A 55,116-nucleotide genomic window follows, 5' to 3' on the forward strand; every position below is an offset into this window, starting at 1 on the left:
GGCGGTTTTGGCGGTGCGGGCGAGGACGACGCCGATGGGGGCGGTGGCGGGTTGGGGCACGGGGGTGACCTTAGCGCAGATGCCGAGAAGTCTAAGCGTTTGACATCTAACGGTTAGACTTCTAACGTTGAGGCATCAATCGGAAGGGGAACGCGATGAGCATCGAAGAGCAGGTCCGCGAGTTCGGCCGGGTCTGGGCCGCGGCGGAGGAACGCGGCGACACCGAGGTGCTGGCCGGGCTGGCCACCGAGGGGTTCCGCCTGGTCGGGCCGCTGGGGTTCGTGCTGGACCGCGAGCAGTGGCTGGCGCGCTACCGCGACGGCGGGCTGGTCACCGAGAAGCTGGACTGGTCCGGCGTCGAGGTCCGCGGCTTCGGCGGCACGGCGATCGCGATCGGCGTGCACGAGCAGGTCGCCACGCACCGGGGGAACCCGGTGAACGGCCGCTTCCGTGCCACGCACGTGCTGGTCCGTGAGGACGACCGGTGGCGGCTGGCGGGGATCCACCTGAGCCCGATCGGTGCGCCGTTCGTCCCGGGTGGTGGCGCGCGATGAGCGTCGAACTGAACCACACGATCGTGTGCGCGACGGACCGGGGGAAGTCGGCGGAGTTCCTGGCCGGGATCCTGGGCCTGCGGACCGGTCCGGTGGCCGGGCCGTTCGTGCCGGTGCGGCTCGCGAACGGCGTCACGCTGGACTACCTGCAGGTGGACCGCGTGACGAGTCAGCACTACGCGTTCCTGGTGGGCGACGCCGAGTTCGACGCGGCGATGGCGCGGATCGAGGCGGCCGGTGTCCCGTTCTGGGCGGACCCGTTCCACGAGCGGCCCGGCGAGATCAACGGCCTCAACGGCGGACGCGGGGTGTACTTCCCCGATCCCGACGGCCACAACCTCGAACTGCTGACGAGGGAGTAGTCGTGCGGGTGAGCATCGGGGTCACGGACTTCTCGTGGCCGGACGACCTGACCGGGCAGCTCGGCGCCGTCGCGGTGGCGGCCGAGGACGCCGGGCTGGACACGCTGTGGGTGGCCGACCACCTGCTGCAGGCCGACCCGAACAGCACGCCGGACTCGGCGATGCTGGAGGCCTGCACGACGCTGGGTTTCCTGGCCGGGCGGACCAGCCGGATCGGGCTGGGCACGATGGTGTCGGCGGTGACGTTCCGGCCGCCGGCGGTGCTGGTCAAGGCGGTCACCACGCTGGACGTCCTGTCCGGCGGGCGGGCGCGGTTCGGCATCGGGGCCGGGCACCACGACGGTGAGGCGCGGGCGATGGGCCTGCCGTTCCCGCCGGTGGCCGAGCGGTTCGCGCGGGTGGAGGAGACCGTGCGGCTGGCGTTGCGGATGTGGGCGGGTGACGAGTCGCCGTTCGAGGGCGAGCACTACCGGCTCGAGCGTCCGGTCGGGAACCCGCGGCCGGTGCGGCGGCCGCCGATCCTGGTCGGCGGGGCGGGTGAGCGGCGGACGCTGCGGCTGGTGGCGCGGTACGCCGACGCGTGCAACGTGTTCGACATCCCGGACGGCGGGCAGACGGTGCGGCACAAGCTCGCGGTTCTGCGGCGGCACTGCGAGGAGGTGGGCCGGCCGTACGGGGAGATCGAGAAGACGATCAGCACCCGGCTGGCGCCCGGTGAGCCGGCGGAGTCGTTGGTGCGGCGGTGCGCGGAGTTCACCGGGTGGGGCATCGACCACGCGGTGGTGATCACGGCCGGGCCGTGGCCGGTGGCGCGGGTGCGGACGCTGGGCCGGGCGGCCGCGCTGATCGCCTGAGCCGGACGTCACGCGGGTGATCGCGGGCGGGGGCCGGGGGAGCGGGGGTGCGAAATCGTTTTCTCCGCGCATTTATTCGCGGCCACTGAATGGCGTTTACGAAAATTGTCGAAACGTGAGCAATGCCGCTTGGTGGGACGAGCGACCAGCGTTGCTCCGTTCAGCGGGGTTTGCTTCCATGATCCTTCCGCTACCATGGTCCGGCCCCCGTCCCCAATTTGAATGTATTGGGAAGGATTCCGATGCTGTCTGCGGTCGTTGCTGCCGTAATGGCGCTGTCTTCTGTGGTATCCCCGCATTCGTGGAACACCCCTCCGCCGCCCGACAAAATCGTCATCGACGTCGTCAACGCCATCGGCACCGGCTGTCCGACGGGCACGTCCGCGGTCGCCGTTTCGCAGGACAACACGGCGTTCACCGTGACCTACAGCGCCTACACGGCGTTGGTCGGGGTCGGTGCCGGGCCGCTGGACGCCCGGAAGAACTGCCAGATCGGCCTGCGGGTGCACGTGCCGCAGGGGTTCACCTACGGAATCGCGCAGGCGGACTACCGCGGGTTCGCGCACCTGGAAAAGGGCGCGACCGGCCTGGAAAGAGCCAACTACTATTTCCAGGGTAATTCTCCGACGGCGTACATCCAGCACCCGTTGGCGGGGCCGTTCGAGGACGACTGGCATTTCACCGATTCGACCGAGGTCGGGGCCATCGTCTTCAAGCCGTGCGGCGAGGAACGCAACCTGAACATCAACACGGAATTGCGGGCCGCAGCCGGGACGTCGGATCCGAAGAAGACGACGAGCTACGTCACCATGGACTCGACCGACGGCAGCATCACCACGGTGTACCACTTCGCGTGGCTCGCCTGTCCGTGATCGGCTCCGGGTGACCGGAGGTCCAGAGGGGCGGCGCGGCCCGAGAAGCTGCGCCGCCCCGGTCAGGCCTTCGCCGGGGCCCGGGGATCGGTGGCTTCGACGCCGAAGACGCGGCCGAGGGAGACGAGGGCCTCGTCGAGGTGGCTGAGGCTGGACAGCACGGCCCGGGTTTCGGCCGCTTCGACGCGGTCGGAGACGGGAGTGCCGTCGTCGCGCACGAGCGTGCCGGGTGTGGGGCCACCCGGGGCGTTCAGCGCTTTGCGGAGCACGTCGATGTTGGCCAGCAGCCGTCCGGTGAACTGCCCGAGCCGGTCGGCGTCGAGGCCGGTGAGCTGGCCGGGCTGGGCGCGCGCGGCGACGTGGCGGGCGCGGAAGGCGATGGTTTCCAGGGTGGTGAGCACGTGCCAGCCGTAGTCGCGGCGGGCACTGCGGAGGTTCACCGGGTGGGTCAGCGGTTCGATGGTGGTGCGAACCTGTTCGACGCTGCGGTCGAGGTCGCGGGACAGCTCGATGATGTTGACGTTCTCCTCGCCGGCGAGCAGGCCGCGGGTGTGCTCCAAGAACTCTTCGAGGTCGTCGAGCACTTCGCCGACGTCGTCGAGCATGACCGAGCGGGTGCGCACCGGGACGATGACGACCGCGGCGAGGATCCCGGCCGCGGCGCCGACGGCGGTCTCGGCGACGCGGATCCACAGCACTTCGAGGCTGAACGTGCCGAGCAGGCTGTAGAGCAGGCCGAGCATGCTGGTGACGAAGAAGGCCATCACCACCTGGGACACCCGCGCGGTGTAGACCATCCCGAACACGCACACGAGGATGAGGCCGAGGGTGGCGGCGGTATTGCCGCCGACCAGAAGTGCGAGCAGGACGCCGCCGACGATGCCGATCAGGGTGCCGCCGAGGCGGCGGACGCCCTTGACGAAGGTGGCGCCGGCGCTGGAGGCGCCGATGAACACCACGAACACGGTGAGCACGGCCCAGTACCAGCGCTGGTGGGAGACGAGTTCGCCGCCGAGCACGGCGAGCCCGCCGCCGACGACGGCCTGGATCGCGCTGCGGGTCCGGTTGTCGTAGGCGAACTTCGGCGCCGGTTCGTCGTCTTCGTCGTCGGTGAGCGGGTCCGCGGTGGCTTCCGGGGCGGCGGCGCGCTGGGCACGGTCGTCGGCCAGTGCCAGTTCGGCCAAGGCTTTGCGGACGCCGTCGCCGGGGGCGGCGTGGGAGTCGATGCGGCTGCCTTCGACGAGCATCCGGCTGTACTCGCCGGTTTCGCTGATCAGCGGCAGTTCCCGCGGGTCGCGTTCCATGAGGGCCCGGAAGCGGGCGAGCCGGGCGATGAGGTCGTCGCGGACCTCGGCGGTCAGTTCGTCGGAGCAGGTGCGCTGGACGGTGCTGGCCAGCCAGCCGACGGCGAGCTCGACCTCGATGGCGCGGCGGCGCAGCACGTCGGCGGCGCGGGCGTCGACGACGTCGGGGGCGGCGTCCTCGATGAGCAGCACGCATTCGTGCAGCCGGGCCAGCGCCGAGCGCAGCTGCTTGCGGGTGCGCTCACTGCCGTTGACCGCGAGGTAGGCCTCGGTGGCGCGGACGACGGCGCCGAGGCGGGCGCGGAAGGCGCGGCGCACGCGCAGGAACTCGGCTTCGGCGTTGTGCCGCAGCAGGACGAACCGGACGACGGCGTTGGCGAGGACGCCGACACCGAGGGCCATCAGCAGCTGCGGGACCTGCTTGACGTGGGCCTGCAGGAACATCGGGAAGAAGAACAGGAAGAAGGCGATCGAGCCGAGCGCGGTGCCGCGCGCGCCGAAGCGCTGGGCGTAGACGGCGACGAAGATCAGCAGGACGAACACGATGCTGTCGACCGGTGGCAGGGCCGAACCGAGGCTGGCCACGGTGATCGACGCGGCCCCGGTGAGGAAGGCCAGGACGAGGGTGACGCCCTGGCCGCCGGGGGTGGGGTCGTTGACGGTGAACGCCGTCATCATCGCGGCGATGGCGCCGACCAGGGTGACGGTGAGCGGGACGTGCGCGGGCAGCAGCGCGGCGACGGCGAGCACGATGCCGAGCACGGCGGAGCCGGCCAGGCGCAACCGGACCAGGCCGGGGTCGGCCGCGACGAGCCGGTCGAGAGCGGCGGTGCAGAACCGGTTCATCGGGCGAGGAGCTCCCATTGGGCGAGGGTGGCGCGGCGGCCGCGGGTGGCGGTGATCCGCAGCCGGTAGCGGGCGTGCGCGGCCGGGGTGGCGAGGACGAACGGGCGGGTCTGGCACCGCCAGCGGAACAGCTCGCCGTCGCGTTCGTCCAGCGTGATCCACTCGGCGCCGTCGTCGGAGCCTTCCAGCACCCACGCGCTCGCGTCGCCACCGCGGGCGCCGGACGTCAGCGTGTACATGGTGACTTCCCGGGGTTCGCCGGTGACGGTGAATTCGATCTCCGGGGTGGCGCTGCGGAAGGTGACCTGGGTGCGGGTGGTGTCGTCGAACAGCGCGGCCACCTTGGTGCCGTCGGAGCTGGTCGCGGTGCCGGTGAGGTCGGTGACCGGTGCCGGGTGCTCGGCCGGGGGCGGCGGGGCGCCCCAGCCGGCCGGTTCGGTGCCCAGGTCGAACACGAGCTCGGCGCCGGCGGCCAGGATGGCGTGCGCGATGGACGTGTCTTCGTGCGGTTCGCCGTTGACCGTGAGCCCGCGGACATACACCGTGTCCTCGGTGTTGCCGGGCGCGTGGACGACCAGCTTCTTGCCCCCGCCCAGGTGCACGGTCGCCTTCTCGAACAGCGGCGAGCCGAGGGCGTAGCGCGGGCTGCCGACGGCGAGGGGGTAGAAGCCGAGGGCGCTGAAGACGTACCAGGCGGACATTTCGCCGTTGTCCTCGTCGCCGGGGTAGCCCTGGCCGATCTCGCTGCCGAGGTAGAGCCGCCGCAGCACCTCCCGCACGACGGCCTGGGTCTTCGCGGGTGCGCCGGCGAGGTTGTAGACGTAGGGGATGTGGTGGGAGGGCTGGTTGGAGTGGCCGTACTGGCCCATCCGGACGTCGCGGGCCTCGGTCATCTCGTGGATCAGGCCGCCGTACGCGCCGGGACGGCGGCCGGTCTCCGGTGTGGCGAAGAAGGTGTCGAGCTTGGCTTCCAGTCCCGCGGTGCCACCGTGGAGGGCGGCCAGGCCCGGGCCGTCGTGCGGGGCGGTGAAGGCGGTGTTCCAGGCGTTGGTCTCGACGAAGTCGCCGCCCCAGGCGGCCGGGTCGTAGCCCTCGGGGCCGAACTTGCGGCGGCCGTCGCGGTGGCGGCCCTGGAAGAAGCCGATCTCCGGGTCGAAGTGGTGGACGTAGTGCTTCGCGCGTTCGCGGAAGTAGGCCGCGTAGTCGGCGTACCTCCGCGCCCGCGCTCCGGCACTTTCCCGTGAAAGTGCCTCCGCGAGGTTGGCCAGGCCGAAGTCGTTGATGCAGCCTTCCAGGGCCCAGGACAGTCCTTCGTGGACCGACACCGGCGTGTAGTGCAGGAAGATCGACTCCTCGAGGCCCTTGCGGCCGACCGCCCGGCGCGGCGGCGTCACCGTGGCGTTCTTCAGCCCGGCGTCGAAGGCGGCCTCGACGTCGAAGCCGCGGACGCCCTTGAGGTAGGCGTCGGCGAAGGCGACGTCCGAGCTGGTCCCGGTCATCAGGTCCGCGTACCCGGGGGAGGACCAGCGGGCGATCCAGCCGCCTTCGCGGTACTGCTGGACGAAGCCGTCGATCATCCGCCCGCAGCGTTCCGGGGTGAGCAGCGCGTAGGCCGGCCAGGTGGTGCGGTAGGTGTCCCAGAAGCCGTTGTTGACGTACAGCTCGCCGTCGACGACCTTCGCCCCGGTCCGCCGGCGGGTGCTGGGCCACCACCGGCGCACGACCGGGCTGGCGTGCCGGATGCCCTTCGGCGTGTTCTCGTGCGCCTCGTTCGGGTACAGGAACAGCCGGTAGAGGTTGGAGTACAGCGTGGTCCGCTGGTCCTCGGTGGCGCCTTCGACCTCGACCCGGCCCAGCTCCTCCTGCCACCGCCGCCTGGCCTGCGCGGCCACCTGCTCGACCGTCGACCCGGCCGGGACCTCGAGCTCGAGGTTGCGCTTGGCCTGGGCCAGGCTGATCAGCGACGTGGCGATCCGCAGCGTGACGTCGGGGCCGTCGAACTCGAAGTACCCCGAGACCCGCCGCCACGGCGGGAAGCGGAGTTTGGCGCCGCGGGTGGCCGGGGCGTCGGTCACGGCGTAGACGAACATCCGGCGGGCGCCGGCCGACAGCCGGCTGCGGACGCTCGTGTAGCCGGTGATCACGCCGGTGTCGGCGTTGATGCGCAGCCGGCCGCGGTTGCGGACGTTGTCGAACAGCAGCCAGCCGTGCTTGGTGGGGAAGGTGAACCGCATGATCGCCGCGTGCGAGGTGGGTGCGAGGTCGGCGGTCATCCCGTTGGCGAACCGGACGCCGTAGTGGTGCGGCGAGTCGGTCTCGTCGTCGTGGGAGAAGGCCAGGGCGCGCTTGCGGCGGTCGCGTTCGACCGGGCCGGTGCCGGGCACGAGGTGGAAGGTGTGCCGGTCGCCCATCCACGGGCTCGGCTGGTGCGACAGCGCGAAGGCCTGCAGCGCGGGCCGGTTCTGCTCGTCGTTGTGGCGGTGGTAGGAGTACAGCCAGTTGGTGACGCCGGCGTCGGTGACCGGGGTCCAGAAGTTGAACCCGTGCGGCACCGCCGTCGCGGGGATGTTGTTGCCGCGGGAGAACTGGTCGCTGGAGTGGGTGCCGCGGGTGGTGCGGACGCAGTCGATCGCGTCGCGCGGCGGTTCGGGGCGTTCGGCGATCCGGACGTCGTCGAGCCAGCCGGTGATCTCCCCCGGCGCGTCGGTGCGCAGCACGATCCGGGCGATCCGGCGCCCGGCGAACGTCCCCAGCGGACGGCGGACGGGGTTCCACTGGTCCACCCACAGCGTCTTGTCGTCCACCGGGTCGAACCCGGCGCCGGTGCCGTCGGCGAACTCGACGTCGAGGCTGACGCGGGTGGCGTGGTAGGCGGGGATGTCGCCGTCGGCCACCGGGAAGACCACATAGGACAGCTCGGTGCGGCCGGTGACGGGGACGTCGAGTTCGAACAGGACGGCCCGGGGCCGTGCGGTGTAGCGCAGGGCGCGCGTGCCGGTGAAGCCGGCGCCGGTCCTGGCCGTGGGGGAGCGGTCCGGGCCGCCGCCGACCTGCAGGCCGGGATCCGCCGGCTGCGGGTCACCGGTTTCGAAGGACGAGAAGAACACGGCGTCGGACATGCGCCCACCGTAACCGCCGCCGAACCGCCCAGCGTGCTGAAACACTGCTGCCCGCGCCGGGGTGCGGGCAGCAGTGTCCTCATCAGGCGACGGCGGTGCCCTCCAGCTCGACCAGCTGGCCCGGGATCGCCAGCCTGCTCACCCCGAGCATCGTGGTGGCCGGAGCCACCCCGGCCGCGCCCAGCCGCGCCGCCAGCACGCCGTAGTGCGGGAACAGCCCGTCGACGTCGGTGGTGTAGACGGTGAGCCGGACCAGGTTCGCCAGGGACATGCCGGCCTCGGCGAGCACGGCCTCCAGGTTGTCCACGCTCAACGCGAGCTGGGCGGCGATGTCCCCTTCGTGCCGGGGCTTGCCCTCGGCGTCCATCGACGTCTGCCCCGAGCAGTACAGGGTGCGGGTCTGCCCGGAGACGACCTCCCCCTGGTTGAAGCCCAGCGCCAGCGACCACGTCACCGGGTTGACCGCCGTTCGTTCCAGTGCCACATCAGCTCCGTTCGTTGCGAGTACTGCGCCGGGGAGCTTTCCGGGCAATCACGACATCTTGTGTCGTGTATTCGCTACGGTTCTTCGGGTGCGTGCCGATCGCCTGGTGTCCCTGGTGCTCTTGCTGCGCCGGCGCGGGCGGCTGACCGCGGACGCGCTGGCCCGCGAGCTGGAGGTGTCCACCCGCACGGTGCTGCGCGACATCGACGCGCTGTCGGCGGCGGGCGTCCCGGTCTACGCCGAACGCGGCCGGCACGGCGGGTTCGCCCTGCTGCCCGGGTTCCGGACCGAGCTCACCGGGCTGAACCACGACGAGGCACTGGCCCTGCTGACCACCGGCCGAGCGTTCGGCCTCGGCCCGGCGCTGGCCTCGGCGATGCGGAAGGTGGCCGACGCCCTGCCCGAAACCCAGGTGGCCACGGCCGAGCGGTTCCTCGTCGAACCCGAGACGGACCTGCTCTCCCGCCGTCCCGTCATCGACGAGGTCGACCCGGCGACCATGGCCGGGGTCCGCCGCGCGGTCCTGAGCGGTCGCCGGCTGCGGATCCACTACGCGGCCGCGGGCCAGGAACCGCGGTGGCGCACGGTGGACCCGATCGGCCTGGTCACCGTCCGCGACCGCGGCTACCTGCTGGCCACCAGGGCGGGCGCGGACCGGACCTACCGGCTGTCCCGCGTCCTCGCCGCCGAGCCGCTGGACGAACCGGCCGAGCGGCCGGCCGAGGTCGACCTGGCCCGCACCTGGCGCCAACGCTGCGCCGCCTTCCTGGCCGACGGCCACGTCACGGCGCGGGTCCGGGTCCGCCCGGCCCGCAGGGAAGACCTGCTGGGCACGGCGGTGGCGGTCCGCGCCGAGGAGCCCGAGGACGACGGCTGGCTGCGGTTCGAGGTCACCTACCAGGACGCCTGGCACGCGGAGTGGGCGCTGTGGCAGCTGGGCACGGACGCCGAAGCCCTCGCACCCCCGTCCCTGCGCACCGCCCTGCGGGACCGGGCCACGGCGATCGCCACCCGCTACGCCGACCCGACCCAGCGGTGCAGTGAATGACTCATTCCTGGCGTCCGACGTCAGGAATGAGTCATTCACTGCAACCCGGTTCCGGACGAAAAGAGTGAAGGCCACCCCGAGTGACCGGGATGGCCTTCACCGCACTACCGCAAGGGCTACATCTTGGCGCACTGCCCGGCGACCGGGCCGCGCACCGTGTTCGGCAGGTCGTGATCCGTCGGCGCCGGGTCGTTCACCGCGCACGCCAGCGGGCCGCCGACCGTGCTCGACGTCAGCACCGGCCCGTGGTTGCCCGTCAGCGCCACCGGCCCGCCGATGTCGGTCAGCTCGATCGACACCGGCCCGGTCGCCCCGGTGATCGCCACCGGACCGGCCACCTTCGTGCGGTTCAGCACCACCTGAGCCGCACCCGTCGCCGCCAGCGGGCCCTTGACCTGGCCGCCGCGGACGATCAGCGAAGCGCCGCCGCTCACCGTGACCGGGCCGGACACCGTCGCGTTCTCCAGGCACACCGTCCCGCTCGAAACCGACAGCGGGCCGGACGAAGCACCCGTGATCGTCTTCGTGCAGGCCGCGTCCGGCTTGCCCAGCAGCTCGAACTCGGCCAGCTGCGCCGGGGCGCCGGTGCTGGTCGCGGTCACCTCGAGCCGGTAGTAGGCGTAGTGCGCCGGGTCGGCCACCTTGAACGCGCGGGTCTGCTGCCGCCAGCTGAACGCCTGGTTCTCCTGCCGGTCGGCCACCGCCCACGTCTTGCCGTCGTAGGAGCCCTTCAGCACCCAGCTCTTCGGATCACCCGCACCGGTCTGGGACGTCAGCGTGTAGTGCGTGACGGCCTCGTCGGTCGAGTTCAGCTGGTACTGCACGGCCCCGGTGACCGCGGCCTGGGTGCGCGAGGTGTTGTCCACCAGCGCGGCCGCGTTCGAGCCGTCCGAAGTGGACAGCGTCCCCCGGCCCGGGCCGGTCTCGTCGTGCAGCGGCGCCGGAGCGGCGTCACCGGTCGTGATCGACTTCGGCGCGTCTCCCGGGCCGGTGCCCCACGCCGACGGGTTCGGGCCCATGTCGAAGTCGATGACCCCGCCGCGGGCGATCAGGTCGTGCGGCAGCGACGTCGAGGAGTACGCCTTGCCGTTGACCTTCACGCCCTGGACGTAGACGTTCTTCGCGCTGTTCTTCGGCGCGTTGATCACCAGGTCCTTGCCGCCGGCCAGGTGGATCGTCGCCTTCTTGAACAGCGGCGACCCGATCGCGTAGTTCGGGCTGCCCATCTGCAGCGGGTAGAAGCCCAGCGCGCTGAACGTCCACCACGCCGACTGCTCGCCGTTGTCCTCGTCACCCGCGTAGCCCTGGCCGATCTCGCTGCCGGTGTAGAGCCGCGAGAGCGCCTCACGGACCTTCTCCTGCGTCTTGGCCGGCTGGCCGGCGTAGTCGTACATGTAGAGCGTGTGGTGCGAGGCCTGGTTGGAGTGCCCGAGCTGGCCCATCCGGACGTCGCGGGCCTCCCGCATCTCGTGGATCACCCCACCGTAGGAGCCCGGGAAGTTCGCGGTCTCCTGGTCGGCGAAGAACGCATCCAGCTTCTTCGCCAGGCCGGCCTTGCCGCCGTAGAGGTTCGCCAGGCCCTGACCGTCCTGCGGCACGGAGAACGCCATGCCCCAGCCGTTGGTCTCGGTGTAGTCGATGCCCCACACCCGCGGGTCGTAGTCCTGCGGCGACCGGCTGAACTTGCCCGCCGCGTCCCGGCCCTGGAAGAACCCGACACTCGGGTCGAACAGGTTCACGTACTGCTGCGCGCGGCTGGTGAAGTACTCGTAGTTCGCCAGGTACTCCTGCTTGCGCGGGTCGCTCGCCGGAGCTTCGTCGTAGAGCTTCTTCGACAGGTTCGCGATGCCGAAGTCGTTGACGTACCCCTCGATCGACCACGAGAACCCGTGGTCGGCCGTGTTGGGCGAGTAGCCGAGGAAGATGCCCTCGTCGATGCCCTTGCGGCCGACCGCGTTGTTGGGCGGGGTCACCGTCGCGTTCTTCAGCGCCGCGTCGTAGGACGCCTTGACGTCGAAGTTGCGCACGCCCTTGAGGTAGGCGTCGGCGAACGCCACGTCCGAGCTGGTGCCGGTCATCAGGTCGGCGTAGCCCGGCGAGGACCACCGCGAGATCCAGCCGCCGTCGCGGTACTGCTGCACGAACCCGTCGACCATCTTCCCGGCCATGTCCGGCGTGAGCAGCGCATACGCCGGCCAGGTCGTGCGGTAGGTGTCCCAGAACCCGTTGTTGACGTAGGTCTGGCCGTCGACGATCTTCGCCCCGGTCTGCGTCGGGGTGTCCGCCCCGGCCTTCGGCGAGACGAAGCTCGCGTACTGGTACTTGGGCTTCTCCGGCGTGCCGGTGTTCTCGAACCCGGAGTTCGGGTAGAGGAACAGCCGGTAGAGGTTGGAGTACAGCGTCGTGAGCTGGTCCTTCGACGCGCCCTCGACCTCGATCACCTTCAGCTGGTCGTCCCACAGCCGCTGGGCGGCGTCGCGGACGGTGTCGAAGGTCGCGTTCGGCGCGATCTCCTGGGCCAGGTTCTTCTTCGCCTGGTCCACGCTGATCAGCGACGTCGCGATCCGCATGGTCACCGTCTTGTCCGCGCCGGCGGCGAACCGCAGGTAGCCGGTGACGTTGTCGCGGCCCTGGCCGGTGATCTTCCCGCCCGCGGTGACCGGCTTGTCGAAGGTGGCGTAGACGAACATCCGCCCCGCCCCGGCCGACAGGCCGCTCTTGACGTCGGTGTAGCCCGACAGCGTGCCGCTCGCGGTGTCGAGCGTCAGCCCGCCCTGGTTCTTGTAGTTGTCGAAGATCAGGCTCGAGTCACTGCCCGGGAAGGAGAACCGGAACACCGCCGCGTGGTCGGTCGGGGCGATCTCGGTCTTGATCCCGTTCTCGAACTGCACGCCGTAGTAGTGCGCGCGAGCGGTCTCGTTGTCGTGCTTGAACGCCAGCGCGCGGGCGTCGCGGTTGGCGTCCGGCACCCCGGTGGCCGCCGACGGCATCACCTGGAAGGTCTGCCGGTCGCCCATCCACGGGCTCGGTTCGTGGCTGACGCTGAACGCCTGCAGCTCCGGCAGGTTCTGCTCGTTGTTCTGGGAGTGGTAGTTGTACATCCACCGCACGTCGCCGTTGTCGGCGTTCGCGTCGGTCACCGGGGTCCAGAAGTTGAACCCGTGCGGCACCGCGGTGGCGGGGAAGTTGTTGCCGCGGGAGAAGGTGCCGTTGGCCATCGTGCCGCGCGTGGTGAGCACGTTGTCGGTCGGGCGGGTGCTGGCCGGCGGCGTCGGCGTCGCCGAGATCTTCACGTCGTCCAGCCAGCCCTGCAGCGAGCCGGGACCGTCCGGGTTGTCGAACCCGACCAGGATCCGGTCGATCGTCTTGCCCTTGGCCACCGTGCCGATCGCCGAGCGCACCAGGTTCCACTGGTTGGTGTAGAGGACCTTGCTCTTGCCCTGGCCCTCCGGCGTCAGCGGGAACCCGTACTGGTCGGTCGCGCCGAGGTCGCGCAGCCGGGTGCCGTCGGTGAAGACCAGGTCGATCGCCACGTTCGTGCTCTGGTACTTCAGGTCGCCGGTGATGAACTGCGGCTGGACCTTGTAGGACAGCTCGGTCGAGGCCACGACGGGGAGGTTCACGTCGAAGACCTTGTTGTAGGAGAAGCCGTGGGCCTGGGTCTGGCTGCCGGAGTAGCGGAAGGCCTTGAGCCCGGTGAAGCCGACGCGGTTCTTGTTCGTGTAGCCGCTGGTCGGACCGGAATCGGTGAAGGTGCGCATGTTCGGCAGCGGCGGCGGCGCGGGCTCGTCGTTGGCCAGCAGCAGCTCCGAAAGCTGCAGGATCGGGCCGCCGTTGTTGCGCGTGATGTCCAGCCGGAAGTACCGGTAAGCCGGGGTCGGCGCGGCCAGCTTGTAGTCCTTCTGCTGGAACCTCTCGGTGAACACCTGATCGGCCTGCTTGTCCAGGTCGGTCCACGAGCTCGCGTCGTTGGAGCCCTGCAGCGTCCAGTCCCGGGGGTCGCGCTCGGCGAAGTCGTTGGCCGAGGAGATCGCGTAGTGCGTGATCGACGTCGGCTCCGACAGGGTGATCTGCGCCGAGGCCGTCGGGTCCCAGGACAGCCACTTCGTGTCGGTGGTGCCGTCGACGAGGTTGGCGGCGACCTCGCCGCCGCCGGTGTTCTCGCTGGTGGCGCTGGTTGCGGTCACCTTGCCGCGGATGTCGCCGGGGATCGCGGTGCCGTTCGCGCCGTTGATCCCGGACGCGCGGGGCTTGCCCGCCGCGTCGGTGTCGACCGTGTCGGTCCACGTCGGCTGGACGTCACCGGGCTCGAAGGAGGACGAGAAGTCGGGCGGAAGGGCGTCTTCGGCGGCGGACGAGGCCGCGGGGAGGGCGACCAGGCCGGCGGCGACCACAGCGGCGGTCACCAGGAAAGCGACCGGCGGTCTGGCGCTTCGGGGCATCGTTGCTCCAAGCTCGGAGGGCGGATTCAGCAGCGCCGCGCAGGCGGGGACCGGCGGCGCCACCGAAGGGAAACGCGCGGGTGACATCGATGTCAAGACCGCTCGCCAAACCTGGCCGGAATCAGACAACGCGGAAAACACGGCGGCTTTCCGCCCGCACGAAATCCCCTCTCCGCGGCCCGGCGGCCTCGCTATCGTCACGATCATGACGACACCCGAACCCGCCGACCGCGTCCTCGCCCGCGCTTCCCTCGCCGAAGGCGACCCGACCGCCTGGTTCGACCGGCTCTACACCGCCGCCGCCCGCGGCGAGGCCGAGGTCCCGTGGACCCGCGGCAGGCCGAACCCCGACCTGGCCGCCTGGGTCCGCCCCGGCGAAGGCCGCCGGGCCCTGGTGGTGGGCAGCGCGCTGGGCGACGACGCGGAACTGCTGGCGGCCCACGGCTGGGCCGTCACGGCCTTCGACGTCGCCCCGACCGCGGTCGAGGCCGCCCGCGCCCGGTTCCCGGAATCCGCCGTGGACTACGTCGTGGCGGACCTGCTGCACCCGCCGGCCGACTGGGCCCGCGCGTTCGACCTGGTCGTGGAGATCATCAACATCCAGGCCATGCCGCGGGAGTTCCGGCCCGCCGCGGTGGCGTCACTGGCCTCGTTCCTCGCCCCGGGCGGCACGGCCCTCGTCAGCGAGGTGGCGGAGGAAAACCAGGACATGGCGAACTGGCAGGGCCCGCCGTGGCCGTTCAGCCGCGCGGAGGTCGAATCCGTGGCCCAGGACGGCGTCCGGCTGGTCAGCCTGGAAACCATCCACGACGGCGCCCGTTACTGGGCCACCTTCACCCGTTAGCCCGGTGCCGGCCGGGTGTCGTCCCCACCACGGCCGTGAACGCCGCGATGAAGTGGCTCGGGTTCGCCCAGCCGCACGCCCGGGCCGTGGACGCGGTGTCGTGGCCGTCGGCGAGCAGGATCAGCGCGTGGCCGATGCGCACCTGCGTGCGCCACGCGGGGAACGTCATCCCCAGCTCGTCCCGGAACAGCCGGCTGAGCGTGCGCGCGCTCGCGCCGACCCGCTGCCCGAGCTCCGCCAGCGAGGCGGGGTCCCCGGGGTCGGCGTACAGCTGCCGCGCGATCGCCCGCAACCGGTCGTCGCGGGGCTCGGGCAGGTGCAGGGGCTGCTCGGGCGCTTCACGCAGCTCGTCCACCAGGACCCGGCGCAGGCGCGCACTCGCGGCCCGGTCGTACTCGCGCGGGCCCGTGAGCGCGAGCAGCACCTCGCGGGCGAGAGGCGAAGCGGTGAACACGGCGGGACGGCCGGAGACGAGCCGGGCCGACGCCGACGGCAGGAACACGATCCGCATGTCGGTGTGGCCGTGCGCGCGGTGCCGGTGGACGAACCCGGCCGGCGTCCAGGCCACCCGGTTGGCCGGCACGATCGACGTCCCCCGCTCGGTGTGCACCGACAACACGCCCCGGGCCGCGTAGACCAGGTGGCCGCGGTCGTGGGCGGCCGCCTCGCTGGTGCCGCCCGGCGGCCACAGGTGCACCCCACCGGACGGCCAGATCCGCGACGTCGGCTCGGCTTGGCGGATTACGGGCATGACTTGGCATTCTACCGGTGGTCGGCCATCCGATCCGGCGGTGACAGTGGAGGCATGACCACGATGCGAGCGGCAGTGTGTACCCGGGCCGGTGGCCCGGAAGTGCTGGAGATCCGGGAGTTGCCGATTCCGGCGGTGCGGGACGGCTGGAGCCTGGTTCAGGTCAAGGGCGCCGGCCTGAACCGGTCGGAGCTGCGGACCCGGCAGGGGCACTCCCCGGACGTCGTCTTCCCGCGGGTGCTCGGGATCGAATGCGTCGGGACCGTCGCCGTCTCGACCGACCCGCGGATCCCCGAGGGCACCACGGTCGCGGCGGTGATGGGGGAGATGGGCCGCGCCTTCGACGGCGGTTACGCGGAATACGCCCTGCTGCCCGACCCGCTGCTGATGCCGGTCACCACCACCCTGCCCTGGGACGTGCTGGCCGCGCTCCCCGAGACCTACCTGACCGCGCAGGGCGCGCTCGACGCGCTCGGGATCGGCCCGGGCAGCACCGGACGGCTGCTGATCCGCGGCGGCACGTCCTCGGTCGGGCTGGCCGCCGCCGCCATCGCGACCGCCCACGGCCTCGACGTCGCCGCGACCACCCGCCGGCCGGGCAAAGCGGCCGCCTTGACCGGCCACGTGCTCCTCGACGACGGCGGCCCGCTGACCGGCCTGCCGCGGCTGTGGCCCGAGGGCCCGGACTGGGTCCTCGACCTCGTCGGCGCCCGCACGGCGGTGGACTCCCTGCGCCTGGTCCGCCGCGGCGGCACGGTCTGCGTGGCCGGCTCGCTCAGCGGCTGGATCGTCCCGGACTTCGAGCCCATCGCGAAGATCCCCTCCGGCACCAAGCTGACCGCCTTCCACAGCAACGACCGCCAAGGCAGCACGCACCTGCTGCAGCGGATCATCGGCGAAGTCGAGGCCGGCACCTACCACCCGCACGTCGACCGGGTCTTCCGCCTCGGCGACATCGCCGCCGCCCACCGGTACATGGAGGAGGACCGCGCCGCCGGAAAACTCGTCGTCGTGCCCTGACCGGGTGGCCTAGGCTCGGTGATCATGCCCACCCAGTCACTGCAGATCCCCACCGCCGACGGCCAGGCCGACGCCTTCGCCGCGTTCCCCGCCGACGGCGGGCCGCACCCCGGGGTGCTGATGTACCCGGACGGCTTCGGCATCCGGCCCGTGCTGCGGGAGATGGCCGCCGAGCTGGCCGAGCACGGCTACTACGTGCTCGTCCCGAACATCTTCTACCGCCACGGCCCCGCACCGGTGCTCGAACTCCCCGAGCACATCGGCGAAGAGGCCCGGCCCGCGATCTTCGCCCGGCTGATGCCCATGATCGAGGCCCACACCACCGAACGGATCCTGCGCGACGCCGAGGCCTACCTCGAGTTCCTCACCACCCGGCCCGAGGCCGGCCCCGGACCGGTCGCGGTGACCGGCTACTGCATCGGCGGCCTCCTGGCCACGCACACCGCCGCGGCCCACCCCGGCCGGGTGGCCGCCCTCGCCGGGTTCCACGCCCCGGTGGGTGCCGCCGGCCCCGGCGCCCTGCACCGGATCACCGCGCGGGCCCACTTCGGCCACGCCGCGACCGACCTGACGCCCGAGGCCCTCGGCGAACTCAACCGGACCCTGGACGCCGCCGGGCTCGAGTACACCTCCGAGATCTACCCCGGCACCGTCCACGGCTTCACGATGGCCGACACCGACGCCTTCGACCCCGCCGCCCTGAAGCGGCACTGGGAAAGCCTGCTGGCTCTCCTCGACCGCGCCCTCTAGCAGTTCTCGAGGAACCGGGTCAGGACGCGGGTGCCGAAGTGCAGGCCGTCCACCGGCACCCGCTCGTCCACCCCGTGCGCCATCGCCCGGTACGGGAACCCCTTCGGCAGCCACAGCGGCGCGAAGCCGTAGCAGTCGATCCCCAGCTGCGCGAACGCCTTCGCGTCCGTCCCGCCGCCCAGGCAGTACGGCACCACCACGGCTTCCGGGTCCTCCGCCTGCAACGCGCTCGCCATCGCGGTGAACCAGGGCGAGTCCACCGGCGCCTGCACCGGCGGCTGGTGCGCGACGAACTCGCGCGTCACGCCCTCGCCGAGCAGTTCGTCCAGCACGGCGAACAACTCCTCCTCGGTGCCCGGCAGCACCCGCACGTCGACCTGCGCGGTCGCCGTCGAGGGAATCACGTTCACCTTGTAGCCCGCGTCCAGCATCGTCGGGGTCGTGCTGTTGCGGACGGTCGGCAGCACCAGCGAGCCCGCCGGCCCGAGCGCGGCGACGGCCGCGTCCACGGAGTCCGAAGAGGACAGATCGACCGGGACGCCCAGCGCCGCGCCGGTCCGCTCCAGGAACGCCCGCACCGCCGGGGTCAGCGACACCGGCCAGCGGTGCGCGGCGATCCGGTGCAGCGCACCCACCAACCGGGTGACGGCGTTCTCGTCGTTCGGGCGCGAGCCGTGCCCGGCCCGGCCGCGTGCGGTCAGCCGCAGGTGCGCCGTCCCGCGCTCGGCCGTCCCGACCGGGTACAGGTGCACGTCCCGGCCGTCGGCCGCGGGCACGTGGTAGGTGTAGCCACCCGACTCGCTGATCGCCGCGGCGCACCCCTCGAACAACGACGGATGCCGGTCGACCAGCCAGTGCGCGCCCCACTCGCCGCGGTCCTCCTCGTCGGCGACGAACGCCAGCACCAACTCCCGCCGCGGCCGCGCCCCGCCGGCCAGCGCCGCGAGCACCATCGCCACGAAGTCCTTCATGTCGGTCGCGCCGCGGCCCCACAGGTACCCGTCGCGCACCTCGCCGGCGAACGGCGGCACCGACCAGTCCGCCGCGTCCGCCGGGACGACGTCCAGGTGCCCCTGCACCAGCAGCGCCGGCAGCGCCGGGTCGGTGCCCGGTACCCGCGCGATCACGCTCGCCCGGCCCGGTGCGGCCTCCAGGATCCGCGACGGGATGCCCAGGCCGTCCAGGAACGCGGCCACGTACTCCGCCGCCGGGCGCTCCGGGTTCGCGTCGTTGTTCCCGCGGTTGGTCGTGTCGAACCGGATCAGGTCCGCGCACAGCTCGACGACATCAGCCATAGATACCCTGCACCGCCCCCGCCGCGATCGCCGTGACCACCTTGAAGCACTTCATCGCCTCGGTCATGGTCGGCGCGTCGAACCCGACCCGCCGCGTCCCGATCTGCTCCACCGTCGGGATCACCGCCGTCGCCTGGGCCAGGTGGCTGGCGTCGAACTCCACCTCGATCCGGTGCGGGCCGGCCTGCCGTTCCTCCCGGCCGGCCCGGCCCACCGCGTCGGCCGCGGCGCCGGTCAGCAGCTCCGCCGTGCGCGCGGGCGGCAGGCAGATCGCCGCGTACCGGCTCACGCATTCCTTCACCTGGACCAGCTCCGCCTCCGGAGCGTAATCACGGGCGTCGTCACACGTTTTGTCGTCACCCGAAACGAGCAGGACAGGGACCCCGTACTCCGCGGCCATGCCCGCGTTCAGCCGGCCCTCGCTCGCCGGGACGTCGTCCAGCCACACCCCGGTGATCTGGTTCTCCAGGTAGGTGTGGGAAAGCACGCCGTCGAAGCCCGCGCCGGCGTGGTAGCCGAGGAACACCACACCGTCCACACCGGAATCGATGCCCTGCATCATCGACAGCGGCTTGTGCCGCCCGGTGAGCATCCGCGCCCGCGGGTCGAGGTCCTCCAGCAGCAGGTTCCGTTGCGAGGAATGGGCTTCGTTGACCAGCACGTCACTCGCCCCGGCCTCGTACAGCCCGGCCAGCACCGCGTTGACGTCGCCGGTGAACAGGCGCCGGAAGCGGTCCCACTGCGGCGAACCGGGCACGACGTCGTCGGTCCAGGTCACGCCGGTGGCGCCCTCCATGTCCGCCGAGATCAGGATGCGCATGCCGCGCACTCTAGCCAGCACGCCCGGGCCCCGGACGCGGAACGCCGCCATTGCCGGATGTCACTCAGCGTGACGATCAGGGCGTCGATAACGATCGGGCACCTGCCGAGGTGGCAACATATTGCGCGGTTGTCCCGATATGTGGTTACTTCTCGTCCTTGGGGAGGCTCACAAGCGAACGATGGGGTGGTTTTCGGTGCAGGTGCAACACAGAACCGGGCGTCTGGCCCGCGTGGGCGCGGTCGTCGCGGCCGCGACGCTGGCGGCGATCCCGCTCGCCGTTCCCGCCCAGGCCCAGCAGGGCAAGGTGCTGCGGGTCGCGCTCACCACCGGCATCGACCACCTCAACCCGTTCACCGCGGCGCTCTCGGCCTCCACGCAGATCGGCCGGTTCACCTTCGAGTTCCTGACCATCCCGAACGCGGAGAAGGCCGAAGCCTCGCCCGCGCTCGCGGAGTCGTGGACCCCGTCCCCGGACAAGCTGACCTGGACCTTCAAGATCCGCAGCGGCGTCAAGTGGAGCGACGGGCAGCCGGTGACCGCCAAGGACGCGGCCTTCACCTTCAACCGCATGCTCACCGACGAGAACGCCCGCACCGCCAACGGCAACTACGTCGCCAACTTCGAGACGGTCACCGCCCCCGACGACACCACGCTCGTCATCAAGACCAAGGCCGTCCAGGTCAACATGAACCTGCTCGACGTGCCGATCGTGCCCCAGCACATCTGGGAGCCGATCAAGGACCTCAAGGACCCCTCGACCGACACCCTCGCCATCGCCGGTGTCTCCGACGGCCCCTTCCAGCTCACCGAGTACAAGCCGAACGAGTACGTCAAGTTCAAGGCCAACAAGGACTACTGGCGCGGCGCCCCCAAGGTCGACGAACTGCAGCTGCTGGTGTTCAAGGACACCGAAGCCGCGGTCAACGCGCTCAAGCAGGGCGAAGTCGACGTCATCAACCGGCTCAACCCCAACCAGTTCGCCGCGCTGCAGGGCCAGCAGGGCATCACCACCAACGCCGCCCCCGGCCGCCGCTACGACGAGCTGTCGATCAACTTCGGCGTCACCGACAACGCCAACAACCCGATCGGCGACGGCAACCCGGTCCTCAAGGACATCAACCTCCGCAAGGCCATCACCCAGGCGGTGGACACCCAGGCCATCGTCGACAAGGTCCTCAAGGGCCTCGGCCAGGTCGGCGGCGGCGTCGTGCCCGCCATCTACGCCGACTACCACTGGGACCCCAGCGCCAGCGAGAAGGTCAAGTTCGACCTCGCCGCCGCCAACGCGACCCTCGACCAGGCCGGCTACCCGAAGGGCCCCGACGGCGTCCGCACCGCCCCCGGCGGCGCCAAGCTCGAACTGCGCCTGACCGGCCACGCCAACCGCAGCTACGACCAGGGCGTCGCCCAGTACGTCACCGGCTGGCTCAAGGACATCGGCATCACCGTCAAGCAGGACCTCGTCTCCGACGACGAACTGTCCGACCGCACCGCCGTCGGCAAGTACGACCTCGCCATCGGCGGCTACGGCACCAACCCCGACCCGGACTACGCCCTCTCGCTGCACACCTGCGGCGCGCGTCCCGCCCCGGACGGCAAGGGCGGCAGCACCGACACGTTCTTCTGCGACGCCGCCTACGACGAGCTCTACAAGAAGCAGCTCACCGAAACCGACGACGCCAAGCGCGCCGAGTACGTCAAGCAGGCACAGGCCCGGCTCTACAGCCAGTTCCCGACGATCGTGCTCGACTACCAGAACAGCCTCGAGGCCTACCGCTCCGACAAGTTCTCCGGCTTCACCACCCAGCCGCAGCCCAAGGGCGCCATCCTCGAGCAGACCGGCTACTGGGGCGTCTACGGCGCCACCCCCGCCGGCACCACGAACGCAGCCGACTCCGGCAGCAGCAACACCGTGCTGTGGATCGTCATCGGCGCGGTCGTCGTGGTCGTGCTCGTCGGCGGCGGCATCGTGCTCAGCCGCCGCGGCAAGACCGCAGAGGACCGCGAGTAAGACATGACCACCCCCGACCAGGCCGCGGTGCTCATCGACCCCGACGAGCACCGCGGCGGGACCGGCACGGCCCGGTTCGTCCTCACCAAGATCGCCGAAGCGCTGATCAGCATCGTGCTGGTGATCGTGCTGTTCTTCTTCCTCTTCCGGATGCTGCCCGGCGACCCGGTCGCGGCGATGACCCGCGACCGCGTCACCAGCCCCCAGCAGATCGCCGAACTGCGCGAGAAGATGGGCGTCGACAAGCCCGTCTTCGTCCAGTTCGGCAGCTACTTCTGGAACCTGCTGCACGGCGACCTCGGCGAATCCCGGCTGCTCAACAACGGCCGCCCGGTCGCCGACATGATCGGCGAACGCCTGTGGCCGACCATCCTGCTCGTCGGCAGCGCCACCGTGCTCGCCGTCCTCCTCGGCCTCTGGCTCGGCATCCGCGCCGCCTGGCGCCGCGACAGCTTCTTCGACCGCTCCCAGACCGGGATCGCCCTGACGCTGTGGTCGGTCCCGCAGTTCTGGCTCGGCCTGATGCTGCTCGTGGTGACCGGCGGCCTGTTCCCCAGCCGCGGCATGCACTCACCCGACGCCGCGTCCGACGTCTTCTCCCAGACCCTCGACGTCCTGCACCACCTGGTGCTGCCGTGCGTGACGCTGCTGGCGGTGTTCTACGCCCAGTACATGCTGATCATGCGGTCGTCGCTGCTGGGGGAGATGAACGCCGACTACCTCACCACCGCCCGCGCCAAGGGCCTGCGCGACGACCTCGTCCGCCGCCGCCACGCCGTCCCCAACGCCCTGCTGCCCACCACCACGCTGGTGTTCATGCAGTTCGGCCACGTCCTCGCCGGCGCGGTCACCGTCGAAGCCGTGTTCAGCTGGCCCGGCCTCGGCCAGCTCACCTACGAGGCCCTGCACGGCCCCGACCTGCCGGTGCTCCAAGGCGTCTTCACCGTGCTGGCGAGCGCGGTGGTGCTGATGAACCTGCTCGCGGAACTGCTCTACCGCGTGCTCGACCCCAGGGTGCGTACCTCATGACCACCGCCGAGACACCGCGGCAGATCGCCTGGGCCCGCCGCCGCGCGTCGCTGACCAGGACCTGGCACGAGTTCGCCGGCCAGCGGGCCGCCCTCGCCGGGCTCGTCCTGCTCGGCGCCACCGTGCTCGTCGCCCTGCTCCTGCCGCTGATCAGCGACGAGACCGGCCTCGACGTCACCAAGGCCACCGGGGTACCGCTGTCCCCGCCGAACGCCGACTTCTGGCTCGGCACCGACAACTTCGGCCGCTCGGTGCTGCTCATGACCGTCTGGGGCACCCGGATCTCCCTGCTCGTCGGGTTCTCCGCCGCCCTGCTGTCGGTCGTCATCGGCACCCTGATCGGCATCACCGCCGCCCACTTCGGCGGCTGGGTGTCGGCCACCCTGCTGCGGTTCACCGACTTCTTCCTGGTCCTGCCCTCGCTGATCCTCGCGATCGCGCTCTCGGCCGTGCTGCCGAGGGGCGTCGGCACGATCATCCTCGCCATCGGCCTCACCGCCTGGCCCAGCACCGCCCGGCTCGTCCGCGCGCAGACGCTGACCATCGAGAGCCGCCCCTACATCGAGCGCGCCCACGCCCTCGGCGGCGGCCACCTGCACATCATCGGACGGCACGTGCTGCCCGGCGTGATGCCGCTCGTGCTGGCCAACACCACCCTCGTCGTCGGCAACGCCGTCATCGCCGACGCGACCCTGTCCTTCCTCGGCGCCGGCGACGCCAACTCCGTCAGCTGGGGCAAGGTGCTGGAAGACGCGCTCAACAACGGCGCCATCAGCCGCGGCGCCTGGTGGAACGTGCTCCCGCCCGGCATCGCCATCGTCCTCGTCGTCCTCTTCTTCACCCTGGTCGGCCGGGGCCTGGAGACCGTGTTCAACCCGAGGTTGAAGAAGTGACCACCCCGCTGCTGCAGCTCACCGACCTCAACGTCACCTACGCGGTGGGGGAGAAGGACGTGCCCGCCGTCCGCGGCGTCGGCCTCACCCTCGACCCCGGCGGCACCCTCGGCGTGGCCGGCGAATCCGGCTCCGGCAAGTCCACCGTCGCGATGAGCGTGCTGCGGCTCCTGCCGCGCACCGCGAAGATCACCGGCGAAATCCTCCTCGACGGCGAAGACATCACCACCATGAAGTGGGGCCGGCTGCGCGCGGTCCGCTGGGCCGAGGCGTCGGTGGTGTTCCAGGGCGCCATGCACGCACTCAACCCCGTCCGCAAGATCGGCGAGCAGATCGCCGAACCACTGCGGCTGCACCCGCCCTCGGGTGGGGCCCTCACCGACAGCCAGGTCGACGCCCGCGTCGCCGAACTGCTCACCCAGGTCGACCTGCCCCCGAGCCGGGCCGGTGCCTACCCCCACGAACTGTCCGGCGGGCAGAAGCAGCGCGTCATGATCGCCATGGCCCTGGCCTGCTCGCCCCGGCTGATCATCGCCGACGAGCCGACCACGGCGCTGGACGTCATCGTCCAGGCCCAGGTCCTCGCGCTGCTGTCCAAGCTGGTCGCCGAACAGGGCATCGGGCTGATCATGATCAGCCACGACCTGTCCGTGCTCGCCGCCACCTGCGAACGCATCGCGGTGATGTACGACGGGCAGATCGTCGAAGAAGGCCCCAGCGCCGAAGTGATGGGCTCGCCCCGGCACGAGCACACGCGCGCGCTCGCCGCGGCGTTCCCGACGGTCGGCGACCCGGTGTCCCGCTTCGCCCCGGCCACCAGCAACCCGCTGCCGCCCGAACCCGCCGGCCGGGTCGCGGGCGGAGAGCCGCTGCTGGCCGCGGAGAACCTGCGCGTGTCCTTCCGCGACCGCACCGGCAAGCGGATCGACGCCGTCGCCGGGGTCGACCTCACCGTGTCCCGCGACGAGATCGTGGCCCTGGTCGGGCAGTCCGGCTCCGGCAAGACCACGCTCGCCCGCACCCTGCTCGGCCTGCAGAAACCCGACTCCGGCGTGGTCCGCTACGCCGGGAAACCCGTCCCGGCCTCCGGCGCGGGGCTCAAGGCCTACCGCCGTCAGGTCCAGCTCGTCCTGCAGGACCCGACGAGTGCGCTGAACCCGGCCCACACGGTGTACGAGGCCGTCGCCGAAGGGCCGCGGATCCACCGGCTCGCCGACGAGCGGGACGTCGTCCACCGGGCCCTGGAAGCCGCCGAACTGCGGCCCGCGGAGAAGTACGCCGACCGGCTCCCGCACCAGCTCTCCGGCGGCCAGCGCCAGCGCGTCGTCATCGCCGGGGCGCTGGCGCTCGAACCGTCGGTGGTGGTGGCCGACGAACCGGTGGCGTCCCTGGACGCCTCCGTCCGCGGCGAAATCCTCGCTTTGCTGCTGCGGCTGCGCCGCGAACTCGGCCTCGCGGCGCTGGTGATCACCCACGACCTGGGCCTGGCCTGGAACATCGCCGACCGCGTCGCCGTGATGTACCGCGGGGAGCTCGTCGAAACCGGAACCGTGGAGCAGGTCCTGCTCGACCCGCAGCACGAGTACACGAAGTCGCTGCTGGCCGCCCTGCCGGGCGGCACCGCCCAGCACCGCGCCGTCGGAACCTGATCCCGCCCGCGGCACCCGGGAAACCGGCACTGCGGGAACCCCGCACGAGCGCAGTGTGTAATCTCCGAACGGAAATGGCGACCACCACCGACCCCGCACAGACCCCCTCGACCGGCCTGGCCGAGCGGCTCCGCGTGCCCTCGCGATTCCCCTACCGCACGATCGCGATGGGCACCGTCGGCAGCACCCTGCTGATGATCGCCGCCCTCGGCGCGGGCGGCATCCTGATCTCCGACCCCGTGCTCGGCCACGGCCCGCTCTCCTGGGTCCGCTACGGCCACGGGCGCATGCTCGCCAACGCCGTTCTCTACACCGGCTTCGGCATGGTCGTGTGGGCGTGGGTCCGGCTCGGCCGCTACGTGCTCGCCGGCCGCATCGGCAGCCGCCCGATCCTGGTCGCCGCCGGCTGCTGGATGGCGCCGCTGCTGGTGTCGCCGCCGCTGTTCACCCGCGACGTCTTCTCCTACCTCGGCCAGGGCGCCCAGCTGCTCTACGGCCTCGACCCGTACGCCAACGGCCCGGCCGAGCTCGACGTGCTGCCGAACGTGGTGCAGAACGTCCACCCGCTCTGGCAGACCACCCCGGCCCCGTACGGGCCGCTGTTCCTGCTGATCTCCAAGGGCGTGGTCGCCACCACCGGCGACAACATGATCCTCGGCGTCATCCTCATGCGCGTCGTGCTGCTGGTGGGCCTCGCCGGCACGCTGTGGGCGCTGCCGCGGCTGGTCAAGCACCTCGGCGGCAAGCTCCCGGTCGCCCTGTGGCTCGCGGTGGCCAGCCCGATGATGGTGATCCACCTCTTCGGCGGCCCGCACAACGACCTGATGATGCTCGCGTTCCTCACCATCGGCGTCCTCGCCGCCCTGGAGCGCAAGCACGTCGTCGCGGTCGTCCTGGTCACCATCGGCATGCTGATCAAGCCCACCGCGGCGATCGCGCTGCCGTTCATCGTCTGGATGTGGGCCAACCACCTCACCGGCGAGTCGAAGGTCCGCAACTTCCTGCGCGCCGGCGCCGCGTCGGTGGGCCTGTTCCTGCCGGTGTTCGTCGCGGGCACCTGGATCTCGCTGGGATCGCTCAACCTCGGCTGGTGGTCCGGGCTCAAGGCCCCGCAGCTCATCGCGAACTGGCTCAACATCCCCACCGGCATCGGCGAGGTGTTCTACAACCTGGTCCACCTGATCGTGGACGTCCAGGTCTCGCCGTTCGTGACGGTCGCCCGCGCGGCCGGCATGCTGGTGCTGATCGGCTTCGGCGTCCGCCAGTGGTGGCTCGCCCGCGGCGGCGGCACGGAGGCGGTCTACCGGGCCGGCATCTCCCTGCTGGCCGTGGCGATCCTCATGCCGCCGACCCTCCCGTGGTACCTGACCTGGGGTTTCGTGCTCCTGTCGGCGTTCAAGTGGCAGCCGCGGCACCTGGCGCTGGTGGTGGCCGTGTCGGTGTTCGTGACGCTGGTGTACTACCCGACGGGCGAGCAGGCCCTGTACGACTGGTGGTTCATCGCCGGGGTCGTGCTGGCCAGCCTGTACTCGGCGGCTTCGCTGCTGCGCCCGGACCCGCTCGGCATCATCGACGCCTGGCGCCGCCCGGAAAAGTTCCTCCGCGACTGACCGATCTCCCGCGGCCCTCGTGAGTGGTAAGGCGGGTTGGAACCCGCCTTACCACTCACGACCCGGACCAGCCGCGCCAGGTGTGGACGTCCGTCAGCACCACCGCGTGCTCCGGCGGCCGCTCCGCGTACTGCTCGTACTTCGCCACCAGCCACGAAACGGGCTCGGCACCCGGCGGCAGCACCCGCGCGGTACCGTCCGCGCGGGCCCACCACAGCCGGGACCAGTCCTCGTCGTAGCCGTCGGCCAGGAAGCACACCGCCGGGTTCTCCTCGATGTTGCGCAGCCGTCGCAACGCCGTCGTCGACTTCGGCTTGTGGTCCACCGCGAACACGACCCGGTCACCCCGGACCGCGAACGTCACCGGCACCAGGTGCGGCACGCCCGCCGCCGACACCGTGGCCAGCCGGGCCACCCGCGATTCCGCGAACCGGGCACGGGCCTCGTCCGGGGTCACGTCAGCGCCGGGGCGTCGAACGTGAGCGTCCCCCGGTCCGCGTCCAGCGTCACCGGCACCCCCAGCGGCAGCGTCGGCGACGACGCCACGTGCCCGAACCCGAACTCCTCGACCAGCGGCACCCCCAGCGGCACCAGCCGCTCCACCACCAGCGCCCGCACGTCGGCCGGATCCCCGCACGCCGCCCACGAGCCCAGCACGATCCCGCGGACGCCGTCGAACCAGCCGCTGCGCAGCAGCTGCGTCAGCATCCGGTCCAGCCGGTACACGCTCTCGGTCACGTCCTCCAGCAGCACGATCGCGTCCCGCGCCGACCCGTGTTCCGGCGTCCCGATCCCCGCTGCCAGCAGCGACAGGTTCCCGCCCGTCAGCACCCCCGACGCCCGGCCCGGCACCAGCGCCGAGCCGCCGCGCACCACCAGGGTCCCCTCCGGTTCGAACAACGAACGCCGCAGGTGTTCCTGCGCGAAGTCGTCGAACAGCACGCTCGCCGGCATCGGGGAGAACACTGTGGACAGTCCGAGGTGGACGTCCACCGCGCGGTGCAGCGCCGTGATGTCCGACGACCCGGCCAGCACCTTCGGGCCCGCCGCCCGCAGCGCCGCCCAGTCCACCAGGTCCAGCATCCGCTGCACGCCGTAGCCGCCGCGCGCGGCCAGCACGCACCGCACGCCCGGATCCAGCCACGCCTCGGTGAACTCCGCCGCCCGCGCGGCGTCCGGCGCGGACAAGTACGGCGGCGACCCGGGCGAAGCCTTCACGCACGGCCCGACCCGCACCTCCACGCCCCAGCCGCGCAGCACCGGCAGCGCCTTCTCCAGCAGGTCCGCCGGCACCGGCCCGGCCGGCGCCACCAGGGCGAGGGTGTCCCCGGCCCGCAGCCGCGGCGGCCTCACCGGGACAGCTCCAGCCGCGCCACGCCCGGCGTCTCGAACCCGAACACCTGGCCGTAGAACGACAATTCCGCCTCCAGCGCCGCCACGATCGTCGCCGCCTGCCGGAAGCCGTGCTGTTCCCCGGCGAACCGCTGGTAGGCGTACGGGATCCCGCGCCCGGCCAGCTTCGCCACGAACCGGTCGGCCTGCTCCGGCGGGCAGATCCGGTCCTCCAGGCCCTGCTGGAACAGCACCGGCCCGGCCAGCCCGCCGACGTTCGCCAGCGGCGAACGCTCCAGGTACCGCTGCCGCGTGCCGGGCAGCGGCCCGACCAGCCCGTCGAGGTACCGCGACTCGAAGTCGTGGGTGTCGCCCTCGGTGCCGGTCCACCCGGCCAGGTCCAGCACCGGGTACATCACCGTGCCCGCCCGGTAGGTCTTCGTCGTCGTCAGCGACGCCGCCGCGGTGAACCCGCCCGCGCTGCCGCCGCGGATGCCCAGCCGGTCACCGTCGGCCAGCCCGGCCGCCACCAGCGCCTCGGCCACCGCCACGCAGTCGGCGACGTCCACCACGCCCCACTGCTCCCGCAGCCGCTCCCGGTAGGCGCGCCCGAACCCCGTCGACCCGCCGTAGTTGACCGCCGCGACGCCGATGCCGCGGCTGGTGAAGTACGCGATCTCCAGGTCCAGCTCGGCGAAGTGCTGCCCGGTGGGGCCACCGTGGACGTGCACCAGCAGGGGCGGCCGCTCGCCGTCGGGAGCCGCGAAATCCGGGTCCGCGGCGGGTACAGCACCACCGGCACGGTCTCGCCGTCGGCGGTGGTGAACACCCGTTCCTGCGGCACCGGGAGGAACGCCGAGGGCAGCTCCGGCTGCGGGGTCAGGTCGGTCACCGTGCCGTCGAGGGCCACGCGCACGACGGCGGACTCCCGCGCCGGGCCGCCCGCGACACCGACCACCGCGGCACCCAGAACGGCGAAGCCCGTCGACGACCAGGCCGTCAGCTCGCCGTCCACCGGCGTCACCGAGCCGTCGGCCTGGTCGAGCACCGCCAGCCGCCCGCCGGCGAGCACCGCGTGCCTGCCGCCGCCCAGCGGCGCGAACCACCGCGACCCCGCCTTCCACAGCGGGCCGCCGAGCTCCTGGTCCACCGGCGCGAGGTTCACCACCGACCCGTCCAGGCCGATCCGGTGCAGGTTCCACCAGCCGTCCGGGTCCGCCAGCGCCAGCAGCGCCTCCGGCGTCTCCCACTCGACCTGGCACACCGAGACGTCCACGCCGCCGGCCACCACCCGGTGCGGGCCGAACGCGCCCGCCCCGTCGACCGGCGCCACGCACAGCTCGGTGCCGTCCCACGGCATCCGCGGGTGGTCCCAGCCGAACCAGGCCGCGTGCCGCCCGTCCGGCGACAGCTTCGGCACGGTCAGGAACCGGTGGCTCGCGGCCAGCACCCGCTCACCGCCGCCGTCGACGGCGATCGCGACGAGTTCGCGCTCGATGTCGGTGGGACGCGGGCCGGTGCTGCGCTCGCGGACCGCCCACACCTCGCCCGGCCGCCCGGCCCGCAGATCGCCGTAGCGGACGCTCTGCGGCTGCGCGGGGGACGGCGTGAGCGGCACCACGCCGATTTCGCTCTGCGCGTACACGCGCTGATCGGACCAGTGCGTGAACACCACGACCCCGTCGGCCACCGCCCACGGCCGGCCGCCGTACTCGTGCAGCCGGTTGCGGACGTTCCACGGGGCGGGCAGCACGTCCTCGGTACCGCCCGGCACCGCCCGGACCAGCGCGACCCGGCCCTGCTCACCGGGTCGCCCCTCGGCCCACCACACCTCGCCGGAGACGACGTCGAGCCACTGCGGGCCCCCACCGGCGGCGGCCACCTCGGCGGCGGTGATGGGCGAAGACCACGTTCCGTACGGAGAGATCCGAGACACCCCCCGAGGCTAGCGGCCCGCGAAGAGTGGGGCGGCGGATGCCGATCATGCGCCGGTGGCCTAGGGTCGACAGTGCTATGTCTCGCGTAATCCACGTCTTCCGCCAGCCGGATCGGTTCGTCGCCGGCACCGTCGGCGAGCCCGGCGATCGCACGTTCTACCTCCAGGCGTCGGAGGACGTGCGCACGATCAGCGTCACCATCGAAAAGCAGCAGGTCGTCGTCCTCGCGGAACGGCTGAGCTCGCTGCTGGAGGAGGTCGCCAGCCGGTTCGGCGCCGACGTCCCCGACGACGCGCCCGAGGACCTCGTCGACCTCGACCCCCTCACCGTCCCGGTGGAGGAGGAGTTCCGGGTCGGCACCATGGGCCTGGGCTGGGACGCCGACAGCAGCGCGGTCGTCATCGAGCTGCTCGCCATCACCGAGGGCGAGGTCGACGAAACGGTCGTGCTCGACGACACCGAAGAGGGCCCGGACGCCGTCCGCGTCTTCCTGTCCCCGGCCGCCGCCCGCGCGTTCGCCGAGCGCGCCGACCGCGTCGTCAACGCCGGCCGCAAGCCGTGCCCGCTGTGCGCCGAGCCGCTCGACCCGACCGGGCACATCTGCCCCCGGCAGAACGGCTACCGGCGCGAAACCGACGCGGGCGAAGAAGACTGACCATGGCGAGCACCCCGGCCGACCCCGCCTCCCGCGAACTCGTCACCCACGGCCGCATCGACGTCGAAGGCCGGCTGGTCGACGCCTCCAACGTCACGCTCTTCTGCGCGATCGAACTCGACGGCGTCACCGGCCGGGTCGTCTACAAGCCGGTGTCGGGGGAGCGGCCGCTGTGGGATTTCCCCGACGGCACCCTGGCCGGGCGCGAGGTCGCCACCGCCATCATCGCCGACGCCGCCGGCATCGGCGCGATCCCGCCGACCGTGCTGCGCGACGGGCCGTTCGGCCCCGGCATGGTCCAGCTCTGGGTGGAGACCACCGAGGACGACCTGGTGGAGGTCCTGCCGCCCGACGACGTCCCCGACGGCTGGCGCCCGGTGCTGCACGCCCACGACCGGCTCGGCGAACCCGCGGTGCTGGCCCACGCCGACCACCCCGGCCTGCGCGACCTGGCCGTGCTCGACATCATCGCCAACAACACCGACCGCAAGGGCGGCCACCTGCTGCCCGGTGTCGACGGCCGCGTCTACGGCGTCGACCACGGCATCTGCCTGCACACCGACCCCAAGCTGCGGACGGTCCTGTGGGGCTGGATCGGCGAGCCGGTGCCGCCGGACACCGTCGAGAAGCTGCGCAAGCTCCGCTCGGAGATCGACGGCAGCCTCGGCAAGACCCTCGCCGAGCACATCACCAAGTTCGAGATCCGGGCGCTGGCCGACCGCACCGACGTCCTGCTGGCCGAAGGCATCTTCCCCGCACCCGGCGACGACTGGCGCGCGATCCCGTGGCCGCTGTTCTGATCGACGACGCGGCCCGGGCCCGGCTCACCGACCGCTTCGGCGCGGAGCTGGCCGAGCCGTGGTGCGACACGCTTCCGGACCTGGTGGCCCGCCTCACCGCGAAGTGGGGGCTGACCGTCCGCGAGGCCCGGCCCGGCAACACCGGCCGCACCCTGCTGTGCACCGGTCCCGGCGGCGACCTGCAGGTCCTCAAGCTGACCCCGGACCCGGAAGTCGCCCGGCTGGAGTTCGCCGGACTGAGTGCCTGGGCCGGGTGCTCCCGCGTCGTGCAGATCCTCGACGCCGACCTCGAGGCGAACGCCATCCTCCTCGAAGGCCTGGTCCCCGGTACCGAGCTGACCGGCCGCGAAGTGCCCTGGGCCGAGATCGGCGAACTGCTCACCCAACTGCGCTCCGTCGAGCCTCCCGGGGAGTTCCGGCGGCTCGCCGAGGGCATCGAGTTCATCTTCGACCTCTCCGAACGCCGCCGCCGCGATTCCCCGGCCGCCGCGCACCTGAGCGCCGAGGTGCTGGCGCTGGGGCGTCAGCGCGCGTTGGAGCTGGCCACCAGCGGGCCGGTCACGCTCGTCCACGGCGACCTGCACCCCGCCAACGTCCTCGACGCCGGCCCCGGGCGCGGGGCGGTGGCCATCGACCCGCGGCCCGCACTCGGTGACCCGTCCCTCGACGCCATCGACTTCGTCTACGTCCCGATGACCGCCGGTGGCACCCTCGACGAGGGCATCGCCGCCCTCGCCCCGCACGTCGCGGATTTCGACGCCGAGCGCGTCCGCGCCTGGTGCGTGGCGATGGCGCCGCTGGTCGCGCTGGCGCCGCTGCGCCGCGGCGAGCGGACACCGTTCACCGACGCGGTCCTGGAACTGGCCCGCTGACCGGCGTGGCATGACCCCGCCGCGCGGCCACGGCCACTAGGTTCCCAGGTCGTGCGCTCCCACTCCTATGACGACGTGCTCGCCGGCAAGCGCCGCAAGAAGGTGCCGGAGGTCCCCGCCGAACCCGGCCTGGTCGTCGAGGACCCGGCCAGCGGCTACTGCGGCGCGGTGGTGAAGATCGAGTACGGGAACGTCGTGCTCGAGGACGCCAAGGGCCGTCACCGCGTCTTCCCGCTCGCCCCCGCCGGCTTCCTCCTGGAGGGCAAACCGATCACGCTGGTGCCGTTCAAAGCGCCGGCGAAGGCGCCGGCCCGGCAGATCTCGGCGTCCGGGTCCGTGCGCGTCGAAGGCCTCAAAGCCCGCGTCGCCCGCGACTCGCGCATCTGGGTCGAAGGCAAGCACGACGCCGAGCTCGTCGAACGCGTCTGGGGCCACGACCTGCGCGTCGAAGGCGTCGTCGTCGAACCGCTCGACGGCGTCGACGTGCTCGCCGACCGGATCGCCGAGTTCGGCACCGGTCCCGGCCGCCGCCTCGGCGTCCTGGTCGACCACCTGGTGCCCGGCAGCAAGGAATCCCGGCTCGTCGAAGCCGTCCGCGACGAAAACGTGCTGGTCACCGGCCACCCCTACATCGACGTCTGGGAGGCCGTCCGGCCCGGAGCCGTCGGCATCGAAGCCTGGCCGAAGATCCCGCGCGGGACCGAGTGGAAGCAGGGGATCTGCGACGCGCTCGGCTGGGGGCAACCTTTCGAAGGCTGGCAGCGTGTGCTGAGCGGGGTGAGCAGTTTCCGCGACCTCGAGACCCCGCTCATCGGGGCCGTGGAGCGGCTCATCGACTTCGTCACCGAACCGGGGGAAGAGGGCTGAATGTCCGGATTGTCCAAGGTCACGCGAAGGTCACGTCCGGTCACCGCGCCGGTGCGAACCGGCACGATCTGAGAGCATGAAGCCATGGCTTGGGCACTGGTCTGGTTGATCGTCGGGATCGCCTTGGTGATCGCCGAAGTCGTCTCCGGCGACTTCGTGCTGGTCATGCTGGGCGTCGCCGCGCTGTTCGGCGCGGGAGCCGAGGTGCTCACCGGAAACCTGGTCATCGACGTCGCCGTGTTCGCCGTCGCCTCCGTCGGCATGCTCATGCTGGTCCGCCCCGCGCTCAAGCGGCGCTTCCTCTCCGGGCCCACCCACCACACCGGCATCGACGCGCTGATCGGCGCCCGCGCCGTCGTCCTGTCCACAGTGGATGCCGAGGCGGGCCAGGTGAAGCTGGCCGGCGACGTCTGGTCGGCCCGCAGCCTCGGCGAGCACCTCCCGCCCATCGCCCCCGGTACCCAGGTCACGGTCGTCGAGATCTCCGGCGCCACGGCCGTCGTGTCGGCCGAACCGTGAGCCTGGGACTCGTCGTCGTCGGCGAGGGCCACGCCGCGGTGCTCGAACGCGGCGGGCGGTTCCGCGCCGTCCTCGGCCCCGGCCGCCACGTCGTGCTCCCGTTCGCCGACCGCGTCCGCGCCCGCTTCGACCTCGGCGACCAGCTCCTCAGCGCCCCGCCCCGCCCGGTCGAAGCCGGCGACGGGCAGGAGGTCCACATCGGCTTCGAGGTCGTCTTCGCGATCACCGACCCGCGCCCGGCCACCTACGAAATCGCCCACCCGGCGCTCGCGATCGAGCAGCTGACCCGCACCGCACTGCGGCAGGAAGCCGGCCTGACCACGGCCGAGCGCGCCGTCACCGCGCCGGAGGACCTGCACCGTACAGTGTGGACGGTCCTGCACGACACCACCGGCCGCTGGGGCATCACCACGAAGGAACTGCAGCTCGCGGTGAGCCCGCCGGCTGCACCCGGAACGCCGTCAACCGCGCAAGAATGGTACTAGGTAAGGGGAAAGTCTCTTGACGGGATTCGCGATCGGCTTGGTCATCGCCTTGGTCTTGCTCGTGATCATCACGATAGCCAAGGCGGTCATGGTGGTGCCGCAGGCGCAGTCGGCCGTGATCGAGCGGCTCGGCCGGTTCCGCACGGTCGCCTCGCCCGGCCTCAACATCCTCGTGCCGTTCCTGGACAAGGTGCGCGCCCGGATCGACCTGCGCGAGCAGGTCGTCTCGTTCCCGCCGCAGCCGGTGATCACCGAGGACAACCTGACGGTGTCGATCGACACGGTCGTGTACTTCCAGGTCACCGACTCGCGCGCCGCGGTGTATGAGATCTCCAACTACATCGTCGGTGTCGAGCAGCTGACCACCACCACGCTGCGCAACGTGGTCGGTGGCATGAGCCTCGAGCAGACCCTGACCTCCCGCGACTCGATCAACACCCAGCTGCGCGGGGTGCTCGACGAGGCGACCGGCCGGTGGGGCATCCGCGTGAGCCGGGTCGAGCTGAAGGCGATCGACCCGCCGCCCTCCATCCAGGACTCGATGGAGAAGCAGATGCGCGCGGACCGCGAAAAGCGCGCGATGATCCTCACCGCGGAAGGCCAGCGGGAGTCCGCGATCAAGACCGCGGAAGGCCAGAAGCAGAGCCAGATCCTTTCCGCCGAGGGTGCCCGCCAGGCGACCATCCTCGCCGCCGAGGCCGAGCGGCAGTCCCGGATCCTGCGCGCCCAGGGTGAGCGCGCCGCGCGGTACCTGCAGGCGCAGGGCCAGGCGAAGGCGATCGAGAAGGTGTTCGCCGCGATCAAGGCCGGCCGCCCGACGCCGGAGGTGCTGGCCTACCAGTACCTGCAGACCCTGCCGCAGATGGCCCAGGGCGACGCGAACAAGGTCTGGATGATCCCCAGCGACTACGGCAAGGCCCTCGAGGGCTTCGCCCGCGCACTCGGCGCCCCGGGCGACGACGGCGTGTTCCGGTACGAGCCGCCGAAGGAGGACGACGTCCCGGCCAAGGTGGACCTCGACGACGAAGAGGTCGCCGACTGGTTCGAGACCAAGAGCGACCCGAAGGTCGCCGAAGCCGTCGCGGCCGCAGAAGCGGTGGCGCGCAAAGAGGTCCCGGCGATCGGGGCGCCTTCGTCGCCGTCCGCGCGGCCGTCGATCCCGCGTCCGGCCCAGCAGCAGCCCGAGCCGGAGGCCGACGAGGACCGCGGCACCGAGGTCACGCCCGCGCCCCAGCAGCCCGCGACGCCGAAGGGCGGGCAGCCCGCGCTGCCGCAGCCGCAGGCCCCCGCAGGCCCGCCGCCGGGCCAGTTCCAGGGCCAGCCGCCGCAGGCCCCGCCGCCGGGCCAGTACGGCGGCCCGCAGCAGCAGAACCCGGGCAGCGGTCCGTTCCCGCAGCAGCCCCCGTTCGGCGGTCCCCAGGGCGGCCCGCGCCGCTGACGGTCCAGCAGCACGGCGAAGGCCGCCCACCGGAGTCCGGTGGGCGGCCTTCGTTCCGGTTCAGCGCTGGTAGACGGTGACGTCGTCGATGTCCGCTTTGGACCGGTCGGCCAGGAAGATCACGCACAGCACCGTGACCACCGCGGACAGGATGATGTAGCCGGAGATCGCGTACGGCGTCCCGGTCGTGTGCAGCAGCCACGTCGCCAGCAGCGGCGCCGGCCCGCCCGCGAACACCGACGCCAGCTGGTAGCCCAGCCCCGCGCCGCCGTAGCGCAGGTGCGTCGGGAAGCTCTCGCCGATCAACGCCGCCTGCGGCCCGTACTGCAGGGCGTGCGGGACGAAGGACACGACGACCGCGACGAACACCAGCGCGTGGCTGCCGTGCGCCAGGATGGTGAAGTACGGGAACGCGATCACCCCGGTCAGCACCGCCCCGCACAGGTAGACCCGTTTGCGGCCGAAGGTGTCCGACAGCGCCGAGAACAGCGGGATCAGCGCCAGTTCGCACGCCGCCCCGACGAGGACCGCGTTGAGCACGAAGGTCTTGCTGAAGTCGTGCCGGGACACGACGTAGATCAGCACGTAGCTGGTGAACAGGTAGAACGGCATCTGCTCGCTGAACCGGACCCCGGCCGAGAGCAGGATCTCCCGCCAGTGGTGCCGGATCGCGTCGAGCACCGGCGTGCGGGCGGTCTGCCGGTTCTCGACGAGCTTGGCGAACATCGGCGTCTCGAGGATCTTCAACCGGATCACCAGGCCGACCCCGACCAGCACCAGGCTGAGCAGGAACGGGATCCGCCAGCCCCAGGAGTCGAACGCGGCGGGGGAGAGCGTCGCCGACAGCAGCGTCATCCCGCCGGTGCCCAGCACCAGCCCGACCGGGACGCCGATCTGCGCGAAACTGCCGAGCAGCCCGCGTTTGCGCTGGTCGCCCCACTCCATGGCGAGCAGCACCGAGCCGCTCCACTCGCCGCCGATGGCGATGCCCTGCACCAGCCGCAGCAGCACCAGGAGCAGCGGCGCGGCGATGCCGATCGCCGACGTCCCGGGCAGCATCCCGACCACGCCGGAGGAGATGCCCATCAGCAGCAGCGTGACGATCAGCGTCGCCTTCCGGCCGATCCGGTCGCCCCAGTGCCCGAAGATCGCGGCCCCCACCGGCCGCGCGGCGAACCCGACCGCGTAGGTCGCGAACGACTGCATGGCCCCGGCGTAGGCGCTCGACGCGGGGAAGAACAGGTGCGGGAAGACCAAGGCCGCCGCGGTGTTGTAGAGGAAGAAGTCGTACCACTCGATGGTGGTGCCGATCGAGCTGGCCAGCGCGGCCCGCCGTACCTGCACCTTGCTGTCCGTTGTCACCTTGTGCGTGACGCCGTTGTCTCCCAGAACCATTTCGCAACACCTCCGGTGACCGATGTCACACGACAGTGTGACGCTTGTGGACGCTTTCGGCGATCGATGACTCGCTTCTCGTCCGGTCGGTGGCCCAATGCCCGACAGTGAACTTGCTGACTAGGCAACTTTGCAGATTCTGCAAAGTTCGGTACGGTGAAGCCATGGACACCGACCACACCGGCCTGCGTGAGCGCAAGAAGCAGCAGACGCGCATCGCGCTGAGCTGGGCGGCAATCCGGCTGACCGTCGAACGCGGCTTCGACAACGTCCGGATCGAAGACATCGCCGCCGAAGCCGGGGTGTCCACCCGGACCTTCAGCAACTACTTCGGCAGCAAGGGCGAAGCCATCGTCGCCCGGCACCACGACCGGGCGCGCGCCATCGCCGCGGCGCTGCGTGCCCGTCCGGCCGGGGAACCGATCTGGGACGCCATCACCCACGCCGCGCTGGAGGGGTTCGCCCTGGGTGAACCGGTGCCCGACGGGCAGGCCGCCACCCAGGACTGGGTCGAAGGACTGCGGCTGATGGTCGCCGAACCCACCCTGCAGGGCGAGTTCCAGAAGGCCGGCGCCGCGGCCGAAGCCGAGTTCGCGCTCGCCGTCGCCGAACGCACCGGCACCGACGCCGCCCGGGACGTCTACCCGCGGCTCGTCGCGGGTGTCGTCGGTGCCGCGATCAACGTCGTCACCCAGCAGTGGCTCGTCGCCGACCCGCGGCCGTCCCTCGAAGACGTGCTGCGGGACGTGTTCGGCCGGCTCGCCGCCGGGCTGCCCGAACCCCGCTAGTCCGTCCCGCCGAAGCGCGCCCGCACGCCGGGCTGCTTCGCCGTGCCCGAAAACCCCGAACCCGAGGAGTTCCGCCATGGAAGACGTCGTCATCGCCGGAGCCGGCCCGAACGGCCTCATGCTCGCCTGCGAACTGGCCCTCGCCGGTATCCGGCCGCTGGTCCTGGAACGGCTGCCCGAACCCACCACCGAGAACCGCGCCAACGGGCTCGTCGGCCAGGTCGTCCGCCTCCTCGACCGCCGCGGCCTGCACGAGCGGCTCGCCGGCCCGATCGGGCCGCCCGCACCGGCGTTCGTCTTCGGCGCGATGCGCCTGGACCTCAGCCTCGCCGAGCACAACTCGCTGCACCTCCTCGGCGTGCCGCAACGGCGCGTCGAAGCGATGCTCGACGAGCGCGCCGCCGAACTGGACGTCGAGATCCGGCGTGGCCACGAGCTCACCGGCCTCACCCAGGACGCCGACGCGGTCACCCTCGAGGTCACCGGACCCGACGGCCCGTACCGGATCGGCACCCGGTACCTCGTCGGCGCCGACGGTGGCCGCAGCGTCACCCGCAAGCTCGCCGGCATCGGCTTCCCCGGCGTCACCGAAGACCGCACCCTGTCCTTCACCGCCAACGCCACCGTGCCCGCGGAGTTCGCCGACCCGGAATCGGGCGGCCTGCGCGTCCCGGGCCACGGCGTCATCCCGCCCTTTTTCCACTACCGCACCGAAACCGGCCTGTTCGTCTACGCGCCGTTCCCCGCCGGTCCGCTGATCAGCACCATGGAGTGGACCGACGACGAAGAACCCGCGGACGAGCCGCCGATGACCCTCGGCGACCTGCGCGCGAGCATCCGGCGCGTGCTCGGCTTCGAACTGCCGCTCGGCGAACCCGAGGGCGACGGCCCGCACCTGCTGCGGCGGCTGCGCGGGCGCAACACGCGGCTGGCGGAGAAGTTCCGCGAAGGGCGGGTCCTGCTGGTCGGCGACGCCGCCCACGTCCACTCCGCGATCGGTGGTCCCGGGCTGAACCTCGGCCTGCAGGACGCTGTCGGCCTGGGCTGGAAGCTCGCCGCCACGGTGGGCGGCCGGGCGCCGGCGGGCCTGCTCGACACCTACGAGAGCGAACGCCGCCCGGTGGCCGAGCGGGTCGTCATGCACACCCAGGCCCAGTCCGCGCTGCTGAGCCCGGGCCGCGACGTCACCGCGCTGCGCGAGCTGTTCGGGGAACTCCTCCGGTTGCCCGCGACCGTGCAGCACCTCGCCGACCTGATGTCCGGCGCGGACGTCCGGTACGAGCCGGGCACCGACCACCCGCTCGACGGCCGCTGGGCCCCGGATCTCGTGCTGGCCGACGGGACCCGGCTCGCCGAACTGACCACGACGGCCCGGCCGCTGCTGCTGGACTTCACCGGCTCGCTCGGCGAAGAGCTGCGCGGCTGGACCGACCGGGTCGACCTCGTCTCGGGCCAGGCCGACGCTGACGCGACCGCGCTGCTCGTCCGGCCCGACGGGTACGTCGCCTGGGCCTCCAGCGCCACCGCACCGGACGACACGGAACGCAAGGCCCTGCGCGCGGCCCTCGAACGGTGGTTCGGGCCCCCTCTTGACGCGTAGGAAATCTCCTACGTATTGTCGGCGGCATGACGATCACCCGTGTGCAGTTCCTGACCCTGCCGGTCGCCGACCACGCCCGCGCGCGGGACTTCTACGTCGGCAAGCTCGGCTTCGAAGCCCTCGTCGACCGCCGCACGCCCGGAGGCGGCCGGTTCGTGCTGGTCGCGCCGAAGGGGGCGAAGACCGGCGTGGTGCTGACCGACCAGCCGGTCACCGGGATCGAACCGGGTCCGCGGCACTTCCAGCTGCAGACCACCGACGTCGACGCCGAGGTCGCCGCGCTGCGGGCGGCCGGCGTCGACGTCGCCGAGCCACAGCGGCAGCCGTGGGGCCGGGCGACCTCGTTCAAGGACGTCGACGGCCACACGATCGGCCTGCTCGAGCCGTCGGACTTCGGCGCCGTGCCGCGCTGATGCCGGTCAACGACGACGTCTTCGCCGCCCTCGCCAGCCCGGCGCGGCGCGAAGTCCTGCGGCTGCTGCTCGACGGCCCGATGGCCGCCGGCTCGATCGCCGAGCGGTTCGAGATGGCCCGGCCCAGCCTCTCGGAACACCTGCGGGTGCTTCGTGAGGCGGGGCTGGTCACCGAACAGCGTCAGGGCCGCAACCGGGTCTACCGCCTCGACGCGGCCCCGCTGGAGCAGGTCGCGGACTGGCTCACCCCGTACGAACGCTTCTGGCGGGCCAAACTCGCCAACCTGCGCGACCTGCTGGACGAAGAGGAAGACCTGTGACCGACGACGACCCGACGGCGATCCACGTCGACCAGTTCCTCGCCCACCCGGCCCGCAAGGTGTGGCGCGCGCTGACCGAGCCGGACCTGCTGGAACGCTGGATCAGCATGCCCAACGACATCAAACCCGTGGTGGGGCACCGGTTCCACCTGCTGGCCGAGCCGGTGCCCGCGGCCGGGTTCGCCGGCGGCCCGGTGGCGTGCGAGGTCCTCGAAGTCGAGGTCGAGCGCAAACTCAGCATCCGCTGGGGTCCGCAGTGGACGGTGACCTGGCGCCTGGAGCCGGAAGGCACCGGCACCCGGCTGCTGCTCAGCCACGAGGGATTCGACCCGGACGACGACTTCCAGCGCGTCTCCCGCCGGATCATGGGCGGCGGCTGGCGCTCCCACGTGCCGCGGGCACTGGCCCGGTTGCTGGACACGTTGCCCGAGCCCGGCCCGTTACGATCAGGTGGTGACCTCCGCTGAGCCCGCCGAGCCGAAACCGCTGCGCGCCGACGCCCGCCGCAACCGGACGCGCGTGCTGGAGGCGGCCGAGAGCGTGTTCGCGGCCAAGGGCACCGGGGCGCCCACCGAGGAGGTGGCCCGGGTCGCCGGCGTCGGCATCGGCACGGTGTTCCGCCACTTCCCGACCAAGGAAGCACTGCTCGAAGCGGTCCTTCACGCGCGGCTGAGCCGGTTCGTCGACGAGGCCGAAACGGCCGTGGCCGCGGAGTCCGCCGACCCGGGTACCGCGTTCTTCACCTTCCTCACCAGCTGGATCGAGATGTCGAGCGCGAAGAACGCCTACTTCGAGGCGCTCACCGCGGCCGGGGTGACGGTGCCGGTCGCGAAGTCCGACATCGGGGCGCGGCTGCTGTCGGCCCTCGGCGTGCTGCTGTCCCGCGCGCAGCAAGCGGGCGCGGTCCGGGCCGACCTGGTCGTCGGCGAGCTGATCCCGGTGATCATCGGTGTCGCGCGGGCGGCGGAGTACGCCGGCCCGGACGCGGCCTTGCGCGACCGGGCCGTGGCCATCCTCTTCGACGGCCTGCGCCCCTCAGCGGGTGACCGGCGCTGAATCCACCGGTGCCAGCGCCGGGCGCTTCGCGGCCATGGCGTCCCCGGACGACTCGCCTTTCACCCGCCGCCGCACCCACGGCAGCGCGTGTTCCCGCGCCCACTGCAGGTTCTCGCTCCGGCGTGCGGCCGGGCTCAGCACCGCGCGCGGTGCCGGTTCCGGCTTGACCAGCGGGTGCTCCACGCCGAGGACCCGCAGCACCTCGATGGCGACCTCGGTGTGGCCGAGCGCGTTGAGGTGCAGGCGGTCCGGCGCCCAGAACCGGCGGTCGCACAGCTGCCGCATCGACCACAGGTCCACCAGCAGCGCGTCGTGACGGGCGGCGATGCCGCGCACCAGCTCGTTGTAGATGGCCACCCGGCCGCGGATCGTGCGGAACAGCGGGTCCTCGACGCCATCGACCCCGGTGAACAGCACCAGGCGGGCGCCGGTGGCCCGGATCCGGGCGACGGCCGCTTCGTACTTGACGAGCATCGCGTCGATGTCGACCTTCGGGCGCATCAGGTCGTTGCCGCCGGCGTAGAGGGTGACGAGGTCGGGCTCCATGGCCAGCGCCCGCTCGAGCTGGTCGGCGAGCACCTGGGGCAGCAGCTTGCCCCGGATGGCGAGGTTGGCGTACCGGAAGTCCGGTTCCCGCGCGGCGAGCTGCTCGGCGACGCGGTCGGCCCAGCCGCGCACGCCGTTGGGGGCGGCGGCATCGTCGTCGCCGACGCCTTCGGTGAACGAGTCCCCCAGAGTCACTAAGCGCTTGCTCATGTGTCCAGTGTAGGCAGGCCGCGAAGAAAAATTCCGGAGGCCTGTCGGATCGCGGCGGTGGTGTTCGTGGCCGGGGTGAGGCGCCACCCGGCGCGACCGACGATTCCCGCGAGGAGCCACCATGACCGCCACCTACACCTTCGACATCTTCTCCACGCTCGACGGCTTCGCCAACCACGACGGCGACTGGGGCGGCTACTGGGGCAAGCAGGGCCCGGAGTTCCTCGCCCACCGCGCCGCCGCCTACCGCGACCCGCTGCGCATGGTGCTCGGGGCCAGGACCTATTCCTCGAACGCGCCGTTCCTGCGCGCGGGCGTCGACCGCGGCCGGCTCGACGGGTGGATCACGCGCATGTTCGAGTCCCCGGTGACGGTGCTCTCCCACCGGCTGACCGAGCCGCTCGACTGGCCGGGCACGACCATCGAGCCCGGTGATCCCGTCGAGGTGGTCCGGCGCCTCAAGGCCGGATCGGACGTGCCGCTGCGCTCCCACGGGAGCCTGACGCTCAACCGCGCGCTGCTGAACGCCGGCCTGGTCGACCTCATCGAGGTGACGGTCTTCCCGGTGCTCTCCGGCAAGACCGGAGTGGACCGGATCTTCGACGGCGTGGACGACTTCGACCTCGAGCTGCTCGAGGCCCGGACCTTCGACGGCCACACGCAGGTGCTGACCTACCGGCCGGTGCGGCACGGGTGACCGGGTTCTCCCTCCGCAAAATCCGTGGACCGCCGCGCCCCGGGCCGGTACACGGGAAAGGTGACCTCCTACGACGCCATCGCCGACTGGTACGAAACCACGCTCGTCCCCAGCTGGCGGGCGGACCCGCTGGAGTTCGGGCCGATGCTGCGGGACCTGCTCGGACCGGGCACGGGAGCCTGTCTCGAACTCGGCTGCGGCACCGGCGCCCACGCCGAGCGGATCCGGCAGCTCGGCCGGACCCCGCTCGGCGTCGACGTCTCCGCCGGCATGCTGCGCCACGCGGCGGCGCGGCTGCCGGTCGTGCGCGGTGACGCCGGGGCGCTGCCGATCACCACCGGGGCGCTGCCCGCCGTCGTCGCGATCATGGTCCACACCGACATGCCCGCCTACCCGGCGGTGCTGCGGGAAGCCGCCCGCGTGCTGGCGCCGGGCGGGGTGTTCGTGCACATCGGCGTGCACCCGTGTTTCTGCGGCGGATTCGCCGACCGCACCGACGGCCGGGCCGTGGTCATCCGGCCCGGCTACCGGGAGCACGGCTGGACGATGGAGTCGTGGACCGACCAGGGCCTGCGGGACAAGGTCGGTGCCACCCACCGGCCGCTGCCCGCGCTGCTGGGCGCGGTCCTCGATGCGGGCCTGGTGTTCGAGCGGTTCGCCGAAGGCGGCGCACCCACCCCGACGGTGTTCGCCTGGCGGGCGAGAAAGCCTTGCGCCGAAAGGCCGCACCGATGATCGTCCGGGCCGGGTCGCTATCCTCCCGCGATGACTGGGGAAGTCCGAATCGGTGATCAAGCCCGCGCGGCGGCCACCCGCACGCTGGACACGGCGTTGCGCGAAGGCCGGCTCGATCTGGCCGAGTACGAACGCCGGGTGGTTCTCGTCCAGGCGGCCAAGGTCCGGAAGGACCTGACCCCGGCCGTCGCCGACCTGCCCGGCAGTTCCGGCCGCACCGGCACGAAACTGCGGGTTTCGGCCGCCGACCGGGAACGGGCGCTGGTGCGGCTGGCCGGCGCCCTGACCGACGGGCGCCTGGAAGCACGCGCCTACGCCGACGCCGAGGAACTGCTGAACCGGGCCGTCACCTACGCCGACGTCGACGCCGTCGTGGGCGACCTGGACGCCAAGGCGAGCCACACCGAACGCGACCAGGCCATCGCGCGCATCGAGGCCGCCGTCGCCGGCGGGCTGCTGGAGCCGGCCGAACAGCACGACCGCGTGGCCGCGGTCCGGCGGGCGACCACCGACGCCCAGCTGGCCGCCCTGGTGGCCGACCTGCCCACCGGTACGGGCCCGGCCCGGTCGCCGCGGGCGTCCCACGCCGACCGGGAAGCCGTTGTCGCGCAACTGCACGACGCCGTCGAGGCGGGCGTGCTGGACCTGCCGGAGTTCGACGAACGGGTGCGCGCGGTCTACGCGGCCCGGTTGCGCGACGAGCTGACGAGACTGGTGGCGGACCTGCCGCACCCGGAGCCGCCACCGGCTCCGCCGGCCGCCTTGCCACCCGCACCGCCGATCGCCCCGCCCCCGCGGCAGCAGCCGTCGTTCGGGACCGGCATGACCACGGCCAAGGTGGCGGCCGCCGGCTGGTTCGTCATGGTCGGCATCGTGGTCGTCCTGGGGGTGGCGGGGTTGACCGTCCCCGCCCTCGTGCTCGGGGCACTGTCGGCGATCGTGTTCGTCGGGATCCTCGTGTGGGCCAAGCGCACGGTGACCGCGGCGATGGAGGCGGAAAGCGCTCCCCACACCGGAGAGCCGTTCCTGCCGGCGGTCGAACCGTTCCCCGACCGGGGGCCGACGTGGGTCGACGTGGATCCGGCCGAGTGGACGCCGAAGGAGCGGGCACTGGGCCGGCACAAGGGCGACCTCGAATCGATCACGGCCCTGGTGCTGCCCGACGGCACGCCGGTCGCGGTGGTCGCCGACTGGGGGAACCACCTCCGGGTGCTGAACCTGGCGAACGGGAAGCCCCGGTTCCGGCTCACCGGCCACACCCAGCCGGTCAACGCGATCGACTCGATGGTCCTCGCCGACGGGACCCCGATCGTCGTGTCCGCGGGCGAGGACAAGACGATCCGCGTCTGGGACCTGGGACGCCAGACGTTGCTCCACACCATCACCGGCCTGGTCGAAGCGAAGGAGGCCGTGGTGTGCACGGCCCTGCCGGACGGCACCCCGGTCGTGGTCGCCTGCGACTGGGAGCCGGGCAACACGTCGGTGTGGAACCTCCGGGACGGTTCCGAACTGCCGTTCCGGTTCGATCTCTGGGGAAAGCTCCTGAGCGCGGTCGCCCTTCCGGACCGGACCCTGCTCCTGGGGTTCTCCGACGAAGCCCGCGCGGCGGCGGTGCGGCAGCTGCGCTAGGCGCTGACCTGCCTCGCCCGGTGCTCGGCGACGTGCACCCGCGTGGCACACCGCGTCGAGCAGAACCGGCGGCGGCCGTTGCGCGAGGTGTCGACGTACGCCGTTTCGCAGCCTTCGCGGCTGCAGATGCCCAGGCGGTCCGGAGCCTCGCACACGAGGTGGGCCAGTCCGCCCGCGGTATAGGCGCGGACCCGGCCGACCGGACCGGCGTCCTCGGCCGAGTAGTGCAGGTGGGGTGGCTTGCCGTCGTGGGTGGTGATGTACGGGCGGCACGCCGCTTCGGCAAGCAGCTCGTTGACCAGGGCCGGGCGGGCGGCGGCCTCGGCGGCGAACACCGGCCGCAGCCGGTCGGCCCACGCGCCGATCAAGGCCGCTTCGCCGACGGTCAGTGCCTCGATGGCGGCCATGCCGTTGCGGACCATCCCGTCGAGGAGCTCGCTCGCGGACCCGGCGTTGACCAGGTCGGCGGCCACCAGAGCCGCCGGGCCGCCGTAAGGGTTGAAGTGCACTGAGCCATTACAGCACGATCGGGGCATGAACCGGAACCGTTGCCCCCGCTGCGGCTGGCCGCTCGCCGAACTCCCCGAGACCGCGGCCCGGCCCGTCACCCACCGGCTCGACTACGTGCGCTGCGTCTGCGGCAGCTGGCTCGCCCGCTTGGACGGCGAAGTCGTCGGCGCCACCCGCTCGGCACCGTGACTCGCCGCTCCCGCGCCGGCGAGCGCGCGGGAGCTCCCGGCGCGCGGCTCACCAGCGCCATCCGGCGAGCGCCGTGACTCAGAAGTCGAGCGCGCCTGCCATGCGCCTTGGCCGCCGATCGCCGCGGGCTCAGCAGCGCCACCCGGGCGGCACCGTGACTCGCCCTTCGCGCGGGCCGACCAGCGCCATCGGCCGCCGCTGCGGCTCAGAGGGCAAGTGCGCCCGCCAGGCGCCTTCGCCGCCGATCGCCGCGGGTTCATCAGCGTCATCCGGCGAGCGCCGTCTCTCAGAGGTCGAGTGCGCCCGCGGCGTTGTCGTTCCACTGGTCGACGCGGCGGATGTACTCGTACAGCGCCCGGCTGCCGCGGACCCAGCGGCCCTGGTCGGCGATCGCGAGGTCGTCGGCCCCGGCGCGGCGGGCCTCGGTGGCGAAGCCGGATCGCAGGGAGTGGCCCGTGACCGGGTAGGGCAGGCCCGCCCGGACGCCGGCCCGGGTGAGGATCTGGTTGACGCCGGTGGTGCTCAACGCGGGCTCGCCGACGTTGCCGTGCCGGTCGACGCGGCGGAACGCCGGCCCCTCGGTGATCCCCGCGCCGGAGCGCCAGGCGTGCCACGCCCGCACCGGGTCGGTGTCGGGGTTCTCGCGCCGCGGGACCACCATGTCGCCGGTGCTCTTGCCGTGCCGGACGGTCACCGCGAGGCCCCGGTCGTCGACCGGCTGCACGTCGGTGACCAGCAGGTTCGCCAGGTCGGAGCAGCGGGCGGCGATCGGGAAGCCGATCAGCAGCATCGCCCGGTCGCGGGCACCGGCCAGGGTGTCGGGGCACGCACGCGACATGGCCCGCAGGTCGGCGAGGGTGACCATGGTGGCCTTGCCGCGACCGCGCTGGATGCCCTCCCGGGCCAGCCGCTGCCGGTATCCCTTCAGCGCCCGCCACGCGGCGCGGCTGGCTTCGGGATCGACGATCACCTTGTGGTGGCGCAGCCCGGCGAGCGCGCCGGTGAGCCGCCGCTCGATCGTCGAGGGCGCCGCCGGAGCGGCCCGCTCGGGCACTTCGGGCACGGCCCGTTCGTCCGGCCGCAGTGTGCGGCCGCGTTCCAGCCACACGACGAACCCGGTCAGGGCGCCGATCGTCGCCGACAGCGGCGGGATCCCGGCTTCGGCGGTGTAGTCCTGCCAGACCTGCCAGTCCTGGGCGTAGGCCTTGAGCGTGTTGGGTGGCCGTTGCCCGTCGACGTGCCGGGCGGCGGCCTCGTCCAGCAGCGCCAGCCGCTCGTGGGCGCTCACCGCGGCGTCGGTCACCGGTTCCAGGTCGGGCACGCGCCGAGGTTACGGGATCTCGGTAGGTTCACGTGTCGATCCACGCGGGTGCCGTTCGTATCAGCGGTGGGACACCGAGGAGGACGAAATGAAGCAGTACCTGCTCAGCATCTACCAGCCCGACGGCCCGACCCCGCCGCCGGAGGTCCTGGACGGCGTCGTGCGCAAGCTCGACGCGCTCAACGCCGACCTCAAGGCGGCCGGGGCCTGGGTGTTCGCCGGCGGGCTGCACCCACCGTCGACCGCCACCGTGCTGCGGGCCGCCGACGGCGACACCCTCATCACCGACGGCCCCTACACCGAAGGCAAGGAACACCTGGGCGGGTTCACCATCATCACCGCGCCCGACCTCGACGCCGCGCTCGCCTGGGGTGGCCGGCTCGCCGACGCCGTCGCTCCGCTGCCCGTCGAGGTGCGGCCGTTCCAGGGATGAGCGTCGAGGAGGTCTTCGCCGCGGAGTACGGCCGGGCCGTGTCGGTCCTCGTGCGGGTCTTCGGGGACATCGACATCGCGGAGGAAGCCGTGCAGGACGCGTTCGCCGAGGCGGTCCGGCGGTGGCCCTCGACCGGGCTGCCGCCGAGCCCGGCGGGCTGGATCATCACCACCGCCCGCAACCGCGCCATCGACCGGCTGCGCCGCGAGGCGGCCCGTGCGGACAAGCACGCCCAGGCCGCCCTGGTGCACGCCGAGACCGAACCCGTGGAGGAGGGCGCCGTGCCCGACGAGCGGCTCCGGCTGATCTTCACCTGCTGCCACCCGGCGCTGGCCCGGCCGGCGCAGGTCGCGTTGACGTTGCGGTTGCTCGGCGGCCTGAGCACCGACCAGATCGCGGCCGCGTTCCTGGTCACCGAGTCCACGATGGCCCAGCGGATCGTCCGGGCGAAGAACAAGATCCGCGACGCGGGCATCCCGTACCGCGTCCCGCGGGACGCCGACCTGCCCGCGCGGCTGACCGCGGTGCTGGCCGTGCTGTACCTGATCTTCAACGAGGGCTACACCGCCAGCGCGGGGGAGGAGCTGATCCGCGCCGAGCTGTGCCGCGAGGCGATCCGGCTCGCCCGGGTTCTGGCGGGGCTGATGCCGGACGAGCCCGAGGTGCAGGGCCTGCTCGCGCTGATGCTGCTGATCGACGCCCGCCGCGAGACGCGCACGACCTCTTCCGGGGAGGTCGTGCTGCTGGCCGATCAGGACCGGTCGCGCTGGGACGCCGGCCTGATCGCCGAGGGCCAGGAGATCGTCCGTCGCTGCCTGCGCCGCAACCAGCCGGGCCCGTACCAGATCCAGGCGGCGATCCAGGCCGTCCACAGCGACGCACCGACCGACTGGTCGCAGGTCAAGGCGTTGTACGACCAGCTGCTGGGGTGGACGCCGACGCCGGTGGTGGCGTTGAACCGGGCGGTGGCGGTCGCCGAGGTCGACGGTCCTGCCGTGGCGCTGGCGCTGGTCGAGGACCTCGATCTGCCGCGGTTCCCGCTGTTCCACGCGATCCGCGCGGACCTTCTGGCCAGGGTGGGCCGGCCGGGGGAGGCGGCCGTGGCCTACGCGGCGGCCATCGAGCTCACGCGCAACGCCGCGGAGCGGGCTCTGCTGGAACGCAAGCGCGCGTCAATCCTGGGTTGACGTTTCGAGGGGGGTCCTAGTTTTCGGATCCCCGAATCCGGCCCTCGTCGGCTCCCCGGTGAACTACCTAGTTCTAGGTTTGGATATGTGACCTTATCCAAACTCAGATCCTGTCCAGATCTTCTTTAGATTTTGAACAGATGGTTCTAGTTCTATTTAGAAGCTTTGATAGGGTCTCTGCCATGACGGAGGACGCTGGTCAGGTGCGAATCTGCGAGTACCGGAGATGCGGAGCGCCGCTGCCGCCGGCTGTGGGGCGCGGGAGCCGCGCGCGGTTCTGCCAGGACGGCAAGACCTGGGGCCGCCGGAGCCTCAGCTGCCGTGACGCCGAGGCCGTGCTCTCGGACGCCGAGTCGCTGCGGGAGAGCGACACCGAGCTGGACGACACCGCCGTCACCGCACTGGCCGGTCAGGTCGACCGGGTGCTCGAACCGGCCCGCGGGCTCGTGGAAACCCTCGCGACGCTGCGGCACCAGCTCGAGGCGACGACCGCGACCGCGCTGGCCGAACGGGATGCGGCCCTGGCCGAGGCCGACGAACACCGTCGGCGGCGTGGCCGTGCGGAAGCCGAAGCCGCGCAGGCCCGGGACATCGCCGAAACTGCCGTGTCCGAAGCCGCCGCGGCGGAGCGGGAAAAGGTGGCCGCACTCGGGGAGCGGGACGAGGAGCGTGCCGCGAAGCGGGCTGCCGTCCAGGAGCAGCAGCGGGCCGAAGGGCAGCTGGCCGCGGTCCGCGACGAGCTCGGCCGCGTCGCCGACCGGGCCGATGCCGCCGCCGCGCTCGCCGGCGAGCGCGCCGCGGTGATCGCGACACTGACCGCCGAACTGGCGGCCGCCCGGACCGCCCTGGAGGAGGAACGCGGCCGCGGCCAGGCCGCCGCGGCGCGCGCGGAGGCGGCCGAAGCCCGGGCCGCGGCCGTCCAGGAACGGCTCGATGCCGCCCGTGAAGACCATGCCAGGGCGACTGCGGCACAGGACGCCTCGCACGAAGCCGCGCTCGACCGGGCCCGCGCCGAGGCCGAGCGCCTGCGGTCCGGGTTCGACCAGCGGCTCGCCGAGCTGCAGGCGGGGCACGAACAGACCGTCCGGTCGATGCACGAAACCGCGACGAACCTCGGTGCCGAACTGCGGACCGCGTCCGGCCGGGCCGAGGCCGCCGAGCGCGAGCTGTCGCGGGTGCTCGGCGTTCTGCGTGAGGCGCCGGAGCTCCCGCAAGCACTTAAGCAGCTGCTTGACCGATTGCCGGAGCGGAGTTAACTTAAGTAAGTGCTTAACCATGAGGAGTCGCTGGACCTGCTGTTCCGCGCCCTGGGTGACCGGACGCGGCGGGCGCTGGTGCAGCGGCTGGTGCGCGGGCCGGCGTCGGTCAGTGAGCTGGCCGAGCCGCTGACCATGTCGCTGGCCGCGGTCGTGCAGCACCTGCAGGTGCTGGAAACCGCCGGGATCGTGCGGTCGGAGAAGGTCGGCCGCGTGCGCACCTGCCGGATCGAACCGGCGGTGCTGCGCGCGGGCGAGCAGTGGCTGGGACGTCAGCGCACCACGTGGGAGAGCAGGCTCGACCGGCTCGGCGACTTCCTCGCCGACCCGCCCGGAACGTCGGAAGGGAGCACGTCATGACCGTCCTGCACAGCACGTTCAGCCTGGAGCGCACCTACTGGGAGCCGCCGGAGCGGGTGTTCGCGGCCTGGGCGGACCCGGCCGCCAAGCAGCGCTGGTTCGCTTCCGAGGCGCCCCACGAGCTGGACTTCCGCGTCGGCGGCCGGGAAACCGTCGAAGGCCGCACCCCCGGCGGCGGGCCGCTGAAGTTCGTCGCGACCTACCACGACATCGTGCCCGAGCAGCGGATCGTCTTCTCCGGCACGCTCACCGGCGACGGCTCGCTGGCGACCGTGTCGACCACGACCGTGGAGCTGTTCGCCGAAGGGGACGGCACCCGGCTGGTGCTCACCGAGCAGGACACGTTCCTCGACGGCGCAGAGAAGCCGGAGTGGCGCGAGCAGGGCACGGGCGACTGGCTCGACCGGCTCGGTGCCGAACTGAAGTAACGCCTACCGGGTCCGGTAGTGCTGCGGGCTGGCGCCGAACTCGCGTTTGAACGCGGCGCTGAGGGCGAACGCGCTGCCGTAGCCGACCTGGCGGGCGATCGAGGCGATCGTCGTCTCCGGGTGCTGGCGCAGCAGGTCCGCGGCCAGCGCGAGCCGCCAGCCGGTCAGGTACGCCATCGGGGTCTCGCCCACCGCGGCCGCGAACCGGCGGGCGAACGCGGCCCGGGACACCCCGACGTCGGCCGCGAGCTTGGCGACCGTCCACGGCTCGGCCGGCTGGTGCTGCAGCAGCCGCAGGGCCTGGCCGACGACCGGGTCCTCGTGCGCCCGGTACCACGCCGGTGCGCTGGTGTCCGGCCGGTCGAACCAGGCGCGCAGCGCGGCGATGAGCAGCAGGTCCAGCAGCCGGCCGAGGACGGCTTCCTGGCCGGGGACGTCCTTGCCGATCTCGGTGGCGAGCAGCCCGGCGAGCGGGGTGGGCCAGTCGGCCGCGCGCAGCACGATCAGTGCGGGCAGCGCGGCGAGGAGTTTCCGGCTGATTTCGCCTTCCATGCCGTAGGTGCCGGTGAGCAGCACGACCGGGCCGCCGGTGCCCCAGGTGCGGACGCCGAGGTCGGCGTAGGCGCTCAGGTGCCCGCCGTCGGGGGTGCGGCACTCCTGGCCGGGCAGGATCAGCGCCTGCGGCGGGGTTGCGGGGTGGTCGGCGACCAGGTACGGGTCCGGGCCGCGGGTGATCGCGACGTCGCCTTCGCCCAGCAAGATGCCTTCGCCGCCGTCGGGCACGATCCACGCTTCGCCGCGGACCACCGTCACCACGGTCAGTGGCGCCCGGTCTTCGATGCGCAGCGCCCACGGCGGGGTCAGCACCGAGCGCAGCAGGAACGCGCCGTGGGCGCGAGGGCCGTCGAGGAGGGCGGCGAGCGGGTCCATGCCGTTGATCGTAGACGCTGGAACATGCGATCAAGGCTTTGAACCATGGAGAGTCTTACTGGACGCCGGTTGACTGATCGGCATGACAACGAACTTCCTGGTGGTGGGCGGCACCGGCAAGACCGGGCGCCGGGTGGCGGACCGGCTGCGCGAGCGCGGCGAGAACGTGCGGATCGCCTCGCGGCGCGGGGTGCCGCCGTTCGACTGGAGCAAGCGGGAAACCTGGCCGGAGGTGTTCGACGGCGTCGACGCGGTCTACCTGGCCTACTACCCCGATCTGGTGGTGCCGGAGGCGGCCGGCGACATCCGGGCGTTCACGGAACTCGCGGTGGCGGCCGGGGTGCGGCACCTGGTGCTGCTGTCCGGCCGCGGCGAGGCGGAAGCCGAGGCCTGCGAGGACATCGTCCGGGCGGCCGGGACCGGCTGGACGATCCTGCGGTGCAGCTGGTTCGCGCAGAACTTCAGCGAGCACTTCCTCCTCGGCGCCGTGCGCGCCGGGGAGATCGTGCTGCCGGCGGGTTCGGTGACCGAGCCGTTCGTCGACGTCCGGGACATCGCCGATGTCGCGGTGCGGGTGCTGACCGAGCCCGGCCACGCCGGCCGGCGGTACGAGCTGACCGGGCCGCGGCTGCTGAGCTTCGCCGACGCCGCCGCCGAGATCGCCGCCGCGTCCGGCCGGGATGTCCGCTATGTTCCGGTTTCGGCCGGGGAGTTCGCGGCCGCGGCGGCGAGCCAGGGCGTGCCCGAAGAGGAGGTCGGCGCGCTGACCGAGCTGTTCGCCCGCGTTCTCGACGGCCGCAACGCATCGGTGACACCCGACGTGGCGGACGTGCTGGGCCGTCCGGCGACGGATTTCGCCGATTTCGTGCGGGACGCCGCGGCGACCGGGGTCTGGACGCGGTGACGGGGAAGGGGAATCCGATGGCGACGGTGGTGCTGGTGGCCGCGCTGGTCGCGGCGGGACTGATCGCGGGGTTGTTCTACGCCTACGCCTGCTCGGTCCTGCCGGGTCTGGCGCGCGGGGACGACAAGACGTTCGTCGAAGGCATGCGCGGGATCAACATCGCGATCGTCAACCCGGTGTTCATGCTGACGTTCCTGGGGGCGCCGCTGTTGGCCGGGGTGGCGGTGTTCCTGCACCTGGGGTCGCCGTCGCTGCCGTGGGTGGTCGCGGGGTTCGTGTTCCTGGCGGGGATGGTGCTGCTGACCGGGGCTGTGCACATCCCGCTGAACAACGCCCTCGAGGCCGGCGGCGACGACTACGCGGCGGTGCGGGCGGCGTTCGAGACGGCGTGGGTGCGCTGGAACGTGCTGCGCGCGCTGGTGAGCACGGCCGGGTTCGGCTGCCTGGTCGCGGCCGTGCTCACCCGGCGCGGTTAGTCCTCGAGGCGGAAGAGCAGGTCGGTGACCCTCTGCGCGGGGTCGGGGACCTGGCGGGGGTCGCTGCGCAGGACTTCCAGCCGGCAGCCCCATTCCTCGCCGTCCGGTCCGCCGGTGCGGTCCCAGGTGAGGCCTGCGGCGGCGCCCCAGGCCAGCACGGCCTCGGTCGCGGCGGCGAGGCCGCCGGGAGCGCCGACGTAGGTGTCGAGGACGTACCGGCCGGCCGGGAGTTCGCCGAGGAAGGCGGGCTCGTCCGGGGTGTGGTCGCCGTCGATGGGGACGCCGGCTTCGACGGTGAACCGCAGGCCCCGGTGCAGCACGCGGTAGCGGAAGAACGGGGCTCCGGCCGGGGCGAGGCCGTGGGCGGCGAGGGTGCCGATGAGGGGTGGCAGCCGGTCGGCGATCCGCGGGAAGTCCGGGATGGCGAGGGTGGCGCGTTCGGCGACGTACCGCTGGGCGGGCCGCTGCACGACGGTCGGCATCAGGCGAAGTCCTCCGGTCCGAGCATCGGACGGACTTCGATGCTGCCGTAGGAGGCGGCGGGGTGGCGGGCGGCGAGTTCGAGGGCTTCGTCGAGGTCGGCGCAGTCGAGGATGACGAACCCGCCGATCTGTTCCTTGGCTTCGGTGAACGGCCCGTCGGTGAGCAGCACTTCGCCGTCGCGGACGCGGATGGTGGTGGCTTCGGTCGGCGGGCGCAGGCCGCCGCCGCCGCGGATCTTGCCGCGGCGTTCCATGTCCTCGCTCCAGCCGCCGCAGCCGTCGTAGGCGTGTTCCTCTGCGGTTTCGTCGCCGCAGATCATCAGCAGGTACTGCATGTCAGCATCCTTTCAGGACTTCGCGCAGGCGCGCGGCGAACGCTTCGGCGTGGGTGTCGAACCCGCCGTGGCCGCCCGGGAAGACCTCGGTGCCGGCGCCGAGGGCCGCGGCCAGCCCGAGGGCGGCCTGGTGGACCGGCAGGGCGGTGGACTCTTCGCCGACGGCGACCACCAGCCGCGCCGGTGTTGCCCGGAGTGCGTCGAGGTCGGGCTCGTAGGCGCCGGTCGCGGGCATGAGGTGGCCGAAGAAGTAGGCGAAGTTGCCTTCCGCGCGCGGGTCGAGCGGCGGGGCGGGGTCGACGCCGACGACCTTCATGAACGCGGCGAAGGCGGCGGCGAGGCCTTCCTCGCGGAACAGGGCCGGGATGTCGGGACCGTCGAGAGCACCGGCGGGCAGGTACCGGGTGACCGGCGGTTCGTGCAGCACGACCGTGCCGACGTCACCCGCGTGCCGGCGCACGAGTTCGAGCAGGGTGATCGCGCCGCCGCTGCTGGCCAGGACGTCGGCGGGGCCGACTTCGGCGAGCAGCCGGTGCACGTCGTCGGCGTGGTCCCCGACCGGGTCAGGGCCCGGGGTGCCGTCGAGGGGGCTGCGGGACAGGCCGCGCGGGTCGAACGTCACGACGGTGTGGTCTTCGGCCAGCAGCGGCCGCAGGTGGGTGAACACCTGGGCGTCGGCGGGTCCGCCGGGGACCAGCAGCAGCACCGGGCCGGTGCCGTGGACGTCGTAGGTGAGCGTGGCGCCGGGGACGGCGAGGGTGGTCATGGGGCTTCCTCCGGTGGTCGGGTTTCCCCTGCCCGACGAACGGCGTCGCCCGGGACCGACACCAACTCGGAAATTCTTCGCGTGAGGTAGGTGCGTTCGGCTTCGGTGCCGGCCAGCTCGCGGGCTTTCCCGTACCAGTGGGCGGCTTCGGCGTGGCGGCCGAGGCGGCGGAGGAAGTCGGCGCGGGTGGCGGCGAGCAGGTGGTACCTCTCCAGCGGCAGGGCGTCGAGGAGCTCGAGTCCGGCCGCGGGCCCCTCGGCCATGCCGACGGCGATGGCGCGGTTGAGGTCGACGACGGCGCTGGGGACGTGCTTGCGCAGCTGGTCGTAGAGGCCGGCGATCTGGGGCCAGTCGGTGTCGGCCGGGTGGGCGGCGGTGGCGTGGCAGGCGGCGATCGCGGCCTGGATCTGGTAGGGCCCCGGCCTGCGGCGGCGCAGCGCGGTCTCGAGGACGGCGGTGCCTTCGGCGATGGCGGCGGTGTCCCAGCGGGTGCGGTCCTGTTCTTCGAGGGGGACGAGGACGCCACCGGCGTCGACGCGGGTTTCGCGGCGGGCGTGCTGCAGCAGCATCAGGGCGAGCAGGCCGAGTGCTTCGGGTTCGTCGGGCATCAGCTGCGCGAGGACGCGGGCGAGCCGGATCGCTTCGGCGGCGAGGTCCGGGCGGAGCAGGTCGGGGCCGGCGCTGG

The 55,116-nt window shown here is 72.2% G+C and carries 56 protein-coding genes and 1 pseudogene (2 of these 57 only partly in view); 37 read left to right on the plus strand and 20 right to left on the minus strand.

Translation table 11 applies throughout. From position 1 onward, the window contains the following. On the minus strand, positions 1–60 hold the beginning of the coding sequence (locus IE317_RS00475) for a MarR family winged helix-turn-helix transcriptional regulator (protein WP_191306008.1). 372 nt of this gene lie to the left of the window's left edge; the window shows 60 of its 432 coding nt (coding positions 1–60); the start codon lies at positions 58–60; its stop codon lies beyond the left edge, outside the window. Positions 61–155: 95 nt separating this feature from the next. On the opposite strand from IE317_RS00475, the gene IE317_RS00480 reads away from it, so the two are divergent. The 4 genes from IE317_RS00480 (at position 156) to IE317_RS00495 (ending at position 2,642) form a co-directional block, all read left to right on the plus strand. Continuing rightward, positions 156–554: a nuclear transport factor 2 family protein gene (locus tag IE317_RS00480; RefSeq protein ID WP_191306009.1), complete on the plus strand. Its 399-nt coding sequence runs from the start codon at positions 156–158 to the stop codon at positions 552–554. After that, positions 551–916 (plus strand): VOC family protein, encoded by a 366-nt coding sequence (locus IE317_RS00485; protein WP_191306010.1) that lies wholly within the window; start codon positions 551–553, stop codon positions 914–916. Before IE317_RS00480 ends, IE317_RS00485 begins: the two co-directional genes overlap by 4 nt. Before the next feature lie 2 nt (positions 917–918). Continuing rightward, positions 919–1,770: an LLM class F420-dependent oxidoreductase gene (locus IE317_RS00490; protein WP_191306011.1), complete on the plus strand. Its 852-nt coding sequence runs from the start codon at positions 919–921 to the stop codon at positions 1,768–1,770. A gap of 269 nt (positions 1,771–2,039) precedes the next feature. Then, a complete protein-coding gene (locus IE317_RS00495; protein ID WP_229902390.1) occupies positions 2,040–2,642 on the plus strand; it encodes a DUF4360 domain-containing protein in 603 nt (200 codons plus the stop codon). A gap of 62 nt (positions 2,643–2,704) precedes the next feature. On the opposite strand, the gene IE317_RS00500 is transcribed toward IE317_RS00495, so the two are convergent. The 3 genes from IE317_RS00500 to IE317_RS00510 all read right to left on the minus strand — a co-directional run bounded on the left by IE317_RS00500 (position 2,705) and on the right by IE317_RS00510 (position 8,389). Next, on the minus strand, positions 2,705–4,792 hold the full coding sequence (locus tag IE317_RS00500) for an FUSC family protein (protein ID WP_191306367.1): 2,088 nt from the start codon (positions 4,790–4,792) through the stop codon (positions 2,705–2,707). Then, positions 4,789–7,911 (minus strand): GH92 family glycosyl hydrolase, encoded by a 3,123-nt coding sequence (locus tag IE317_RS00505; RefSeq protein WP_191306013.1) that lies wholly within the window; start codon positions 7,909–7,911, stop codon positions 4,789–4,791. Before IE317_RS00505 ends, IE317_RS00500 begins: the two co-directional genes overlap by 4 nt. 82 nt (positions 7,912–7,993) lie before the next feature. Next, on the minus strand, positions 7,994–8,389 hold the full coding sequence (locus IE317_RS00510) for a RidA family protein (RefSeq protein ID WP_191306368.1): 396 nt from the start codon (positions 8,387–8,389) through the stop codon (positions 7,994–7,996). Positions 8,390–8,483: 94 nt separating this feature from the next. On the opposite strand from IE317_RS00510, the gene IE317_RS00515 reads away from it, so the two are divergent. Next, positions 8,484–9,443: a helix-turn-helix transcriptional regulator gene (locus tag IE317_RS00515; protein WP_191306014.1), complete on the plus strand. Its 960-nt coding sequence runs from the start codon at positions 8,484–8,486 to the stop codon at positions 9,441–9,443. 116 nt (positions 9,444–9,559) lie between these two features. On the opposite strand, the gene IE317_RS00520 is transcribed toward IE317_RS00515, so the two are convergent. After that, on the minus strand, positions 9,560–13,885 hold the full coding sequence (locus IE317_RS00520) for a GH92 family glycosyl hydrolase (RefSeq protein WP_191306015.1): 4,326 nt from the start codon (positions 13,883–13,885) through the stop codon (positions 9,560–9,562). 205 nt (positions 13,886–14,090) lie between these two features. Between IE317_RS00520 and IE317_RS00525 the strand changes: the two genes are divergently transcribed. Beyond that, positions 14,091–14,729, plus strand: a complete 639-nt coding sequence (locus tag IE317_RS00525) for a class I SAM-dependent methyltransferase (RefSeq protein WP_191306016.1) — start codon at positions 14,091–14,093, stop codon at positions 14,727–14,729. Here IE317_RS00525 and IE317_RS00530 read toward each other — a convergent pair. After that, positions 14,719–15,480 carry a helix-turn-helix transcriptional regulator gene (locus IE317_RS00530; protein WP_191306017.1) on the minus strand — a complete coding sequence of 254 codons (762 nt, stop codon included), beginning with the start codon at positions 15,478–15,480 and terminating at the stop codon, positions 14,719–14,721. The genes IE317_RS00525 and IE317_RS00530 overlap by 11 nt on opposite strands. A gap of 54 nt (positions 15,481–15,534) precedes the next feature. Here IE317_RS00530 and IE317_RS00535 point away from each other — a divergent pair, with 54 nt between their 5' ends. Both IE317_RS00535 and IE317_RS00540 read left to right on the plus strand, forming a co-directional pair. Further along, positions 15,535–16,500, plus strand: a complete 966-nt coding sequence (locus tag IE317_RS00535; RefSeq protein WP_191306018.1) for a zinc-binding dehydrogenase — start codon at positions 15,535–15,537, stop codon at positions 16,498–16,500. Between the two features lie 24 nt (positions 16,501–16,524). Further along, the gene (locus IE317_RS00540; protein WP_191306019.1) at positions 16,525–17,250 is read left to right on the plus strand and encodes a dienelactone hydrolase family protein; all 726 of its coding nucleotides are present in this window, start codon (positions 16,525–16,527) and stop codon (positions 17,248–17,250) included. Here the strand turns inward: IE317_RS00540 and IE317_RS00545 are convergent. Both IE317_RS00545 and IE317_RS00550 read right to left on the minus strand, forming a co-directional pair. Next, positions 17,247–18,545, minus strand: coding sequence for a M20/M25/M40 family metallo-hydrolase (locus IE317_RS00545; RefSeq protein ID WP_191306020.1), 1,299 nt, complete (start codon positions 18,543–18,545; stop codon positions 17,247–17,249). The genes IE317_RS00540 and IE317_RS00545 overlap by 4 nt on opposite strands. Further along, entirely contained in the window at positions 18,538–19,365 is an 828-nt protein-coding gene (locus tag IE317_RS00550) for a M55 family metallopeptidase (RefSeq protein WP_191306021.1), read from the minus strand. The genes IE317_RS00545 and IE317_RS00550 overlap by 8 nt, the downstream gene beginning before the upstream one ends. A gap of 181 nt (positions 19,366–19,546) precedes the next feature. On the opposite strand from IE317_RS00550, the gene IE317_RS00555 reads away from it, so the two are divergent. From IE317_RS00555 to mptB, 5 genes are all read left to right on the plus strand, one after another. Further along, positions 19,547–21,379 (plus strand): ABC transporter substrate-binding protein, encoded by a 1,833-nt coding sequence (locus IE317_RS00555; protein ID WP_191306022.1) that lies wholly within the window; start codon positions 19,547–19,549, stop codon positions 21,377–21,379. Positions 21,380–21,382: 3 nt separating this feature from the next. Continuing rightward, complete coding sequence (locus tag IE317_RS00560; protein WP_191306023.1) at positions 21,383–22,408, plus strand: ABC transporter permease; 1,026 nt, start codon at positions 21,383–21,385, stop codon at positions 22,406–22,408. Next, positions 22,405–23,301, plus strand: a complete 897-nt coding sequence (locus IE317_RS00565; RefSeq protein WP_191306024.1) for an ABC transporter permease — start codon at positions 22,405–22,407, stop codon at positions 23,299–23,301. Before IE317_RS00560 ends, IE317_RS00565 begins: the two co-directional genes overlap by 4 nt. Next, positions 23,298–24,950: a nickel ABC transporter ATP-binding protein NikE gene (gene nikE / locus IE317_RS00570; protein WP_191306025.1), complete on the plus strand. Its 1,653-nt coding sequence runs from the start codon at positions 23,298–23,300 to the stop codon at positions 24,948–24,950. The genes IE317_RS00565 and nikE overlap by 4 nt, the downstream gene beginning before the upstream one ends. Before the next feature lie 74 nt (positions 24,951–25,024). Beyond that, on the plus strand, positions 25,025–26,560 hold the full coding sequence (gene mptB / locus IE317_RS00575; protein ID WP_191306026.1) for a polyprenol phosphomannose-dependent alpha 1,6 mannosyltransferase MptB: 1,536 nt from the start codon (positions 25,025–25,027) through the stop codon (positions 26,558–26,560). 55 nt (positions 26,561–26,615) lie between these two features. Here the strand turns inward: mptB and IE317_RS00580 are convergent, their stop codons facing one another. From IE317_RS00580 to IE317_RS00590, 3 genes and pseudogenes are all read right to left on the minus strand, one after another. Next, positions 26,616–27,017 (minus strand): TIGR03668 family PPOX class F420-dependent oxidoreductase, encoded by a 402-nt coding sequence (locus IE317_RS00580; protein ID WP_191306027.1) that lies wholly within the window; start codon positions 27,015–27,017, stop codon positions 26,616–26,618. Then, positions 27,014–27,913 carry a S66 peptidase family protein gene (locus tag IE317_RS00585; protein WP_191306028.1) on the minus strand — a complete coding sequence of 300 codons (900 nt, stop codon included), beginning with the start codon at positions 27,911–27,913 and terminating at the stop codon, positions 27,014–27,016. The genes IE317_RS00580 and IE317_RS00585 overlap by 4 nt, the downstream gene beginning before the upstream one ends. Further along, positions 27,910–29,828: pseudogene (locus IE317_RS00590) on the minus strand (prolyl oligopeptidase family serine peptidase). The gene IE317_RS00585 and the pseudogene IE317_RS00590 overlap by 4 nt, the downstream one beginning before the upstream one ends. Before the next feature lie 77 nt (positions 29,829–29,905). On the opposite strand from IE317_RS00590, the gene IE317_RS00595 reads away from it, so the two are divergent. From IE317_RS00595 to IE317_RS00625, 7 genes are all read left to right on the plus strand, one after another. Then, on the plus strand, positions 29,906–30,484 hold the full coding sequence (locus IE317_RS00595; protein WP_013226500.1) for a DUF3090 domain-containing protein: 579 nt from the start codon (positions 29,906–29,908) through the stop codon (positions 30,482–30,484). Positions 30,485–30,486: 2 nt separating this feature from the next. Next, entirely contained in the window at positions 30,487–31,284 is a 798-nt protein-coding gene (locus tag IE317_RS00600; RefSeq protein ID WP_191306029.1) for an SCO1664 family protein, read from the plus strand. After that, on the plus strand, positions 31,269–32,156 hold the full coding sequence (locus IE317_RS00605; RefSeq protein WP_191306030.1) for an aminoglycoside phosphotransferase family protein: 888 nt from the start codon (positions 31,269–31,271) through the stop codon (positions 32,154–32,156). The genes IE317_RS00600 and IE317_RS00605 overlap by 16 nt, the downstream gene beginning before the upstream one ends. Before the next feature lie 51 nt (positions 32,157–32,207). Further along, positions 32,208–33,023 carry a DUF3097 domain-containing protein gene (locus IE317_RS00610; RefSeq protein WP_191306031.1) on the plus strand — a complete coding sequence of 272 codons (816 nt, stop codon included), beginning with the start codon at positions 32,208–32,210 and terminating at the stop codon, positions 33,021–33,023. Between the two features lie 84 nt (positions 33,024–33,107). After that, entirely contained in the window at positions 33,108–33,542 is a 435-nt protein-coding gene (locus IE317_RS00615; RefSeq protein WP_191306032.1) for an NfeD family protein, read from the plus strand. Further along, positions 33,539–34,027 carry an SPFH domain-containing protein gene (locus tag IE317_RS00620; RefSeq protein WP_191306033.1) on the plus strand — a complete coding sequence of 163 codons (489 nt, stop codon included), beginning with the start codon at positions 33,539–33,541 and terminating at the stop codon, positions 34,025–34,027. Before IE317_RS00615 ends, IE317_RS00620 begins: the two co-directional genes overlap by 4 nt. Before the next feature lie 16 nt (positions 34,028–34,043). Continuing rightward, positions 34,044–35,465 carry an SPFH domain-containing protein gene (locus IE317_RS00625; protein WP_415306202.1) on the plus strand — a complete coding sequence of 474 codons (1,422 nt, stop codon included), beginning with the start codon at positions 34,044–34,046 and terminating at the stop codon, positions 35,463–35,465. 60 nt (positions 35,466–35,525) lie between these two features. Here the strand turns inward: IE317_RS00625 and IE317_RS00630 are convergent, their stop codons facing one another. Then, the gene (locus IE317_RS00630) at positions 35,526–36,860 is read right to left on the minus strand and encodes an MFS transporter (protein WP_191306034.1); all 1,335 of its coding nucleotides are present in this window, start codon (positions 36,858–36,860) and stop codon (positions 35,526–35,528) included. Positions 36,861–37,024: 164 nt separating this feature from the next. On the opposite strand from IE317_RS00630, the gene IE317_RS00635 reads away from it, so the two are divergent. The 6 genes from IE317_RS00635 (at position 37,025) to IE317_RS00660 (ending at position 41,037) form a co-directional block, all read left to right on the plus strand. Next, positions 37,025–37,648: an acyl-CoA-like ligand-binding transcription factor gene (locus IE317_RS00635; protein ID WP_191306035.1), complete on the plus strand. Its 624-nt coding sequence runs from the start codon at positions 37,025–37,027 to the stop codon at positions 37,646–37,648. A gap of 76 nt (positions 37,649–37,724) precedes the next feature. Then, the gene (locus tag IE317_RS00640) at positions 37,725–39,248 is read left to right on the plus strand and encodes an FAD-dependent monooxygenase (RefSeq protein WP_191306036.1); all 1,524 of its coding nucleotides are present in this window, start codon (positions 37,725–37,727) and stop codon (positions 39,246–39,248) included. 26 nt (positions 39,249–39,274) lie between these two features. Beyond that, positions 39,275–39,661, plus strand: a complete 387-nt coding sequence (locus IE317_RS00645) for a VOC family protein (protein ID WP_191306037.1) — start codon at positions 39,275–39,277, stop codon at positions 39,659–39,661. Next, on the plus strand, positions 39,661–39,981 hold the full coding sequence (locus tag IE317_RS00650) for a metalloregulator ArsR/SmtB family transcription factor (protein ID WP_191306038.1): 321 nt from the start codon (positions 39,661–39,663) through the stop codon (positions 39,979–39,981). The genes IE317_RS00645 and IE317_RS00650 overlap by 1 nt, the downstream gene beginning before the upstream one ends. Then, positions 39,978–40,448: an SRPBCC family protein gene (locus IE317_RS00655; RefSeq protein WP_191306039.1), complete on the plus strand. Its 471-nt coding sequence runs from the start codon at positions 39,978–39,980 to the stop codon at positions 40,446–40,448. Before IE317_RS00650 ends, IE317_RS00655 begins: the two co-directional genes overlap by 4 nt. Then, on the plus strand, positions 40,435–41,037 hold the full coding sequence (locus IE317_RS00660) for a TetR/AcrR family transcriptional regulator (protein ID WP_373308952.1): 603 nt from the start codon (positions 40,435–40,437) through the stop codon (positions 41,035–41,037). The genes IE317_RS00655 and IE317_RS00660 overlap by 14 nt, the downstream gene beginning before the upstream one ends. Here IE317_RS00660 and IE317_RS00665 read toward each other — a convergent pair. After that, a complete protein-coding gene (locus IE317_RS00665; RefSeq protein ID WP_191306041.1) occupies positions 41,017–41,793 on the minus strand; it encodes an SGNH/GDSL hydrolase family protein in 777 nt (258 codons plus the stop codon). The genes IE317_RS00660 and IE317_RS00665 overlap by 21 nt on opposite strands. Before the next feature lie 121 nt (positions 41,794–41,914). Here IE317_RS00665 and IE317_RS00670 point away from each other — a divergent pair, with 121 nt between their 5' ends. Genes IE317_RS00670 through IE317_RS00680 form a run of 3 tightly spaced genes read left to right on the plus strand, consistent with a single transcriptional unit; the run spans position 41,915 to position 44,854 of the window. Beyond that, positions 41,915–42,490 (plus strand): dihydrofolate reductase family protein, encoded by a 576-nt coding sequence (locus IE317_RS00670; RefSeq protein ID WP_191306042.1) that lies wholly within the window; start codon positions 41,915–41,917, stop codon positions 42,488–42,490. Between the two features lie 60 nt (positions 42,491–42,550). Continuing rightward, positions 42,551–43,225 carry a class I SAM-dependent DNA methyltransferase gene (locus tag IE317_RS00675; RefSeq protein WP_191306043.1) on the plus strand — a complete coding sequence of 225 codons (675 nt, stop codon included), beginning with the start codon at positions 42,551–42,553 and terminating at the stop codon, positions 43,223–43,225. Between the two features lie 30 nt (positions 43,226–43,255). Further along, complete coding sequence (locus tag IE317_RS00680) at positions 43,256–44,854, plus strand: DUF1707 domain-containing protein (protein WP_191306044.1); 1,599 nt, start codon at positions 43,256–43,258, stop codon at positions 44,852–44,854. On the opposite strand, the gene IE317_RS00685 is transcribed toward IE317_RS00680, so the two are convergent. Then, the gene (locus IE317_RS00685) at positions 44,851–45,363 is read right to left on the minus strand and encodes a CGNR zinc finger domain-containing protein (RefSeq protein ID WP_191306045.1); all 513 of its coding nucleotides are present in this window, start codon (positions 45,361–45,363) and stop codon (positions 44,851–44,853) included. The two genes, IE317_RS00680 and IE317_RS00685, sit on opposite strands and share 4 nt — an antisense overlap. Positions 45,364–45,388: 25 nt before the next feature. On the opposite strand from IE317_RS00685, the gene IE317_RS00690 reads away from it, so the two are divergent. Then, positions 45,389–45,553, plus strand: coding sequence for a hypothetical protein (locus tag IE317_RS00690; RefSeq protein ID WP_191306046.1), 165 nt, complete (start codon positions 45,389–45,391; stop codon positions 45,551–45,553). Between the two features lie 286 nt (positions 45,554–45,839). Here IE317_RS00690 and IE317_RS00695 read toward each other — a convergent pair whose 3' ends face one another. Then, positions 45,840–46,874 carry a site-specific integrase gene (locus tag IE317_RS00695; RefSeq protein WP_191306047.1) on the minus strand — a complete coding sequence of 345 codons (1,035 nt, stop codon included), beginning with the start codon at positions 46,872–46,874 and terminating at the stop codon, positions 45,840–45,842. 88 nt (positions 46,875–46,962) lie between these two features. Between IE317_RS00695 and IE317_RS00700 the strand changes: the two genes are divergently transcribed. From IE317_RS00700 to IE317_RS00720, 5 genes are all read left to right on the plus strand, one after another. Next, the gene (locus IE317_RS00700) at positions 46,963–47,307 is read left to right on the plus strand and encodes a YciI family protein (RefSeq protein WP_191306048.1); all 345 of its coding nucleotides are present in this window, start codon (positions 46,963–46,965) and stop codon (positions 47,305–47,307) included. After that, the gene (locus tag IE317_RS00705; protein WP_191306049.1) at positions 47,304–48,494 is read left to right on the plus strand and encodes an RNA polymerase sigma factor; all 1,191 of its coding nucleotides are present in this window, start codon (positions 47,304–47,306) and stop codon (positions 48,492–48,494) included. Before IE317_RS00700 ends, IE317_RS00705 begins: the two co-directional genes overlap by 4 nt. Before the next feature lie 182 nt (positions 48,495–48,676). Next, positions 48,677–49,750 (plus strand): hypothetical protein, encoded by a 1,074-nt coding sequence (locus IE317_RS00710; RefSeq protein WP_229902391.1) that lies wholly within the window; start codon positions 48,677–48,679, stop codon positions 49,748–49,750. A 9-nt stretch (positions 49,751–49,759) separates the two neighbouring features. Continuing rightward, complete coding sequence (locus IE317_RS00715; protein ID WP_229902392.1) at positions 49,760–50,110, plus strand: ArsR/SmtB family transcription factor; 351 nt, start codon at positions 49,760–49,762, stop codon at positions 50,108–50,110. Next, the gene (locus tag IE317_RS00720; protein ID WP_191306050.1) at positions 50,107–50,538 is read left to right on the plus strand and encodes an SRPBCC family protein; all 432 of its coding nucleotides are present in this window, start codon (positions 50,107–50,109) and stop codon (positions 50,536–50,538) included. The genes IE317_RS00715 and IE317_RS00720 overlap by 4 nt, the downstream gene beginning before the upstream one ends. Positions 50,539–50,541: 3 nt before the next feature. Here IE317_RS00720 and IE317_RS00725 read toward each other — a convergent pair whose 3' ends face one another. Next, positions 50,542–51,468, minus strand: a complete 927-nt coding sequence (locus IE317_RS00725; RefSeq protein WP_191306051.1) for an AraC family transcriptional regulator — start codon at positions 51,466–51,468, stop codon at positions 50,542–50,544. Positions 51,469–51,550: 82 nt separating this feature from the next. On the opposite strand from IE317_RS00725, the gene IE317_RS00730 reads away from it, so the two are divergent. Together IE317_RS00730 and IE317_RS00735 are read left to right on the plus strand one after the other, a co-directional pair. Then, a complete protein-coding gene (locus IE317_RS00730) occupies positions 51,551–52,372 on the plus strand; it encodes an NAD(P)H-binding protein (protein WP_191306052.1) in 822 nt (273 codons plus the stop codon). 17 nt (positions 52,373–52,389) lie between these two features. Then, positions 52,390–52,848: an anthrone oxygenase family protein gene (locus IE317_RS00735; RefSeq protein ID WP_191306053.1), complete on the plus strand. Its 459-nt coding sequence runs from the start codon at positions 52,390–52,392 to the stop codon at positions 52,846–52,848. Here IE317_RS00735 and IE317_RS00740 read toward each other — a convergent pair. The 4 genes in view from IE317_RS00740 to IE317_RS00755 are tightly spaced (at most 1 nt apart) and all read right to left on the minus strand, a layout consistent with a single transcriptional unit that may run on beyond the window. Further along, positions 52,845–53,330 carry a GyrI-like domain-containing protein gene (locus IE317_RS00740; RefSeq protein ID WP_191306054.1) on the minus strand — a complete coding sequence of 162 codons (486 nt, stop codon included), beginning with the start codon at positions 53,328–53,330 and terminating at the stop codon, positions 52,845–52,847. The two genes, IE317_RS00735 and IE317_RS00740, sit on opposite strands and share 4 nt — an antisense overlap. Next, on the minus strand, positions 53,330–53,665 hold the full coding sequence (locus IE317_RS00745; protein WP_191306055.1) for a YciI family protein: 336 nt from the start codon (positions 53,663–53,665) through the stop codon (positions 53,330–53,332). The genes IE317_RS00740 and IE317_RS00745 overlap by 1 nt, the downstream gene beginning before the upstream one ends. 1 nt (position 53,666) lies before the next feature. Beyond that, the gene (locus IE317_RS00750; RefSeq protein ID WP_191306056.1) at positions 53,667–54,431 is read right to left on the minus strand and encodes an alpha/beta fold hydrolase; all 765 of its coding nucleotides are present in this window, start codon (positions 54,429–54,431) and stop codon (positions 53,667–53,669) included. Further along, on the minus strand, positions 54,428–55,116 hold the 3' portion of the coding sequence (locus IE317_RS00755; RefSeq protein WP_191306057.1) for an RNA polymerase sigma factor. The gene runs 586 nt beyond the window's last position; only the last 689 of its 1,275 coding nucleotides appear in the window; its start codon lies off the right edge, out of view — the gene reads right to left on this strand; the stop codon is at positions 54,428–54,430. Before IE317_RS00755 ends, IE317_RS00750 begins: the two co-directional genes overlap by 4 nt.

Origin of the sequence: Amycolatopsis bullii (genome assembly GCF_014654205.1) — a bacterium.
Taxonomy (GTDB): domain Bacteria; phylum Actinomycetota; class Actinomycetes; order Mycobacteriales; family Pseudonocardiaceae; genus Amycolatopsis; species Amycolatopsis plumensis.

Coding starts and splice junctions, on each gene's coding strand:
- IE317_RS00600 (WP_191306029.1), top strand. CDS start 30,487: ATGGCGAGCACCCCGGCCGACCCCGCCTCCCGCGAACTCGTCACCCAC.
- IE317_RS00595 (WP_013226500.1), top strand. CDS start 29,906: ATGTCTCGCGTAATCCACGTCTTCCGCCAGCCGGATCGGTTCGTCGCC.
- IE317_RS00740 (WP_191306054.1), bottom strand. CDS start 53,330: ATGCCGACCGTCGTGCAGCGGCCCGCCCAGCGGTACGTCGCCGAACGC.
- IE317_RS00645 (WP_191306037.1), top strand. CDS start 39,275: ATGACGATCACCCGTGTGCAGTTCCTGACCCTGCCGGTCGCCGACCAC.
- IE317_RS00500 (WP_191306367.1), bottom strand. CDS start 4,792: ATGAACCGGTTCTGCACCGCCGCTCTCGACCGGCTCGTCGCGGCCGAC.
- IE317_RS00565 (WP_191306024.1), top strand. CDS start 22,405: ATGACCACCGCCGAGACACCGCGGCAGATCGCCTGGGCCCGCCGCCGC.
- IE317_RS00725 (WP_191306051.1), bottom strand. CDS start 51,468: ATGGACCCGCTCGCCGCCCTCCTCGACGGCCCTCGCGCCCACGGCGCG.
- IE317_RS00710 (WP_229902391.1), top strand. CDS start 48,677: ATGACGGAGGACGCTGGTCAGGTGCGAATCTGCGAGTACCGGAGATGC.
- IE317_RS00480 (WP_191306009.1), top strand. CDS start 156: ATGAGCATCGAAGAGCAGGTCCGCGAGTTCGGCCGGGTCTGGGCCGCG.
- IE317_RS00560 (WP_191306023.1), top strand. CDS start 21,383: ATGACCACCCCCGACCAGGCCGCGGTGCTCATCGACCCCGACGAGCAC.
- IE317_RS00495 (WP_229902390.1), top strand. CDS start 2,040: ATGGCGCTGTCTTCTGTGGTATCCCCGCATTCGTGGAACACCCCTCCG.
- IE317_RS00665 (WP_191306041.1), bottom strand. CDS start 41,793: ATGAGCAAGCGCTTAGTGACTCTGGGGGACTCGTTCACCGAAGGCGTC.
- IE317_RS00635 (WP_191306035.1), top strand. CDS start 37,025: ATGGACACCGACCACACCGGCCTGCGTGAGCGCAAGAAGCAGCAGACG.
- IE317_RS00730 (WP_191306052.1), top strand. CDS start 51,551: ATGACAACGAACTTCCTGGTGGTGGGCGGCACCGGCAAGACCGGGCGC.
- IE317_RS00485 (WP_191306010.1), top strand. CDS start 551: ATGAGCGTCGAACTGAACCACACGATCGTGTGCGCGACGGACCGGGGG.
- IE317_RS00630 (WP_191306034.1), bottom strand. CDS start 36,860: ATGGTTCTGGGAGACAACGGCGTCACGCACAAGGTGACAACGGACAGC.
- IE317_RS00705 (WP_191306049.1), top strand. CDS start 47,304: ATGAGCGTCGAGGAGGTCTTCGCCGCGGAGTACGGCCGGGCCGTGTCG.
- IE317_RS00525 (WP_191306016.1), top strand. CDS start 14,091: ATGACGACACCCGAACCCGCCGACCGCGTCCTCGCCCGCGCTTCCCTC.
- IE317_RS00690 (WP_191306046.1), top strand. CDS start 45,389: ATGAACCGGAACCGTTGCCCCCGCTGCGGCTGGCCGCTCGCCGAACTC.
- IE317_RS00735 (WP_191306053.1), top strand. CDS start 52,390: ATGGCGACGGTGGTGCTGGTGGCCGCGCTGGTCGCGGCGGGACTGATC.
- IE317_RS00545 (WP_191306020.1), bottom strand. CDS start 18,545: ATGGCTGATGTCGTCGAGCTGTGCGCGGACCTGATCCGGTTCGACACG.
- IE317_RS00520 (WP_191306015.1), bottom strand. CDS start 13,885: ATGCCCCGAAGCGCCAGACCGCCGGTCGCTTTCCTGGTGACCGCCGCT.
- IE317_RS00680 (WP_191306044.1), top strand. CDS start 43,256: ATGACTGGGGAAGTCCGAATCGGTGATCAAGCCCGCGCGGCGGCCACC.
- IE317_RS00750 (WP_191306056.1), bottom strand. CDS start 54,431: ATGACCACCCTCGCCGTCCCCGGCGCCACGCTCACCTACGACGTCCAC.
- IE317_RS00615 (WP_191306032.1), top strand. CDS start 33,108: ATGGCTTGGGCACTGGTCTGGTTGATCGTCGGGATCGCCTTGGTGATC.
- IE317_RS00700 (WP_191306048.1), top strand. CDS start 46,963: ATGAAGCAGTACCTGCTCAGCATCTACCAGCCCGACGGCCCGACCCCG.
- IE317_RS00535 (WP_191306018.1), top strand. CDS start 15,535: ATGACCACGATGCGAGCGGCAGTGTGTACCCGGGCCGGTGGCCCGGAA.
- IE317_RS00550 (WP_191306021.1), bottom strand. CDS start 19,365: ATGCGCATCCTGATCTCGGCGGACATGGAGGGCGCCACCGGCGTGACC.
- IE317_RS00540 (WP_191306019.1), top strand. CDS start 16,525: ATGCCCACCCAGTCACTGCAGATCCCCACCGCCGACGGCCAGGCCGAC.
- IE317_RS00720 (WP_191306050.1), top strand. CDS start 50,107: ATGACCGTCCTGCACAGCACGTTCAGCCTGGAGCGCACCTACTGGGAG.
- mptB (WP_191306026.1), top strand. CDS start 25,025: ATGGCGACCACCACCGACCCCGCACAGACCCCCTCGACCGGCCTGGCC.
- IE317_RS00505 (WP_191306013.1), bottom strand. CDS start 7,911: ATGTCCGACGCCGTGTTCTTCTCGTCCTTCGAAACCGGTGACCCGCAG.
- IE317_RS00650 (WP_191306038.1), top strand. CDS start 39,661: ATGCCGGTCAACGACGACGTCTTCGCCGCCCTCGCCAGCCCGGCGCGG.
- IE317_RS00530 (WP_191306017.1), bottom strand. CDS start 15,480: ATGCCCGTAATCCGCCAAGCCGAGCCGACGTCGCGGATCTGGCCGTCC.
- IE317_RS00640 (WP_191306036.1), top strand. CDS start 37,725: ATGGAAGACGTCGTCATCGCCGGAGCCGGCCCGAACGGCCTCATGCTC.
- IE317_RS00670 (WP_191306042.1), top strand. CDS start 41,915: ATGACCGCCACCTACACCTTCGACATCTTCTCCACGCTCGACGGCTTC.
- IE317_RS00745 (WP_191306055.1), bottom strand. CDS start 53,665: ATGCAGTACCTGCTGATGATCTGCGGCGACGAAACCGCAGAGGAACAC.
- IE317_RS00555 (WP_191306022.1), top strand. CDS start 19,547: ATGGGGTGGTTTTCGGTGCAGGTGCAACACAGAACCGGGCGTCTGGCC.